Raw genomic sequence first — 50,908 nt, 5'->3', positions numbered from 1 at the left:
TTTACAGCCGGACCAGGGCATCGCTGACAGCCCTCAGTCATTTAGAAAGCAACTTTATTGCTTCTGCATAAAAAAATTACTGGGGATCCCTCAGCCCTGTGGGAGAGAGCCGGGGTGAGGGCATCAGTCCGCACTCTCTGTTTTTTGCCGGGTGGCGCTGCGCTTACCCGGCCTACATGAGGCTGGAACGCTTACCGGTGTAACTTCCCGTGATCCCGTAACCACGCCGCCGTACGCACTATCCCTTCATCGAGCGAGATAATCGGTTTATACCCCAGCTCGTTCTCCGCCCGAGAAATATCCAGCGTAAAATCAAAGTTGAGCTTCGACACACCGTAATGCGTCAGCGCAGGCTCTTTCGCCGATTTACTGCCAAAGCGCTCCATGCTGCGGGCAATCATGTCCAGCATCGGGTAGGGAACGGAACGGATCCGGCAGTCGATTTTTAACTCATCAATCAGCCTTTGCACAATGCTGCGCAGGGTACAGGGTTCGCCGTTGGTAATGTTATAGGCGCGGCCCGACACCAGCTTATCGCACTCCGGCTGGCTCGCCAGCCACATGGCGTGAACGGCATTTTCGTAATAGGTCATGTCTACCAGCGCATCGCCGCCGCGCGGTAACAGCACGCTGCCGTAATGGTGCATCATCTGGGCCAGTCGCGGGATAAAGACTTTGTCGTGCGGCCCAAACAGGCTCTGTGGTCGCAGCACGGTAAAGCGGGTGTGCGGATTTGACTGGGCCAGCAGGTCGATCACCTCTTCGCCAGCCGCTTTACTGCGGGCAAATTCACAGGCAAAGCGCGCAGGGCGGAAATCTTCCTGAATATCACGATGATGGTGATAATCAAAATAGAGCGACGGGGAAGAGATATGAATAAAGTTACGCACGCCCCAGGCGACGGCCCATTCGCCCAGACGGCGCGTGGCGCGCACGTTGGCGAGATCGAAGGCTTCCTGGGTACCCCACGGGGAGGTAAAACTGGAGCAGTGCCACAGCGTATCGATACCGGCGAGCATCACCTTGGCCTGAGAGGAGACCAGCTCCGTCAGGTCGGCATGGACAAACTCAGCGCCCATTTTTTGCAAGAGCTTGCCCATCGCCTCGTTGCGACCGGTGGCCCTCACGCTGATGCCTTTGTTGCGCAGAAATTCGACCGCATTTCGGCCTAAGCCGCTGGTCGCCCCGGTAACCAGTACCTTCATAACAATCCACTGTGTTGAAAAGAATTTCGTGCGCATTCTTTCGTGAATTACGATGTGTTGCAATGGGAAAGGTGAAAGAAAAAGGGTTTTATTTAATTACTTTCCCGCTTTTCTTCTGCCAGTTGCGCAATCCGTTTCGCCATTCCGCGGAAGATAAACAGGTGTGCCGGGATCATCAGCAGCCAGTAGAACAGCCCGGGCATTCCGTGCGGGTGCCACCACGCCCGAACGTCCAGCTCGCGGTGATCGCCTTTGTCTTTAAGGGTGAAGCAGAGCCGCCCCAGCCCCGGTGCCTTCATGCCAAACAGCAGCGCCAGCTGTTTTTCCGGCTCAACGATGATCACCTTCCAGCTGTCGACCGTATCGCCCACGTTCAGATACGGGGCGGCAGGACGGCCTTTTGCCAGCCGGTGACCCACCAGCAGATCCAGCGCGCCGCGCGTTTGCCAGAGGATATTGCCGAAGAAATACCGCTCTTTGCCGCCGATCTGGTTCACAACGTCCCACAGCGCTGAGAGGCTGGCAGTGGTTTTTACCGTACAGCCCGCCTGTTTTGGGTAATAGCCGTACTCGGGCCGCCAGCGGGCAAACGCCTGCGCGTCGTAGCCCCAGTCACTGGAGTTCACCAGCTTCTCTTCTTCTTTCAGCGTATTGCGTACGGCATCGTCGAAGGGGATCAATTCCTGAGGGATCAAGGCACGCAGTTCACGATCGTCCGCCAGCAGATCGTGTTTCAGTCCCTGTATAAGCGCTTTGGCAGTCGTCGGCGGCACGGAGGTGATCACATTCAAAAACCACACCGAAATCCAGCGGGTCGGGAAGGGGACGGGCACCAGCCAGCGGCGGCGGCCACTCACCCGCATAAAATGTTCGAACTGCGCCTGATAGCTCAACACTTCCGGGCCAGCCGCCTCCAGCACACGATGCGCCGCCGCCGGATGATCCAGCAATGCCACCAGATAGTGGAGTAAATTCTCCAGCGCAATGGGCGTGGTGCGCGAGCGTACCCAGCGCGGCGGTGTCAGCACAGGCAGGTTGTAGACCATATCGCGCATCACTTCGAACGCGGCGGAACCCGCGCCGACGATGATCCCTGCCCGCAGTTCGGTGACGGGGATACGGGCGCTTCGCAATGTCTCTGCCGTCAGTTGCCGGGCGCGCAGATGGTCTGACTGCTCGTTCTCAGGCGCCTGAAGCGAGCTTAGAAAGATCACCTGCTTTACCGGCGTTTGCAGCAGCGTATCACGTACGTTCATCGCCACCTGACGCTCGTGGGCGATAAAATCGCCGCCTTCGCCCATGCTGTGAACAAGGTAGTAAAGCGTATCGACCCCTTCCAGCAGCGCAGGAAGCGCTTTCGGCCAGTTAAGGTCAACGTTGTGACACGTCACGCCAGGCAAATGTAGCTTTTGCAGGCGTTCCGTGTTGCGTGCCACTGCCAGCACCTGGTGCCCCTGCTGGCTTAACGCAGTGGTCAGATGCTGACCGATATACCCGCTGGCACCAAGCACCAGAATACGTTGCGGCACGGTATGCTCCTTAACGCTGTAAAAACGCCTGCCAGTGTTTCACCACCTCGGTCAACTGCTCGCGGTTAACGTCAAGATGCATCACCAGTCGCACGACCGGGGAGGCGTTGATCAGCACGCCTCGGGCTTTCATAAATTCGCCCAGCGCGGCAGCATGCTCATTGCCGACGCGGACAAACAGCATGTTGGTGTCATGACGCATGACATCAGCGCCGATTTCATGCAGTTGCGCTGCCATCCACGCCGCATTGTCGTGATCGTCTTTCAGGCGTGACACGTTATTTTTCAGGGCGTACAGTCCGGCAGCCGCCAGAATACCCGCCTGACGCATCCCGCCGCCGGTCATTTTGCGCCAGCGGTTGGCGCGTCTGATGTAGTCCGCGCTGCCAACCAGCAGGGAACCTACCGGCGTGCCCAGCCCTTTAGAGAGGCAAATGGTGAACGAGTCGCAATATTGGGTGATCTCTTTCAGCTCGCAGCCGTACTCCACCACGGCGTTGAAGATACGTGCGCCGTCAACGTGCAGGCCGAGCTTGCGCTCGCGGGTAAAATCCCATGCCGCTTTCAGGTATTCGCGCGGCAGAACTTTACCGTTATGGGTGTTTTCGAGGCTCAGCAGTTTAGTGCGGGCGAAGTGAATATCATCGGCTTTGATTTTTGCCGCGACTTTGTCCAGCGGCAGCGTACCGTCCGGCGCGGCATCGATCGGCTGCGGCTGAATGCTGCCAAGCACCGCCGCGCCGCCAGCTTCGTACAGGTAGTTATGCGCCCCCTGGCCGACGATATACTCTTCGCCGCGCTCGCAGTGGCTCAGCAGCGCCACCAGGTTAGCCTGCGTGCCGGTGGGCAGGAACAGGGCAGCCTCTTTACCGCTCAGCTCGGCCGCATAGCGCTGGAGTTCGTTGACCGTCGGGTCATCGCCGTAGACGTCGTCCCCGACCGGGGCGGCCATCATCTCTTCGAGCATGGCGCGGCCCGGACGGGTAACGGTATCACTACGTAAATCAATCATTTCACATCCCTTTCATTTAAGAGGTCTTGTGAAATGTTTTACCTGAGCCAGTTGGTTTTTGCCAGTTCGATCACTTCGTCACCGCGCCCGCTGATGATGGCGCGCAGCATGTAGAGGCTAAAACCTTTAGCCTGTTCCAGCTTGATTTGAGGCGGGATTGCCAGCTCTTCTTTGGCGACCACCACATCCACCAGCACCGGGCCGTCGATGGCGAAGGCACGTTGCAGGGCTTCGTCCACCTCTGAGGCTTTCTCCACCCGAATACCGGTGATACCGCAGGCTTCGGCGATGCGGGCGAAGTTGGTGTCGTGCAGCTCGGTGCCATCCGTGAGGTAGCCTCCGGCCTTCATCTCCATCGCCACAAAGCCCAGCACGCTGTTGTTAAAGACCACGATTTTCAGCGGAAGCTTCATCTGCGCCACCGACAGGAAATCCCCCATCAGCATACTGAACCCGCCGTCGCCGCACATCGCCACCACCTGCCGTTCCGGTGCCGTCGCTTTTGCGCCCAGCGCCTGCGGCATGGCGTTGGCCATTGAGCCATGGTTGAACGACCCAAGCAGGCGTCGTTTGCCGTTCATTTTCAGATAGCGCGCGGCCCAGACGGTGGGCGTACCCACGTCGCAGGTGAAGATGGCATCGTCGTCGGCGAAGTGGCTGATCTGCTGCGCCAGATACTGCGGGTGGATCGCTTTTTCGCTCGGTTTGGCGAGATCGTCCAGCCCCTTACGCGCATCGCGATAGTCGCTCAGGGCTTTATCGAGGAATTTGCGGTCCGTTTTTTCTTCCAGCAGCGGCAGGAGGGCGGCGAGGGTGGATTTAATATCGCCGATAAGCGCCATATCCACCTTGCTGTGCGCGCCGATGCTACCGGGATTAATGTCGATCTGGATAATTTTGGCATCCGTCGGGTAGAACGCGCGGTACGGGAACTGGGTGCCGAGCAGGATCAGCGTATCGGCGTTCATCATGGTATGGAAGCCGCTGGAAAAACCGATCAGCCCGGTCATGCCCACATCGTACGGGTTATCGTATTCAACGTGCTCTTTGCCGCGCAGGGCGTGCACAACTGGCGCCTTCAGCTTAGCGGCAAATTCCACCAGCTCTTTATGCGCGCCAGCACAGCCGCTGCCGCACATCAGGGCGATATTGCTGGAGTATCGCAGCAGCTGCGCCAGCTTTTTAAGTTCTTCATCCGCAGGGGTAATGGTTGGCTGTGGCGCAGAGTACCAGTGGGTGGTGGCGGTTTCAGGTGCAGCCTTCAGCGCCACGTCCCCCGGCAGCACAACCACCGAAACCCCGCGATTCAGGATCGCCTTACGCATGGCTATCGCCAGCACCTGTGGGATCTGCTCCGGCGACGAGACCAGCTCGCAGTAGTGGCTGCATTCACGGAACAGCTCCTGAGGATGCGTCTCCTGAAAATAGCCGCTGCCGATTTCGGATGACGGAATATGTGCGGCAATCGCCAGCACCGGAACATGGTTGCGGTGACAGTCGAAAAGACCGTTGATAAGGTGCAGGTTTCCCGGTCCGCAGGAACCTGCACAGACGGCGAGTTCGCCCGTGAGCTGCGCTTCGGCACCCGCGGCAAAGGCGGCGACCTCTTCATGGCGGGTGGGCATCCATTCAATGGTCTTCATCTTGTTGAGGCTGTCGCTGAGTCCGTTCAGCGAATCGCCGGTGACGCCCCAGATACGCTTTACGCCAGCCTGCTCCAGGGTTTTCGCTATGTATGCAGCCACGGTTTGTTTCATGGTGGTCCTTCTCCTTTATGTGATATCGCTTACAAGCTTAGAAGAAAGTCACTGTATTGGCTGCCTGGTATTCCATACGCACAGGCAGTAGGCACAACGTAAGCCGGGTAAACGCAGTGTCACCCGGCAAAAAGCCCGGTGGCGCTAACGCTTACCGGGCCTACGAAGAGCCAACATGTACAAAGTAGGCCGGGTAAACGCAGTGCCACCCGGCAACAAATGGGGGCACTGCGCCAGATTATGCCAGCACCAGGTCCCCCTGCGGATGGCATGAACACGCCAACACGTAACCCTCTGCAATTTCCGCATCGGTCAGCGTCATGGTGCTGGTGACGGTGTATTCACCGGAAACCACCTTCGTCTTACAGCAGCCGCACACACCCGCGCGACAGGCTGCCGCTACCGGCACGTTATTGCTTTCGAGCGCTTCAAGCAGCGTGGTGCCCACGCGACCAAAGAAGGTCTGCGCCGGTTGCAGCTTCGTGAACTTCATCCCGCTGGTCGCCGCTGCCGCTACAGGCGTGAAGAACTGCTCTTTAAAGAAGCGGGTCACGCCGAGCGCGTTCACTTCTTTCTCCACGATCTCCATGTACGGCGCCGGGCCGCAGGTCATCACGGTACGATCCGCAATGTCCGGCACGCTTTGCAACATTTCGCGGCTCAGACGCCCCGCGACAAAACCGTGCGTCGCGTTGTGCTCAGCCACCAGGGTCACCGGATAATTTCGCCATTCCTCGGCAAAAATCACATCTTCCGGGGAACGCACGCTAAAGATCACCTGCACGTCGGCCTGAGGACGGTATTTCGCCAGCCAGCGGCGCATCGACATAATCGGCGTTACGCCACAGCCTGCCGCCAGAAGCAGGAATTTGTCTTCCTTCTTGTCGTCACAGGTGAACTCGCCCTGCGCGTCAGACAGCCAGATGTAATCCCCGCGCTTCACGTCACGGGTCAGCCACCGGGAGCCTGCGCCGTCATCAATACGACGGACGGTGAGCGTTATGTATTCGCTCACGCCCGGCGTGGAGGAGATCGTGTAGGCGCGCAGGGTATCCGCCGAATTACGCACACTCACTAGCGCATACTGACCTGCGCGGTACGGGTAGTAGTCATGGCACAGCAGCGACAGTGTCCACACATCCGGCGTCTCCTGTTGGATGTGATGAACCTGCATCCGCCACGGACATTGTGAGGTTGGCATGGTCATGAGTTACTCCTTACGCGCTCAGCAGTTGCTTCATATCATCTTCAACGTTGGTCACGGAACGCAGACCAAATTTCTCGTTCAGGATGGCCAGCAGGTCCGGCGTCAGGAAGCCTGGCGCGGTCGGCCCGGTGACGATGTTGGTCACGCCGAGAGAGAGCAGGGTCAACAGAATAACGATCGCTTTCTGCTCGAACCAGGAGAGCACCAGCGACAGCGGCAGATCGTTCACGCCGCAGCCCAGTTTCTCTGCCAGCGTGACCGCCAGAATGATGGCTGAATACGCATCGTTACACTGACCAGCATCCACCAGGCGTGGCAGACCTTCGATGTTGCCGAAGTCCAGCTTGTTGAAACGGTATTTACCGCAGGCCAGGGTCAGGATCAGACAGTCTTCCGGAACGCGGGTGGCGAAATCGGTGAAATAGTTACGTTCCCCGCGCGCGCCGTCACAGCCGCCGATCAGGAAGATGTGACGCAGTTTTTCACGGCTGACGAGGTCAATCAGGGAATCCGCCGCACCCAGCAGGGTCTCACGGCCAAAACCGACGGTGATGAGGTGCGGAATTTCGCTGTACGGGAAGCCTGCCATCTGCTGCGCCTGCGCGATAACCGGACCGAAATCATCGCCTTCAAGGTGACTCACGCCCGGCCAGCCGACGATGCTGCGGGTCCAGATACGGTCGTCATACGCGCCCACGGTAGGGTCGATGATGCAGTTAGAGGTCATGACGATTGGGCCAGGGAAGCGGGCGAACTCCACCTGCTGGTTCTGCCAGCCGCTGCCGTAGTTACCGATCAGATGCTTAAATTTACGCAGTTCCGGGTAGCCGTGCGCGGGCAACATTTCGCCGTGGGTATAGACGTTAACGCCGGTGCCTTCGGTCTGCTTCAGCAGGTTGTAGAGATCTTTCAGGTCGTGGCCGGAGATCAGGATGCATTTACCTTCGGTCGCTTTGACGTTGACCTGCGTCGGCGTTGGGTGGCCGTAGGTGCTGGTTTCACCGGCATCCAGAATGCTCATCACTTTGAAGTTCATCTGGCCGATTTCCATCGAGCATTCCAGCAGGGCGTTCATGTCGGAAGGCCAGGTGCCCAGCCATGCCATGATTTTGTGGTACTGGGCATAAATGTCGTTGTCGTACTGGCCGAGTACGTGCGCGTGCTCCATATACGCCGCAGCACCTTTCAGACCGTACAGGCACAGCAGGCGCAGGCCGAGGATGTTCTCGCCAATCGCCGCTTTGTCTTTATTGGGAGTAAATTCGGCGGCCTGACGCTGTAGCTCGCCCAGGTCGTCGCTCACCAGCTGTAGTTCCGCCATCGGGTTGTCCACGCGGGCGCTGGCGTCGGCATTCAGGCATTGCGCTTTCAGGGCTTCACGCAGGGCAATCGCTTCGCGGGCATAGCCCACAATGCGTGGCGAATCGAAGTTAACGTTAGTCAGCGTGGAGAAAAATGCGCGCGGCGCAAAGCTGTCGACATAGTGATCGACAAGGCCATATTCACGGGCCTTGAAGGCCCAGGCGGATAAGCCTTGCAGCGCCGCAATCAGCAGGTCCTGGAGATCGGACGTTTCTGCGGTTTTGCCGCACATACCCTGCGCGTAAGAGCAGCCGTTGCCTGCCGGGGTACGGATGGTTTGTTCACATTGCACACAAAACATAATCACACCTGTTAAAGTTATATTTGAGATACATGTTTAAGGTTATGCCTGTGCCACAACGGAGAAAAGTGCTTTCTTATACTAAGTGGAGGGTTATTGATTTAGCGCAATTTTGGCGGCAGGTTCACTACCGCCAAAGCAGTATCAGGCTGAGAAGAACGCCATCAGAATGGGGACCAGCAGGCTCAGAATAAAGCCGTGTACAATAGCGGCAGGGACCATCTCAAGCCCTCCCGAGCGCTGTAACACCGGCAGGGTAAAGTCCATTGAGGTGGCTCCGCACAGGCCCAGCGCGGTAGAGCGGCTGCGGCGTACCAGGCCGGGGATCAGCATGATGGCTATCAGTTCGCGCGCCAGATCGTTAAAGAAGGCGGCGCTGCCGATCACCGGACCAAACGATTCGGTCAGCAGAATACCGGAGAGCGAATACCAGCCAAAACCGGATGCCATCGCCAGGCTGGTTTTCAGCGGAAGATCGAGAATAAAGGCGTTAATCACTCCCCCCGCCATTGAGCTGGCCACAACGATAATGGCAACCATCATGCCCCGGCGGTTAAGGACAATCTGCTTCAGCGTCATGCCATTATTTCGCAACTGAATACCGATCAGCAAGAGCAGGAAAATCAGCGTATATTCGCTGGCTTCCGTAGCGTGCTGTAAAAAAGCCCATCCGGTTAGCCCCAGTAAAAAACCGAGCACCACCACGCCGCACAGCTTTAATGATTCCAGCGCCATCGCAATTCGGGAGGGAAGCTTTTCCTGATGGTGGTGATTTTTCCAGGGAATAGTGCGTTCCAGCCAGAACAGCGCGGCAATATTGCACAGCAGAATAACCACTACCGTAACCGCAGAATAATGCAGGATGGAAAGCAAGTTCGTCGCCAGATTATCCAGGAAGGCCAGGCTGATCCCCATAAAGAACAGAATGACGTAAACAATCCAGCTGAGAAAACGATTAATAAGCTTTAAGGCCGATTCATGACGCAGCGGAATAAGATAGCCCACAATCAGGGGCAGAAGAATGATGAGGAGTCCTGAGAACATGAACAGCCGGTCCTTTTGAGTATCATTTAAGCGCCAGAGACACTACCCAATAAAGGCTGTACAGTAAAGCGGCAAAAGAAAGCCGGGTGGCGGCTGCGCCTTACCCGGCCTACAAAGTGCACACTCACGTAGGTCGGGTAAGCTTTAGCGCCACCCGACATTACAGGCCGCACTTAATTAATCGCGTTTTTCCAGCAGGGTGCGATACAGCACGCCGCCCAGAATACCGCCAATAATTGGCATCACCCAGAACAGCCACAGCTGTTCAAGCGCCCAGCCGCCCTGGAAAATAGCCACCGCGGTGCTACGTGCCGGGTTAACGGAGGTATTGGTCACCGGGATGGAGATCAGGTGGATAAGCGTCAGCGCCAGACCAATAGCAATGGGGGCAAAGCCCGCAGGCGCGTATTTGTCCGTTGCGCCGTGGATCACCAACAGGAAACCTGCGGTGAGCACAATTTCAATCACGATAGCAGACAGCATTGAGTAGCCGCCTGGAGAGTGTTCGCCGAAGCCGTTTGACGCAAATCCGCTGGCCGCGGCGTCAAACCCGGCTTTTCCGCTGGCAATGACGTACAACACCGCCGCGGCAATAATACCGCCAATAACCTGGGCAATAATATAGCCAATAATATCTTTCGCCGGGAAACGTCCGCCCGCCCATAAACCTAACGTGACGGCCGGGTTGAAATGACCGCCGGAAATATGCCCCACGGCGAATGCCATGGTTAATACGGTTAAACCGAATGCCAGCGCGACGCCGACAAATCCAATACCTAATTCCGGAAATGCGGCTGCCAGTACTGCGCTACCGCAGCCACCAAACACCAGCCAGAATGTACCAAAGCATTCTGCCGCTAATTTTCTGAACATAACCACCTCAATAATAAACGTCCGCGCCCATTCCTGCGCGCGGGTTATATCGCCATAAAGGGATGACGACTCAAAGAGCCAGTATTTTGAAACCATCAACATCCCTTCGCCACTCAAATAAATTCACTAAATTTGATTTAAGGCAATGTGATGTCAATCCTTGTTCAGAACGGAGGTAATTAGAGCATAGCCCAATAATTAAGGGGGCGTATATTCTGCTGTCGTGACCTACAGCCTGCCGCTATACTGCTGATAACTTGAAGGAAAAAGTGGCCGAAATGCGGGGGATGTATGCTACTCGAACGTGTGGAGATTGTCGGGTTTCGCGGGATTAACCGCCTGTCGCTGCAACTGGAACAGAACAACGTCCTGATAGGCGAAAACGCCTGGGGTAAATCCAGCCTGCTGGATGCCCTGACGCTGCTGCTTTCGCCCGAAGAGAACTTGTACCACTTCGTCCATGATGACTTCTGGTTTCCGCCGGGGGATGTCAACGGGCGCGAGAAACACCTGCATATCATTCTGACCTTCCGCGAATCCGAGCCCGGTCGCCATCGCGTGCGTCGTTTTCGCCCTATGTCGCCCTGCTGGGTGCCCTGTGAAGATGGGTTCCAGCGTATTTTCTATCGCCTTGAGGGCGAAATGGCGCAAAACGACGGGGTATTAACCCTGCGTGAATTTCTTGATGAGAAGGGGAATCCGATCCCGCTCGATAATATTGACGAGCTTGCCCGCCATCTGATCCGCCTCTCCCCCGTGTTGCGCTTACGAGACGCGCGCTTTATGCGGCGGATCCGTAACGGCACCGTGCCGAATATGCCTGAGGTGGAGGTGACCGCCCGCGGGCTGGATTTCCTCGCCCGTGAACTGGTCTCTCGGCCGCAGAACCTCACCGACGGCCAGATCCGTCAGGGACTGTCTGCCATGGTCCAACTGCTGGAGCACTACTTCTCCGAGCAGGGAACCGGGCAGGCGCGCCACCGCCTGATGCGCCGCCGCTCGCACGACGAGCAACGAAGCTGGCGCTATCTCGATATTATCAACCGCATGATCGACCGCCCCAGCGGGCGCACGCATCGGGTGATCCTGCTGGGATTATTCTCCACGCTTTTACAGGCGAAAGGGACGGTGCGCCTGGATCGGGACGCGCGCCCTCTGCTGCTGGTAGAAGATCCGGAAACGCGGCTGCACCCGATTATGCTTTCCGTGGCGTGGCATCTTCTTAATCTGCTGCCGTTGCAGCGTGTCACCACCACGAATTCCGGCGAGCTGCTCTCCCTGACGCCGGTGGAGTATGTCTGCCGCCTGGTGCGTGAATCCTCGCGGGTCACCGCCTACCGGCTCGGGCCCGGCGGGTTAAATGCCGAAGATGGCCGACGCATTGCGTTTCATATCCGTTTTAACCGTGCCTCTTCCCTGTTTGCCCGCTGCTGGTTGCTGGTGGAAGGGGAAACCGAAACCTGGGTGATAAACGAGCTGGCTCGCCAGTGCGGACACCACTTTGATGCCGAAGGGATCAAAGTGATCGAATTTGCTCAGTCTGGCTTAAAGCCGCTGATCAAATTTGCGCGCCGGATGGGGATAGAGTGGCACGTGCTGGTGGATGGCGATGAGGCGGGTAAAAAATATGCGGCGACCGTGCGCAGCCTGCTCAATAACGATCGTGAAGAGGAGCGGGAACATCTGACCACGCTGCCCGCGATGGACATGGAGCACTTTATGTACCGCCAGGGATTTGACGACGTCTTTCACCGCGTGGCGATGATCCCGGTGGATGTGCCCATGAATATGCGTCGGGTGATCGCCAAAGCTATCCATCGGTCGTCAAAACCGGATTTGGCCATTGAAGTCGCGACGGAAGCGGGCAGGCGGGGCGTGGAGTCGGTGCCCACGCTGCTGCGTAAAATGTTCTCCCGCGTCCTCTGGCTGGCACGCGGGAGAGCCGATTAACGGGCAGTCGCCTGCGATACCTGTTGGAGCAGGCTATCAAGCAGGATATAGCGGCGGCGGTACTCGGACCGTTTTTTACTCGCAATCTCTTCCATCGGTTTGCGTGGCATGGTCAGTGGCAGGGCAAAGTTGCCGTTCTCCTGCTGCTGTCCGCCAAGGGAGCGCCAGAAGCTGTCATAGTCAGCCAGCAATTTTCCCTCTTTTTTCTTGCGATAGCGCCAGCTGCGGTAGATGTGGGTGGCGTTACTCACCGCGAGGATCTGCTCGACGGGGAAGGCGCCTGCCAGCGTCATGACCGCTTCAACCAGCAGACGTTTTGGGAACAGTCCGTGACAGGCTTTGGTCGCCAGCTGAATGTGCTCGTGCGGGACATGCGCTTTCGCCCCCTGCATTCCGCCGATGAAGAGCATTGACTTGCCCTGGTGTTTGCACAGCGTAAAGGTCAGCTCGGCCAGCACCGTGTTCTGGTGGTCGCAAAAAGTGAGGGTCGCTTCCCCTTCTTTGTCCAGAAACGCATCCGCGCTCAGGCGAACGCTAAACTGCTGCTCCTCTTTGCCCGTTAACGTCACCAGCGTGATGCCCTGGCTGGAAAGGTAGCCGTTCAGCAGTGACGCCGGAAGATGGCGGCTCATCATCTGATAGTGATTGTCCAATGCGTCCAGCGTATTCTGACGGCCCATATTGACGGTCAGCCACGGTCGGTGCAGGCGGCACGGCAGGCCGGGCTGCACGCGCAGGATCTGCATCAGACGGGGCTGTTTTGCAAGGTTTCCGAGCAGGCGCGCAGTGGTGAACGGCGTTGCCAGCGAGCGCAACATAAACTTACGTCGATAGGCCGGATTTTGCCACGCCAGCCCCGGCGTGAGGGAACCCGATGCCAGGCTTTTAAACAGTTGCCAGCCCGATTTAGGCTGGGACAGCGTTGAATAAGGTGTATCGACGATGGAAGACATGTTAGATCCTGCTTCTGGTGGAATTTCGCTATTTCAGCAGGCGCTTTATCAACATCGGGTAAACAATTCCCGACGATTACGGGGATCGGGGGTTTCGTTGAGGAGTGGTTTAGATAAAATCAACGGTGATGATAGCCAGAACAATTATTTGGAATATTTATGAACCTGAAGGGAAAACGCAGAAAGCTGTTTCTGCTGCTGGCGGTAGTGGTGTTAGCAGGCGGATTCTGGTTATGGAAGGTACTGAACGCGCCGGTACCCCAGTATCAAACGCTGATTGTTCGTCCGGGCGAGCTGCAACAAAACGTGCTGGCGACGGGGAAGCTGGATGCCCTGCGTAAGGTTGACGTGGGCGCGCAGGTCAGCGGTCAGCTTAAAACCCTGTCGGTTGAGATTGGCGATAAGGTTAAAAAAGGCCAGTTGCTGGGCGTGATCGATCCTGAGCAGGCGCAAAACCAGATCCGCGAGGTGGAAGCGACGCTGATGGAGTTGCGCGCGCAGCGCGCTCAGGCTCAGGCGGAGCGTAATCTCGCTCAGGTCACCCTGTCGCGCCAGCAGGCGCTGGCGAAAACGCAGGCCATCTCGAAACAGGATTTGGACACAGCCGCCACGGAGCTGGCGGTGAAGCAGGCGCAGATTGGCACCATCGATGCGCAAATCAAGCGGAATCAGGCCTCGCTGGATACGGCGAAAACCAACCTCGATTACACGCAAATCGTTGCGCCAATGGCCGGGGAAGTGACGCAGATAACCACCCTGCAAGGCCAGACGGTCATCGCCGCGCAGCAGGCGCCGAACATCCTGACCCTGGTGGATATGAGCACCATGCTGGTGAAAGCCCAGGTATCTGAAGCGGACGTCATTCACCTTAAGCCGGGGCAGAAAGCCTGGTTTACGGTGCTGGGCGATCCGCAAACCCGCTATGAAGGGGTGCTGAAAGATATCCTGCCGACGCCGGAGAAGGTCAACGACGCCATCTTCTACTATGCGCGTTTTGAGGTGCCTAACCCGCAGGGCGTGCTGCGTCTGGACATGACCGCTCAGGTGCATATCCAGCTGACCGGCGTGAAAAACGTGCTGACGGTTCCGCTCTCCGCGCTGGGCGAATCCGCCGGGGACAATCGCTACAAGGTGAAAGTGCTGCGCAACGGTGAAACCCGCGAGCGGGAAGTGGTGATTGGCGCACGTAACGACACCGACGTGGTGGTGGTAAAAGGGCTGGAAGAGGGTGAGGAAGTGGTCACCAGCGAAAGCCTGCCTGGAGCCGCGCAATGACGGCGCTGCTTGAGCTGAATGACATTCGTCGCAGCTATCCGTCCGGCGACGGGCCGGTGGAGGTGCTGAAAGGCATCTCCCTGCGCGTTGAAGCCGGTGAAATGGTGGCGATTGTCGGGGCATCGGGCTCGGGTAAATCAACGCTGATGAACATTCTCGGCTGTCTGGATAAGCCTACCAGCGGCACCTATCGCGTGGCCGGGACGGATGTTTCCACCCTGGACGGCGACGCGCTGGCGAAGCTCCGTCGCGAGCATTTTGGCTTTATCTTCCAGCGTTACCATCTGCTTTCACACCTGAGCGCGGCGCAGAATGTGGAAGTGCCAGCGGTGTATGCGGGCGTCGAGCGCAAAAAACGCCTCGAACGCGCGAAGGCGCTGTTAACGCGTCTTGGGCTGGCGGAGCGTGTTGATTATCAGCCTTCGCAGCTTTCCGGCGGTCAGCAGCAACGCGTGAGTATTGCCCGCGCGCTGATGAACGGTGGGCAGGTGATCCTCGCCGATGAGCCAACCGGTGCGCTCGACAGCCATTCCGGTGAAGAGGTGATGGCGATCCTGCATCAGCTTCGCGATCAGGGGCATACGGTGATTATCGTCACCCACGATCCGCAGGTGGCAGCGCAGGCGGAACGCATTATCGAGATCCACGACGGCGAGCTGGTCAGCAATCCGCCGCCACGTCAGTCCAGAGCGGCGGCGGCGAAAGAGGCGCTGCCGGCCGCAACTGGCTGGGGCCAGTTTTCCAGCGGTTTCCGCGAGGCGCTGACCATGGCCTGGCTGGCGATGGCGGCCAACAAAATGCGCACTCTGCTGACCATGCTTGGCATCATTATTGGTATTGCCTCAGTGGTGTCGATTGTGGTGGTGGGCGATGCGGCGAAACAGCTGGTGCTGGCAGATATTCGCGCCATCGGGACTAACACCATCGACGTTTACCCCGGCAAAGATTTTGGCGACGACGAGCCGCAGTATCAGCAGGCGCTGAAGTATGACGATCTGGCGGCTATTCAGAAGCAGCCGTGGGTGAACTCCGCCACGCCTGCCGTCTCGCAAAACCTGCGTCTGCGCTATGGCAACATCGACGTGGCGGCCAGCGCTAACGGCGTCAGCGGAGATTACTTCAACGTCTACGGCATGACCTTCAGCGAAGGGGCGACCTTCAACGCTGAACAGCTGGCGGGCAGGGCGCAGGTGGTGGTGTTAGACGCTAACTCCCGCAGGCAGCTGTTCCCGAATAAGACCAATGTGGTGGGGGAAGTGATCCTCGTAGGCAACATGCCAGCGACGGTGATCGGCGTGGCGGAAGAGAAGCAGTCGATGTTCGGCAGCAGTAAAATCCTGCGCGTCTGGCTGCCGTACACCACCATTTCCGGGCGCATCATGGGGCAGTCCTGGCTTAACTCTATTACCGTTCGAGTGAAGGAGGGCTACGACAGCGGGCTGGCGGAACAGCAGCTGGAGCGGCTGTTAACCCTGCGCCACGGGAAAAAGGATTTCTTCACCTGGAATATGGATGGCCTCTTGAAAACGGCGGAAAAGACCACACGTACTCTTCAGCTGTTCCTGACGCTGGTGGCGGTGATTTCGCTGGTCGTCGGCGGGATAGGGGTGATGAACATTATGCTGGTGTCGGTGACCGAACGTACGCGGGAGATCGGCATCCGCATGGCGGTCGGAGCCAGAGCCAGCGACGTGCTGCAGCAATTTTTGATTGAAGCGGTGCTGGTGTGTCTGGTGGGCGGTGCGATGGGGATTGCGCTCTCGATGATGATCGCCTTTGCGCTCCAGCTCTTCTTACCGGGCTGGGAGATTGGCTTCTCGCCGATGGCGATCCTGACGGCGTTTTTATGTTCCACCTTCACCGGTATTCTGTTCGGCTGGCTACCGGCGCGAAACGCGGCGCGGCTGGATCCGGTGGATGCGCTGGCGCGCGAATAACCCGAAAATAAAAATGCCAGCCGATCGGGCTGGCATTTTGCCTGCAGGGTGTACACAATGAATCAGAGAGCTATGCAACCGCTTCTGCTTCAACGGGGACGATCAGACTGGCATGATTGCCTTTTGGCCCCTGGTGTACATCGAACCGGACGGACTGCCCGGCTTTGAGCGTCCTGTAACCATCCATCTGAATGGTGGAATAGTGAGCGAAGATATCCTCGCCGCCGCCTTCGGGGCAAATGAAGCCAAACCCCTTGGCGTTGTTGAACCACTTAACAGTACCCATTTCCATGCTTCGACATCCTTCGTAAATCTTATAAATTAAGATGGAATGAACCGGTGGTGGAGTGGGGGCTGTTCAAAACCTCGCCAACTCACGCTTGTACAATTTAGAGAAACGGAAGAAGCCGTCAAGCGTTTGGCGCTGGAGTTGGGACAATAATCAACCAAAATTTGAGGCAGTTAACGCTATTGCAACAGTTTGTGACAGACATCGCGGATGACAGTAATAGATGATTGTTATCTAACATCTGAGGTAGATTCAAAGTGGTTATGCATAATGGGTAAGACCAACGATTGGCTGGATTTTGACCAGCTGGCGGAAGATAAAGTGCGCGACGCGCTAAAACCGCCATCTATGTATAAAGTTATGTTAATGAACGATGATTACACGCCGATGGAATTTGTTATTGACGTGCTACAAAAGTTCTTTTCTTATGATGTTGAACGTGCAACGCAACTGATGCTTACCGTTCATTATCGTGGCAAAGCGATCTGCGGCATCTTTACTGCCGAAGTAGCGGAAACCAAAGTAGCGATGGTGAACGACTATGCAAGGGAGAACGAGCATCCGTTGCTGTGTACGCTGGAAAAGGCCTGATAAGGCATAAAATTGGGGGAGGTGCCTATGCTCAATCAAGAACTGGAACTCAGTTTAAACATGGCTTTCGCCAGAGCGCGTGAGCACCGACATGAGTTTATGACCGTCGAGCATTTGCTGCTCGCACTGCTTAGCAACCCATCTGCCCGCGAAGCGCTGGAAGCCTGCTCCGTGGATCTGGTGGCGCTACGTCAGGAACTCGAAGCCTTCATCGAACAAACCACACCGGTGCTGCCAGCCAGTGAAGAAGAGCGCGACACACAGCCGACGCTCAGCTTCCAGCGCGTGCTGCAGCGCGCGGTTTTCCACGTCCAGTCTTCCGGACGTAGCGAAGTGACGGGCGCCAATGTGCTGGTCGCCATCTTCAGTGAGCAGGAGTCCCAGGCGGCCTACCTGCTGCGTAAACACGAAGTCAGCCGGCTCGACGTGGTCAACTTCATCTCTCACGGAACGCGAAAAGACGAGCCTAACCAGGCATCGGATCCCAGCGGACAGATCAACAGCAATGAAGAGCAAGCAGGCGGGGAGGATCGTATGGAAAACTTCACCACCAACCTTAACCAGCTTGCTCGCGTTGGCGGTATCGACCCGCTGATTGGCCGCGACAAAGAGCTGGAGCGTGCCATCCAGGTGCTGTGCCGTCGCCGTAAGAATAACCCGCTGCTGGTGGGGGAATCTGGCGTGGGTAAAACCGCGATTGCCGAAGGTCTGGCCTGGCGCATTGTGCAGGGTGACGTGCCGGAAGTGATTGCCGACTGCACCATCTACTCGCTGGATATCGGCTCGCTGCTGGCGGGCACCAAATACCGCGGTGATTTTGAAAAACGTTTCAAAGCGCTGTTAAAACAGCTGGAGCAGGACACCAACAGCATCCTGTTTATCGATGAGATCCACACCATCATCGGCGCAGGCGCGGCTTCCGGTGGTCAGGTAGATGCCGCCAACCTGATCAAACCGCTGCTCTCCAGCGGCAAGATCCGCGTGATGGGCTCTACGACGTACCAGGAGTTCAGCAACATCTTTGAGAAGGATCGTGCGCTGGCGCGTCGTTTCCAGAAAATCGACGTAACCGAGCCGTCGGTTGACGAAACGGTGCAGATCATCAACGGCCTGAAAACCAAGTACGAAGCGCACCATGACGTGCGTTACACCGCGAAAGCGGTGCGTGCGGCGGTGGAGCTGGCGGTGAAATACATCAACGATCGTCATCTGCCGGATAAAGCGATCGACGTGATTGATGAAGCGGGTGCGCGTGCGCGCCTGATGCCAGCGAGCAAGCGTAAGAAAACCGTGAACGTAGCGGATATCGAGTCCGTGGTGGCCCGTATCGCACGTATCCCTGAGAAGAGCGTCTCTCAGAGCGACCGTGATACGCTGCGCACCCTCGGCAATCGCCTGAAAATGCTGGTCTTTGGTCAGGATAAAGCCATTGAGGCCTTAACCGAAGCGATTAAGATGGCCCGTGCTGGCCTGGGGCATGACCACAAGCCTGTCGGTTCCTTCCTGTTCGCCGGCCCGACCGGTGTGGGTAAAACCGAGGTAACGGTGCAGCTCTCCAAAGCGCTGGGCATTGAGCTGTTGCGCTTTGATATGTCCGAGTATATGGAGCGTCACACCGTCAGCCGTTTGATTGGTGCGCCTCCGGGCTACGTGGGCTTTGACCAGGGCGGCCTGCTCACCGACGCGGTGATCAAGCATCCGCACGCGGTACTGCTTCTTGATGAAATTGAGAAAGCGCACCCGGACGTGTTCAACATCCTGTTGCAGGTGATGGACAACGGGACGCTGACCGATAACAACGGGCGCAAGGCCGATTTCCGCAACGTGGTGCTGGTGATGACCACCAACGCCGGGGTGCGTGAAACCGAGCGCAAATCCATCGGCCTGATCCATCAGGATAACAGCACCGATGCGATGGAGGAGATCAAGAAGATCTTCACGCCGGAGTTCCGTAACCGTCTGGACAACATTATCTGGTTCGATCACCTGTCTACCGAGGTGATCCATCAGGTGGTGGATAAGTTCATCGTCGAGCTGCAGGTTCAGCTGGATCAGAAAGGCGTGTCGCTGGAAGTGAGCCAGGAGGCCCGCAACTGGCTGGCTGAGAAAGGCTACGACCGTGCGATGGGTGCCCGTCCGATGGCGCGCGTGATTCAGGACAACCTGAAGAAACCGCTGGCGAACGAACTGCTGTTTGGATCGCTGGTTGACGGCGGCCAGGTGACCGTGGCGCTGGATCAGGCGAAGAACGAACTGACGTACGATTTCCAGAGTGCGGCGAAGCACAAGCCGGAAGCGGCTCACTGAGTTGAAAGGTAAAAGCAAAACGGCAACTTCGGTTGCCGTTTTTTTGTTTGCTCCCTCTCCCAGTGGGAGAGGGCTGGGGTGAGGGCATCAGGCCGCAGAGGAATTTTGCGAGGCGCTTTCCAGATTCTTTCGAAGTCAGTTGCTGGATAAATCTACAGTAATAAAATGGTGTCGCACCTGCAAAATCGGGTGCCGGGATTGGCGTCCTGAAAGTGTGTGCACAGACAATCTTGCGTGCATAAAGGATTACATATGACTAATATTAATAGCTTCGCCCAGCTCTACACCGAACTCTCCCTCAACCCCGATCTCCCAACCCTGGCCGAGCGCTGCAAGCTGCTCACCGAAATCCTTCTCGACTGCAAATCTCTCCCACAAACGCAGCCCGTTTGCCGCTGTCTCGGAGCTTATCTGGAAGAGGTAAAATCCGGCCTCACAGAATCCATGCGTGATTTTCAGGTGGTGGAATTTGAGGACGAAGCGGAACAGCCGCGACAAACGGAGTGGTTGCTGGAAGATACAGAAACGAAATGTGACTACTGCCGGGCGTTAAACCACGTGCTGCTGGTTTCGCATTTTGACCGCGATATGTTGCCGCACCTGACGGGACTGTTGCATGACATTACCCACGCGATAGCTGAAGATTTAATCGTACCCATGAACCCGTGCATGACAATACATCTGCCGACACAGCCACACTAAGGCCATAAATAAAAAAGGCCGGGATTGTCCCGACCTTTTAAATATTCATCTGCCATTACAGGCGAAAACAATTAGCGACTACGGAAGACAATGCGGCCTTTGCTCAGGTCGTACGGGGTCAGTTCAACAGTCACTTTGTCGCCCGTCAAAATGCGGATATAGTTTTTGCGCATTTTACCGGAGATGTGCGCAGTTACCACGTGACCGTTTTCCAGTTCTACGCGAAACATGGTATTAGGCAACGTATCAAGTACGGTACCCTGCATTTCAATATTGTCTTCTTTGGCCATCTAATCCTCTGGGGTATCACTACCAAGTTTTGAACCGGCAAGATAATGCCGAAATTCATCAATTAAGTAAAGAATTGCGCGTTTAAAACGCAGCAAAACAATTTCAGCGTATTGCCCAAGCGTCACGGTACAACCGAACGGAAAGCGCATTCGTAAAGGGGATACGACAGGATAAACGTCAGGACGTTATCTGAAGCGAGGGTCCCAAACGGCGGCGGGGCAACAGGCAGAAGCTACTCTGCGGCGTAATTATAACACCCTCATAAAAAATATGCGGAAAACATTTAGGCATTGGGCATAAAGAGCATTCTGGGAACCCAAAAATCGCGCGGAAGAGTCTCCAGTCGGCACTGTTCAAGGTGTTCGATATAGAGTCGGCGGGAAATTTCAACCGCGCCGAGCGAGGCGGTGTGCTCATTCAGCACCTGACAATCCAACAGTTGTCCGCCGCGTTGGGCAAATTCCTGGCTAAAAACCAGCAGCGCGGTTTTCGACGCATTCGTGGCGCGGGAGAACATCGACTCGCCGCAGAACAGCGTGCCCTGCGCCACCCCGTACATCCCCCCAACGAGGTTATCCTCTTTCCATACTTCGATGGAGTGCGCGTAGCCCAGCTCATGAAGCTGGTGGTAGGCGATAATGATATCGCGGGTTATCCAGGTGCCTTCATGGCGATCTTCAGCGCAGCCTTCGATTACCTGCCCGAAGGCGTGATTGAGCGTGACGCGATAGGGCGAATTTGCGTGAAAACGTTTCATGCTGCGGCTCAGGTGAAACTGCCCGGGCCACAGCACGGCTCGCGGGTTCGGAGACCACCATAAAATCGGGTCGCCGGGAGAAAACCACGGGAAGATGCCGCGCTGGTAAGCCATTAAGAGACGCGCCGGGCTGAGATCGCCGCCCAAAGCCAGCAATCCGTTAGGTTCACGCAGCGCCCCCTCCGGAGAAGGGAACGCAATATTATGGCGAGAAAGCTGCACCAGGCGCATGACAACAGAACTCCAGTACGCGAGAGAGGACGCTACAAATATAGTCTACAGGCGCTGTTTAAACTGGTAGTAGCGACCCTGTTTTGCCAGCAGCTCTGCGTGATTACCTTGCTCAATTATGTGTCCGTTGTCCATCACAATTATTCGATCGAAATTCACCAGCCCGCGCAGGCGGTGAGTGACCATCAGCACGGTTTTGCCTTTCATCACCTTTGTCAGTAAATCAAGAATTTGACTCTCGGTTGTCGCATCCAGACCTTCTGTCGGTTCATCCAGCAACATCAGCGGCGCATCGTGCAGCAAGGCGCGCGCGATGGCCAGACGACGCAGTTCGCCGCCGGAAAGCTGTCGGCCCCCTTCACCCAGCCAGCTGTTCAACCCGTCGTCCTCAAGCAGCTTGTGCAGCCCAACCTGTTCCAGCATCGCCCGCAGCGTATCGTCAGAGGCGTCCGGTGCCGCCAGAAGAAGATTATCGCGCAGCGTAGCGCTGAACAGGTGCACACGCTGGGGCACGACGCTGACGGTTTTACGCAAGGCCGCTTCGCTAAAATCAGACAGCGGAAGGTCGTTAAACCGAATCTCGCCCTGCTGCGGGTCCCAGGCGCGCGTGAGGAGTTGCAGAAGCGTCGATTTGCCACATCCCGTACGGCCAAGGATCGCAATGCGCTGCCCGGCATCAACAGAAAGGCTGATGTCTTCCAGCGCGTTTTGCGCCTGCTTGTCGTAGGCGAAGGTGACGTTGCTGAGCGTCAGCGCGACCTGCTCCGGCACAGCGGTTTGACCCGCGCTGAACTTCACTTCCGGCTCCTGCTCTGCAATATCCGTAATGCGCAGCGCAGAGGCAATCACCTGGCCGAGATGCTGAAAGGCGCCGGTGACCGGGGCTAAGGCTTCGAAGGCTGCCAGGGCACAGAAAACAAACAGCGCAATCAGCGGGCCAGGCTGCGGGTTACCGCCCACGCCACCGGAGGCCATCCAGAGCATGGCGATAACGGCAAACCCACCGATTAACATCATCAGCGCCTGAGAAAACGCGGTCAGTTCAGACTGGCGACGCTGGGCTTCATGCCAGTTCAGTTCCGTATTTTCCATACGGGTGCGGTAGCGCTTGCTGGCACCAAAAATGGTGAGCTCGGCCTGACCCTGCAACCAGGAGGTGAGCTGCTGGCGGTATTCCCCGCGCAGACGCGTCAGGTTTTCCCCGGTGGTTTTACCTGCACGATAAAACAGGGGCGGCAGAATGATCAGCGTCATCAGCATGATGCCGCCGAGCGTCAGTGCGATGGGAACATCCAGGAAACTCAACCCCAGCGTGACCACGACAATCACCACAAACGCGCCCACCATGGGCGAGATGACGCGCAGATAGAGGTGATCCAGCGTATCCACATCCGCAACTACGCGGTTGAGTAATTCGCCCTGCCGAAAACGTGCCAGCCCGGCAGGGGAGAGGGGCAGCAATTTGCTGAACGTATAAATACGCAGGTGTTGCAGCACGCGGAAGGTCGCGTCGTGGCTGACCAGGCGTTCGAAGTAGCGCCCGGCAGTTCGCGTAATCGCCGTGCCGCGCACCCCGGCGGCAGGCAGCATGTAGTTAAAGCTGTATAGCCCGGCAAAGCCTGCGGCCGCAGACGCGGAGAGGAACCAGCCAGAAAGCGTAAGCAGGCCAATGCTGGCGAGCAGAGTGATAATCGCCAGTACGATCCCGAGCGTCAGCATCCATTTGTGGCGTTTATACAAAGCAAGATAGGGAAGCAGGGCGCGCATCAGATATCCTCCTGACGGTTCGCCAGCAGGGTCGCAAAGGGCCCCTGCGCGGCAACAAGCGCGGCGTAATCGCCTTGCTCAACAATGTGTCCGTTTTCCATCACCCAGATCTGATCCCAGTCGGCAATACCTTCCAGCTGGTGGGTCACCATCAGGGTAGTTTGCTGGCGTGAGGCTGCGTTAAGCGCATCCATCACGCGCTGCTCGCTGTGAGCGTCCAGGCTGGCGGCGGGTTCGTCCAGCAGCATTAACGAACAGGGGTTCAGCAGCGCACGGGCAACCGCGACGCGCTGTGCCTGGCCCACTGACAGCCCGGCAGACTGATCGCCAATGAGGGTATCGACACCCTGCGCAAGCAGCGGCAAAAACTCGCTGACCCAGGCGCGGTCGAGGACCGATTGCAGCTCATCGTCACGTGCATCCGGCCTTGCCAGCAGCACATTCTCGCGCAGCGTCGGGGCAGGCAGCTGAGGGTTTTGACCCACCCAGCTTAGCTGTTTACGCCAGGCATCAGGATCGAGCTCGCGCAGCTCCGTTTTGTTGATACGCAGCGATCCGGTGTACGCCATAAAACCTGACAGCGCATTCAACAATGAGCTTTTACCTGAACCGCTGGTGCCCACCAGCACCACACGTTGCCCGGCGGGCAGGGTAAAGTTCAGCGGACCTGCCAGCACTTTGCCTTCAGGCGACAGAACAGAAAAATCCTGTGCTTCAATGGTCACCGGATCGTTCGTATTCAGCGTCACTTCACCACGCTCAGGATGCGCCAGCGGCGTTTCCATGAAGGTTTTCAGGCTGTCGGCAGCGCCAACCGCCTGCGCTTTAGCATGGTAAAAGGTGCCGAGATCGCGAAGCGGCTGGAAAAATTCCGGGGCCAGGATCAGCGCCAGGAACCCGGCGGAAAGCGTGACCGCCGTACCGTAGTGGCCAAAGTCCAGCGCGCCGAGGTAGGAGAAGCCAAAGTAAACCGCCACCAGCGCAATCGACAGGGAGGTGAAGAACTCGAGCACGCCGGAAGAAAGGAAGGCCATGCGCAACACTTCCATGGTGCGCTGACGAAAATCCTGCGACGCCAGGCGAATGTTTTCGGTCTCCGCTTCACCGCGACCAAAGATACGCAGGGTTTCCATACCGCGCAGACGGTCCAGGAAATGGCCGCTTAACCGGCCCAGCGCCAGGAAGTTGCGACGGTTGGCATCTGCCGCGCCCATGCCGACCATCGCCATAAACAGCGGGATGAGCGGGGCGGTCCCCATCAGGATCAGAGCCGCTACCCAGTTAACAGGGAAGATGGCGATAACAATCATCAGAGGCACAAACACTGCCAGCGCCATCTGTGGAAGATAACGCGCATAGTAATCGTGCATATCGTCGATTTGCTCAAGGATCAGCGTCGCCCAGCTACCGGCCGGTTTGCCCTGGATCCACGCAGGCCCGGCTTCCGAAAGCCGGTCGAGCACTTTGCGGCGGATCTCATAGCGGATGTGCTGGCCGGCATGGAACCCAACCCGTTCTCGCAGCCAGACCACCCACGCACGCAGGACGAAAACCAGCACCAGAACGATAAACGGCAGCAGCAGCGCTTCGCGCGGGATGCTCTCCATGATCATATGATTGAGAATGCGGGCCAGCAGCCATGCCTGGGCAACAATCAACAGACCGCTGATAAATCCCAGAACGCGGGAAATCATAAGCCAGCGGCGGGACAGAACGCTTTGCTGTTTCAGCCAGCGCGTTAACTCTTGTTGACGGGTTTTTTCCATTGCGTACTTTGCAGGTGACGTTATAAGAAATTAGACATCTGCATGTTACACGTGAGCAAAAATAAAGGCGACCAGTGGCCGCCTTTATTTACGTTTGTTACTGACTTGTAAAGATTATTTACCTTGTTCTGCCAGTCCGTCCAGATAGCGTTCTGCGTCCAGCGCGGCCATACAGCCGGTGCCCGCAGAGGTGATCGCCTGACGATAAATATGGTCCATCACGTCGCCAGCCGCGAAGACGCCTGGGATGCTGGTCTGCGTGGCATTGCCGTGAATGCCAGACTGCACTTTGATGTAGCCGTTCTCCAGCTCAAGTTGGCCTTCGAAAATGGCCGTGTTCGGGCTGTGACCGATTGCCACAAACAGGCCTGCCACCTCCAGCGTTTCGACGGTGTCGGTGTTCTGCGTATCACGAATTCGCAGACCCGCCACACCCATCTGATCGCCGGTCACTTCTTCCAGCGTACGGTTGGTATGCAGCACAATGTTGCCGCTCGCCACTTTATCCATCAGGCGTTTGATCAGGATCTTCTCGGCGCGGAAGGTGTCGCGACGGTGGATCAGGTGTACTTCTGAGGCGATGTTCGCCAGATACAACGCTTCTTCCACAGCGGTGTTGCCGCCGCCGATCACCGCAACTTTCTGGTTGCGATAGAAGAAACCGTCGCAGGTCGCGCAGGCTGATACGCCGCGCCCTTTGAATGCTTCTTCAGACGGCAGACCGAGATAACGGGCAGAGGCACCGGTAGCGATGATCAGCGCATCGCAGGTGTATTCACCGCTGTCGCCGGTCAGACGGAACGGACGGTTCTGCAAATCCACTTTATTAATGTGGTCGAACAGGATTTCGGTTTCGAATTTAGCAGCATGCTCGTGCATGCGCTCCATCAGCAGCGGCCCGGTCAGGTCGTTCGGGTCGCCCGGCCAGTTTTCCACTTCCGTGGTGGTGGTCAGCTGACCGCCTTTTTCCATCCCGGTAATCAGTACCGGTTGCAGGTTAGCGCGTGCAGCATAGACCGCTGCGGTATATCCCGCAGGTCCAGAACCAAGGATTAGCAGCTTACTGTGTTTGGTCGTGCCCATGAGATCCCCATTGTTGTTGGCAGGCAATGGGCTGGATTGTAGGGAATTTGTTGCCGTAAAAAAAGAGCACGACAGTTTTGCTTCCGATATATGCAATAGTCACGCCCTATGGATCAGACACGGTCATATCACGTCTGCTACTGAAAATCGCGCGTTTATAAGGCAATAAAATGATGATTAATACCCCCCCGTAATGAATATCCGGCATCTTGTACTAAAAATCGATGTTTTGCTTTGACAATCCCCTGCGCTTTTGCGAAAACATTCAAGGAAGAAAAAAAGACGCATGAACTGCATGCCGAATAGACATGCACGTAAATGCCATTTTTACCGGGTCAGTGAAATCTACGCATGGTGTGGACAGACGCCATACGTGATGTCTGTGACTGCTTTCGGGCAACGGTCTTCTTACCGCAGACCCCGAATCCACATCGCGTCTAATACATAACCAGGCGATGTGATGAATAACGGGTGCAGGCTCTGAACAGTGATGTGCACAGGGTCCAGGCAGGAGTAGGGAAGGAATACAGAGAGACAATAATAATGGTAGATAGCAAGAAGCGCCCTGGCAAAGATCTCGACCGTATCGATCGTAACATTCTTAATGAATTGCAAAAGGATGGGCGTATTTCCAACGTCGAGCTTTCAAAACGTGTGGGACTTTCCCCGACGCCGTGCCTTGAGCGTGTGCGTCGACTGGAAAGACAGGGTTTTATTCAGGGCTATACGGCTCTGCTAAACCCGCATTATCTGGATGCCTCACTTCTGGTATTTGTTGAGATTACTCTGAATCGTGGTGCGCCGGATGTGTTTGAGCAATTTAACGCCGCTGTACAAAAACTTGAAGAAATTCAAGAGTGTCATCTGGTTTCCGGTGATTTTGACTACCTGTTAAAAACCCGTGTGCCTGATATGTCCGCCTACCGTAAGCTGCTGGGTGAAACCCTGCTGCGTCTGCCAGGCGTGAACGACACCCGTACTTATGTGGTGATGGAAGAGGTCAAACAGAGCAATCGTCTGGTTATTAAGACGCGCTAACACGGAACAGGTGCAAAATCAGTGTAGTTTGATTACACTCCTGTTAATCCATACAGCAACAGTGCCGGGGATACCCGGCGCTGTTGTCCGTTTTAGCACACAGGCAGGACATGCCTGATACCTGGAGAGCCTTTCTTGAGCCAGGAATACACTGAAGACAAAGAAGTCACATTATCTAAGCTAAGCAGCGGACGTCGTCTCCTCGAGGCATTACTGATTGTTATTGCCCTTTTTGCCGTCTGGCTGATGGCCGCCTTACTCAGTTTCAACCCCTCAGATCCCAGCTGGTCGCAAACCGCATGGCATGAGCCTATTCATAACTTAGGTGGCGTTCCCGGTGCCTGGCTTGCGGACACGCTCTTTTTCATTTTCGGAGTGATGGCTTATACCCTTCCCGTCATCATTATTGGCGGATGCTGGTTTGCCTGGCGTCATCGACAGAACGACGACTACATCGATTATTTTGCCGTTTCGCTGCGCCTGATTGGCGCCCTGGCGCTGATCCTCACCTCCTGTGGGCTGGCGGCGATCAACGCCGATGATATCTGGTACTTCGCCTCCGGCGGGGTGATCGGCAGCCTGTTGAGCTCCGCGCTGCAACCGATGCTTCATAGCAGCGGCGGCACGCTGGCGCTGCTCTGTATCTGGGCGGCGGGCCTGACGCTGTTTACCGGCTGGTCCTGGGTGAGCATTGCTGAGAAGATCGGCAGCTTTATTCTGACGCTGCTGACGTTCGCCAGCAACCGTACCCGTCGTGACGATACGTGGGTCGATGAAGACGAGTATGAAGATGAGTATGAAGAGGAAGACGAGGCGCCTGTACAGCGGCGTGAATCTCGCCGCGCGCGTATTCTGCGCGGTGCTCTGGCGCGCCGCCAGCGCGTCGCTGAAAAATTTGCTAACCCGTTAGGCCGTAAAACGGATGCCGCGCTGTTCTCCGGCAAACGTATGGATGAAGACGAGCAGATTGAGTATCGCGGTGCGGCCGTCGACCCTGATGACGTACTGTTCTCTGGCCATCGAGCCACGCCGGGAGAGTATGACGAATACGATCCGCTGCTGAATGGCCACTCCGTGACTGAACCGGTAGCCGCTGCTGCTGCCGCAACGACGGCTGCGCAGGCCCATGTTGCGCCTGTTGAAGCCGTGATGCCGTCCTCGCCTGTTCCGGCGCCGGAGTCCGCGATCCAGCAACCGCAGGTAGACTGGCAGACTGCGCCAGGCGTCCATACGCCTGAACCGACCATTGCGCCTGAGCCTGAAAGTTATATTCCTGTGCAGCAGGAACAGTGGCAGCAACCGTATCAGCCGCCTGGACCTGCCAGCGTGCCGCAACAACCGTATCAGGCTTATACGCCCGAACCCGCTGTACCTGAACAGCCATACGTTGCACCGGTGTCTGAACCCGAAGTGGTGGAGGAAGCGAAGCCATCCCGTCCGCCATTATACTATTTTGAAGAAGTGGAAGAGCGCCGCGCCCGTGAGCGCGAGCAGCTTGCCGCCTGGTATCAGCCCGTGCCCGAGCCGGTGCAGGAGCCTGTTGCAAAAGCGCCTTCGGTCAGCGTTCCACCTGTAGAACCTACGCCAGCCGTTGCGTCGGGTGCAGAAGCCGTGAAGCAGGCAACGGCAGCCGCTGCCGCGTCCGCTCCGCTATTCAGCCCGGCAGCCGACAGCGCCCCGCGTCCTCAGGTGAAAGAGGGCATTGGTCCACAGCTGCCGCGCCCTAACCGCGTGCGCGTACCGACTCGCCGGGAGCTGGCCTCTTATGGCATTAAACTGCCTTCCCAGCGTATGGCGGAAGAAAAAGCCCGTGAGTCCGACTACGAAGATGATGCCGACGAACTGCATCAGGATGAGCTGGCGCGTCAGTTTGCTGCCCAGCAGAATCAGCGTTACGGCGAAGAGTATCAGCATGACGTGCCTTCACAGCATCACGTGCCTTCACAGCAGGACGACGATGATGCGGCCGAAGCGGAGCTGGCGCGCCAGTTTGCAGCAACGCAGCAGCAGCGTTATTCCGGTGAGCAACCTTCGGGGGCAAACCCGTTCTCGCTGTCGGATTTCGAATTCTCACCAATGAAAGATCTGGTGGATGATGGCCCAAGCGAACCGCTGTTCACGCCGAGCGTAATGCCGGAAGCGGAGCCGGTGCGTCAGCCGCCTGCACCACAGGCTTACGTGCAGCCGCAACAGCTGGCGCCGCAGGCGTATGCGCAGCCGCAGACACCTTCTCAACCGCCTCAGCCACAGTTCCAGCAGCCAGCACCACAGCCGCAGGAGAGCCTGATTCACCCGCTGCTGATGCGTAACGGAGACAGCCGACCGCTGCAACGACCAAGTACGCCGCTGCCGTCGCTGGATCTGTTAACGCCACCGCCAGCGGAAGTCGAGCCGGTGGATACCTTTGCCCTTGAGCAGATGGCCCGTCTGGTGGAAGCGCGTCTGGCTGACTTCCGCATTAAAGCGGACGTGGTGAACTACTCACCGGGCCCGGTGATCACCCGTTTCGAACTGAACCTGGCACCGGGCGTAAAAGCGGCGCGTATTTCTAACCTCTCCCGCGACCTGGCGCGTTCTCTGTCCACCGTGGCGGTACGCGTGGTGGAAGTGATCCCAGGCAAGCCTTACGTTGGCCTTGAGCTGCCAAACAAGAAACGCCAGACCGTTTATCTGCGTGAAGTTCTGGATAACACCAAATTCCGCGACAACCCGTCCCCGCTGACCGTGGTGTTGGGTAAAGATATCGCCGGCGATCCGGTGGTTGCCGATCTCGCGAAGATGCCGCACCTGCTGGTTGCGGGTACAACAGGCTCGGGTAAATCGGTCGGTGTGAACGCCATGATCCTCAGTATGCTCTACAAAGCGCAGCCTGAAGACGTGCGTTTCATCATGATCGACCCAAAAATGCTCGAACTGTCCGTCTACGAAGGCATTCCGCATCTGTTAACGGAAGTGGTTACCGACATGAAGGACGCCGCCAACGCATTACGCTGGAGCGTCAATGAAATGGAGCGTCGCTACAAGCTGATGTCGGCGCTGGGCGTGCGTAACCTGGCCGGTTATAACGAGAAAATCGCCGAGGCGGCGCGTATGGGCCGTCCGATTCCGGACCCATACTGGAAGCCGGGTGACAGCATGGATGCCCAGCATCCGGTGCTGGAAAAACTGCCTTACATCGTGGTGCTGGTGGATGAATTTGCCGACCTGATGATGACCGTTGGCAAGAAAGTGGAAGAGCTGATTGCGCGTCTGGCACAGAAAGCGCGTGCGGCGGGCATCCACCTGGTACTGGCAACGCAGCGTCCGTCCGTGGATGTAATCACCGGTCTTATTAAGGCAAACATCCCGACCCGTATCGCGTTTACCGTGTCGAGTAAAATTGACTCCCGTACTATCCTTGACCAGGGCGGAGCAGAGTCGCTGCTGGGGATGGGTGATATGCTCTATTCCGGGCCGAACTCCACCTCGCCGGTGCGTGTTCACGGTGCGTTTGTTCGCGACCAGGAAGTGCACGCGGTTGTGCAAGACTGGAAAGCGCGCGGGCGACCGCAATATGTTGACGGCATCACCTCTGACAGCGAAAACGAAGGTGGCGGCGGTGGTTTTGACGGCGGCGAAGAGCTGGATCCGTTATTCGACCAGGCGGTTAATTTCGTCACCGAAAAACGCAAAGCGTCCATCTCCGGCGTGCAGCGCCAGTTCCGTATCGGTTACAACCGCGCGGCGCGTATCATTGAGCAGATGGAAGCCCAGGGCATCGTGAGCGAACAGGGGCACAACGGTAACCGTGAGGTGCTGGCGCCACCGCCTTTTGAGTAATCTTCAGCGATTGCAAAGAAGGGTAAATCAGCAAAAATTAAGCATATTCTTCTGTCGCCTGCCTTCGGGCAGGTACAGAATAGAAACGGAACCCCCATATCGGGAAGACGTATTTTAAGGAATAACAATGAAAAAAATCGCCATCGCCTGTGCATTACTCTCCAGTTTTGTTGCCAGCAGCGTCTGGGCTGATGCAGCCAGCGACCTTAAAAGCCGACTGGATAAAGTGAGCAGTTTCCACGCCAGCTTCACGCAAAAAGTGACTGACGGCAGCGGCAACGCGGTGCAGGAAGGCCAGGGAGATTTGTGGGTAAAACGCCCAAATCTGTTCAACTGGCACATGACCCAGCCGGATGAAAGCGTTCTGGTGTCTGACGGTAAAACCCTGTGGTTCTACAATCCGTTTGTTGAGCAGGCGACCGCCACCTGGCTCAAAGACGCGACCAGCAATACGCCGTTTATGCTCATTGCCCGTAACCAGTCCAGCGACTGGCAGCAGTACAACATCAAACAAAACGGTGATGAGTTCGTCCTGACGCCAAAAGGCAGCAACGGTAATCTGAAGCAGTTCACCATTAACGTGAGCAGCAACGGTACCATCAATCAGTTCGGCGCGGTTGAGCAGGACGATCAGCGCAGCAGCTATCAGTTGAAGTCTCAGCAAAACGGCGCCATTGATGCATCGAAATTCACCTTTACCCCGCCGCAGGGCGTAACGGTGGACGACCAACGCAATAAGTAAGAGGCATGAGTGAGCAACCTGTCGCTCGATTTTTCAGATAATGCGTTTCAACCTCTGGCCGCCCGTATGCGGCCAGAAAATTTAGCGCAGTACATCGGTCAGCAACATCTGCTGGCTGCGGGGAAACCCTTGCCGCGCGCTATTGAGGCGGGGCATCTGCACTCCATGATCCTCTGGGGGCCACCCGGCACTGGAAAAACCACGCTCGCTGAAGTGATTGCCCGCTATGCCAGCGCGGACGTTGAGCGCATCTCGGCGGTCACGTCGGGGGTGAAAGAGATCCGCGAGGCGATCGAGCGGGCGCGACAAAACCGCAATGCCGGACGTCGCACCATTCTGTTTGTCGACGAAGTTCACCGCTTCAACAAGAGCCAGCAGGACGCCTTTCTGCCGCACATTGAAGACGGTACGATTTTCTTTATCGGCGCCACCACGGAAAACCCGTCGTTTGAACTGAACTCTGCGCTGCTCTCCCGGGCGCGCGTGTATCTGCTTAAATCGCTGACCACGGAAGATATCGAAAAAGTTCTGACGCAGGCGATGGAGGACAACGCGCGTGGTTACGGCGGGCAGGATATCGTTCTGCCGGACGAGACGCGTCTTGCTATCGCCGAACTGGTTAACGGTGATGCCCGTCGTGCGTTGAACACGCTCGAAATGATGGCCGATATGGCCGAAGTGGACGATGCGGGCAAGCGCGTATTAAAGCCTGAACTGCTCACCGAAATTGCCGGTGAGCGCAGCGCGCGCTTCGATAATAAAGGCGATCGTTTTTACGACCTCATCTCTGCATTACACAAGTCCGTGCGCGGCAGCGCTCCGGATGCGGCGCTCTACTGGTATGCGCGTATCATCACCGCCGGTGGCGATCCGTTATATGTCGCGCGTCGCTGCCTGGCGATTGCGTCAGAAGATGTCGGTAATGCCGATCCACGCGCCATGCAGGTCGCTATTTCCGCCTGGGACTGCTTTACCCGCGTCGGGCCTGCGGAGGGCGAGCGTGCCATTGCGCAGGCAATTGTCTATCTGGCTTGCGCACCGAAAAGTAACGCGGTGTATACCGCCTTCAAAGCGGCGATGTCGGATGCACGTGAACGTCCGGACTACGATGTGCCGGTTCATCTGCGCAATGCGCCAACCAAATTGATGAAAGAGATGGGTTACGGGCAGGAGTATCGCTACGCCCATGACGAACCCAACGCCTACGCCGCCGGCGAGGAGTATTTCCCGCAGGAGATGGCACAAACCCGCTATTATCACCCCACAAATAGAGGTCTTGAGGGTAAGATTGGCGAAAAGCTCGCCTGGCTTGCCGGACAGGATCAAAATAGCCCTATAAAACGCTACCGTTAGTTCAATCGTTGCGGTAATGTTGGCAATATATCTCTGTGGCCGCAGGCTGTGGTCACTTTTTCCTCTTTTAATTCGATAAGCACAGGATAAGCATGCTCGATCCCAATCTGCTGCGTAATGAGCCAGACGCAGTCGCTGAAAAACTGGCACGCCGGGGCTTTAAGCTGGATGTAGATAAGCTGCGCGCTCTTGAAGAGCGTCGTAAAGTTTTGCAGGTACAAACAGAAAATCTGCAGGCAGAGCGTAATTCTCGATCGAAATCCATTGGCCAGGCGAAAGCGCGCGGGGAAGATATTGAGCCATTACGCCTGGAAGTGAACAAACTGGGTGAAGAGCTGGATCAGGCGAAAGCTGAACTGGACGTTCTTCAGGCTGAAATTCGTGATATCGCTCTGGCGATCCCGAACATTCCTGACGACAGCGTCCCTGTCGGCAAAGACGAAAACGACAACGTTGAAGTGAAACGCTGGGGTACGCCTCGCGAGTTTGACTTCGAGGTGCGCGATCACGTGACGCTGGGCGAAATGCACGCGGGCCTGGACTTTGCGGCTGCGGTTAAGCTGACCGGTTCTCGCTTCGTGGTAATGAAAGGTCAGATTGCTCACCTGCACCGCGCGCTGGCGCAGTTTATGCTGGATCTGCACACCGAGCAGCATGGCTACAGCGAAACCTACGTTCCGTATCTGGTTAACCACGATACGCTGTACGGTACAGGCCAGCTGCCGAAATTTGCCGGCGATCTGTTCCATACCCGTCCGCTGGACGAAGAAGCTGACAGCAGCAACTACGCGCTGATCCCAACCGCGGAAGTGCCGCTGACCAACCTCGTGCGTGATGAGATCATCGACGAAGACGATCTGCCAATCAAACTGACTGCGCACTCTCCATGTTTCCGTTCTGAAGCCGGTTCTTACGGTCGTGATACGCGCGGTCTGATCCGTATGCACCAGTTCGATAAAGTTGAGATGGTGCAGATCGTTCGTCCGGAAGAGTCTATGGACGCGCTGGAAGAGATGACAGGTCACGCAGAGAAAGTGCTGGAGCTGCTGGGGCTGCCATACCGCCGTATGGCGCTGTGCACTGGTGACATGGGCTTCGGCGCCTGCAAAACCTTCGACCTCGAAGTCTGGGTGCCTGCGCAAAACACCTACCGTGAAATCTCCTCTTGCTCTAACGTCTGGGATTTCCAGGCGCGTCGTATGCAGGCGCGTTGCCGCAGCAAGTCCGACAAGAAGACCCGTCTGGTTCATACCCTGAACGGTTCTGGTCTGGCGGTTGGCCGTACGCTGGTTGCCGTGCTGGAGAACTACCAGCAGGCAGATGGTCGTATTGAGATCCCTGAGGTGCTGCGTCCTTACATGAAAGGCCAGCAGTTCATCGGCTAATATTTTGCTGCAAAACAAAAAAGCGCCTCAGGGCGCTTTTTTATATCTTTGATTTGATACGACGCAATATTCCCTCCCTCTAAAGTAGTAATACTCCTCCGAACGAAAGTTAGCATAAAACACCTGTAACGAAGGAATTCGTTATATATAAAACTACATAGCGGTATGCGCCGCCTCTCTTTTCTTTGTGAGCAACCAAAGTGAGTCTTTATGAAAATCAAAGCGCCTGAAGCGTTAATGGCTGCCGAGGTCACTCGCCGTGGGTTGATGAAAACCACGGCAATAGGTGGTCTGGCGGTTGCCAGCAGCGCCTTTACGCTTCCTTTTACCCGTCTGGCGTCGGCGGCGGAGGCTCTGTCTCCCGCTTCAGCCCCGGAAAAAGTGGTGTGGAGTGCCTGTACCGTTAACTGTGGTAGCCGTTGTCCCCTGCGTATGCATGTTGTGGACGGTGAAATCAAATACGTTGAAACCGACAATACCGGCGATGATAACTACGAAGGGTTACACCAGGTTCGTGCCTGTCTGCGTGGCCGCTCAATGCGCCGTCGCGTTTATAACCCGGATCGTCTGAAATATCCGATGAAGCGTGTCGGTAAGCGTGGGGAAGGGAAGTTCGAGCGCATTAGCTGGGACGAAGCCTACGATATTATCGCGACCAACATGCAGCGCCTGATCAAAGAGTACGGCAACGAATCCATCTACCTGAACTATGGCACCGGGACGCTGGGCGGCACCATGACCCGCTCCTGGCCGCCGGGTAAAACGCTGGTAGCGCGCCTGATGAACTGCTGCGGCGGCTATCTCAACCATTATGGCGACTACTCTTCCGCACAGATTGCCGCGGGCCTGAACTACACCTATGGCGGCTGGGCAGACGGTAACAGCCCGTCGGATATAGAAAACAGCAAGCTGGTGGTATTGTTCGGCAACAACCCGGGCGAAACGCGTATGAGCGGCGGTGGGGTAACCTATTATCTTGAGCAGGCGCGCGCCAAATCCAACGCACGTATGATCATCGTCGATCCGCGCTACACCGATACCGGCGCGGGGCGAGAAGACGAGTGGATCCCTATCCGCCCTGGTACCGATGCGGCGCTGGTCAATGCGCTGGCGTATGTGATGATCACTGAAAACCTCGTCGATCAGCCGTTCCTTGATAAATACTGCGTCGGCTATGACGAGAAGACGCTGCCAGCCAGCGCACCGGCTAACGGGCATTACAAAGCGTATATTCTTGGTCAGGGCAGCGACGGGGTAGCGAAAACCCCTGAGTGGGCATCCACCATCACCGGCATTCCAGTCGAACGTATTGTTCAGCTGGCCCGTGAAATTGGTTCAGCAAAACCGGCTTATATCAGCCAGGGCTGGGGACCGCAGCGTCACGCGAACGGCGAAATTGCCACCCGCGCTATTTCTATGCTCTCGATTCTGACTGGCAACGTCGGCATTCACGGCGGTAATAGCGGGGCGCGTGAAGGCTCGTATGAAGTACCGTTTGAACGTATGCCAACGCTGGATAACCCGGTTCAGACCAGCATCTCCATGTTTATGTGGACGGACGCGATCGAGCGCGGCCCGGAAATGACCGCGCTACGTGACGGTGTTCGGGGCAAAGATAAGCTGGATGTGCCGATCAAAATGATCTGGAACTATGCCGGTAACTGCCTGATCAACCAGCACTCTGAAATCAACCGCACCCATGAAATTTTGCAGGACGACAAGAAGTGCGAAATGATTGTGGTGATCGACTGCCATATGACCTCATCGGCGAAGTATGCCGATATTCTGCTCCCAGACTGCACCGCCTCTGAGCAGATGGATTTCGCGCTGGACGCCTCCTGCGGCAACATGTCCTATGTGATCTTCACAGACCAGGCCATCAAACCGCGCTTCGAGTGCAAAACTATCTATGAGATGACGTCCGAGCTGGCGAAACGTCTTGGCGTTGAGCAGCAGTTCACAGAGGGGCGTACTCAGGAAGAGTGGATGCGCCATCTGCACGAGCTCTCACGCAAAGCCATTCCAGACCTGCCGGACTTCGATACCTTCCGCAAGCAGGGCATGTACAAGCAGCGCGATCCGGAAGGGCATCACGTGGCGTATAAAGCCTTCCGCGACGATCCGCAGGCCAATCCGCTGACCACGCCGTCGGGCAAAATCGAGATCTACTCCGAAGAGCTGGCAAAAATTGCCGCCACGTGGGAATTGCCGGAAGGGGACGTTATCGATCCGCTGCCGATCTATACGCCTGGCTTCGAAAACTACAACGATCCGCTGACGGAGAAATTCCCACTTCAGTTAACCGGTTTCCACTACAAAGCGCGTGTTCACTCCACCTACGGCAACGTTGACGTTCTGAAAGCGGCCTGCCGACAGGAGATGTGGATCAACCCGATGGATGCGAAAGCGCGCGGCATCAGTAATGGCGATCGCGTACGTATCTTCAACGGACGTGGCGAAGTGCATATCGAAGCTAAAGTGACTCCGCGCATGATGCCTGGCGTTGTCGCGCTGGGGGAAGGGGCCTGGTATAACCCGGATGCGAACCGTATCGATCAGGCGGGCTGCATCAACGTTCTCACTACGCAGCGTCCATCGCCGCTGGCGAAGGGCAACCCATCCCACACAAACCTCGTTCAGGTTGAAAAGGCGTAAGGAGTAACCGATGACAACCCAGTATGGATTTTTTATTGATTCCAGCCGCTGCACCGGGTGTAAAACCTGCGAGCTGGCCTGCAAGGATTATAAAGACCTGACCCCGGACGTCAGCTTCCGTCGTATTTATGAATACGCGGGCGGCGACTGGCAGGAGGATAACGGCGTCTGGCATCAGAACGTCTTCGCCTATTACCTGTCGATTGCCTGCAACCACTGCGAAGATCCGGCCTGCACCAAGGTCTGCCCGAGCGGGGCAATGCACAAGCGCGACGACGGTTTTGTGGTGGTGGACGAGGATGTCTGCATTGGCTGTCGCTACTGCCACATGGCCTGCCCGTACGGTGCGCCGCAGTATAACGCGGCTAAAGGCCACATGACCAAGTGCGACGGCTGCCACAGCCGCGTGGCGGACGGCAAAAAGCCCATCTGCGTCGAGTCCTGCCCGCTGCGCGCGCTGGACTTTGGCCCGATTGAAGAGCTGCGTAAAAAACACGGTCAGCTTGCTGCGGTCGCGCCGCTGCCGTCTGCGCACTTCACGAAGCCGAGTATTGTGATTAAACCTAACGCCAACAGCCGTCCGACGGGTGACACCACCGGCTACCTGGCAAACCCGAAGGAGGTGTGAGATGGGAAGTGGATGGCATGAATGGCCGCTTATGATCTTCACGGTCTTTGGGCAGTGTGTTGCAGGCGGGTTTATCGTCCTTGCGCTGGCGCTGTTAAAAGGGAACCTCAATGCTGAACAGCAGCAGCGTTTAGTGTTGAGCATGTTTGGCCTGTGGGTGTTGATGGGGATTGGGTTTATCGCCTCTACGCTGCACCTGGGCTCACCGATGCGCGCGTTTAACTCCCTGAACCGCGTAGGTGCCTCTTCGCTGAGTAACGAGATTGCCAGCGGCGCAATCTTCTTTGCAGTTGGCGGGCTGGGGTGGTTACTGGCAGCGCTGAAAAAGCTGCCGTCAGGGTTACGTGCGTTGTGGCTCATCGTCACCATGGTACTGGGCGTTGTCTTCGTCTGGATGATGGTCCGGGTGTACAACACCATCGATACCGTTCCGACCTGGTACAGCGTCTGGACGCCGATGAGCTTCTTCCTGACCATGTTTATTGGCGGGCCGCTGCTGGGTTATCTGCTTCTGCGTGTAGCTGGCATTAATGGTTGGGCGATGCGCCTGCTGCCCGCGGTCTCGCTGCTGGCACTGGTCATCAGTACCGTTGTAGCGCTTATGCAGGGAGCGGAGCTGGCGACGATTCACAGCTCTATCCAACAGGCTTCGGCGCTGGTACCGGATTACGGTTCTCTGATGGCCTGGCGTGTGCTGCTGCTGACGGCGGCGCTGGTGTGCTGGATTGCCCCTCAGCTTAAAGGTTACGCGCCTGCGCTACCGTTGCTGTCACTGGCCTTTGTGCTGGTGTTGGCAGGGGAGTTAATTGGTCGCGGCGTATTTTACGGTCTGCATATGACGGTCGGTATGGCTGTCGCCAGCTAATTTTAGATTTTGTTATAAAAAGCCGGGACATAGTGCCCGGCTTTTCTTTTTTCATTCATGAAATTTTTCGACTGATGTTTCGTTGTAAAAATTCCCGGAAATAAATAAAAACAAATAGATAATTAATATTGGTAGCAGGCTTTGCATTAGCAGGATGAGTTTTTTAAATCGACAAGGCGCATATCGTGCGTGACGCCTGAATCGGTGGATTGACTTTGTTTTTGCCAGTGGCATGATGCGCACGAAATCTGAACTTCCTCACGGTTTTTAATCCATGACCACCTATACCCGCCCGGTGCTTTTGTTGCTCTGTGGCCTGCTTTTGCTGACCCTGGCGATCGCGGTGTTGAACACACTCGTCCCGCTATGGCTCGCCCATGAAAACTTACCAACCTGGCAGGTGGGTATGGTTAGCTCGTCCTTTTTTACGGGCAATCTGCTGGGCACCTTATTAACGGGCAGCCTTATTAAGCGCTTTGGTTTTAACCGCAGCTATTATCTGGCGTCACTGATCTTTGCCGTCGGATGCGCCGGTTTAGGACTGATGGTCGGCTTCTGGAGCTGGATGGTCTGGCGCTTTATTGCGGGCGTTGGCTGCGCCATGATCTGGGTGGTGGTTGAAAGTGCGCTGATGTGCAGCGGCACGTCCCGTAATCGCGGGCGTCTGCTGGCGGCTTATATGATGGTTTACTACGTCGGTACCGTTCTGGGACAACTGATGGTCAGCAAATTCCCAACCGACCTGATGAGCGTTCTGCCATGGGTAACAGGGATGGTGCTGGCCGCAATTCTGCCGCTGCTCTTTACCCGTATCGTGAACCAGAGCAGTGAGCATCAGGAGGCCACGCACGTTTGGCCGATGCTGAGACTGCGCCATGCGCGCCTGGGGATTAACGGCTGTATTATTTCCGGGATTGTGCTGGGGTCGCTCTATGGCCTGATGCCGCTTTATCTCAACCATCAGGGCGTCAGCGATTCCGGGATCGGTTTCTGGATGGCGGTGATGGTCAGCGCGGGGATTGTCGGCCAGTGGCCGATTGGCCGCCTGGCGGACCGCTTTGGTCGTCTGCTGGTGCTGCGCGTCCAGGTTTTCGTGGTCATCATGGGCTGTCTCGCCATGCTCAGCAACGCCGCGATGGCGCCTGCGCTGTTCATTCTGGGGGCTGCGGGTTTTACGCTCTATCCGGTCGCGATGGCCTGGGCCTGTGAGAAAGTTGAGCATCACCAGCTGGTGGCGATGAACCAGGCATTGTTGCTGAGTTACACCATCGGCAGTTTACTGGGGCCGACTTTTACCGCTATGCTCATGCAAAATTACTCTGATAATCTGCTGTTTATCATGATCGCCAGCGTATCGTTTATTTATCTGTTAATGTTGCTGCGCAAAGTGGGCGAGCACCCAACGCCAGTGGCACATGCCTGATTAAATAAAAGCCTGTCGATGACAGGCTTTTTTGTCCCTGTCACATATAAGACTTTTACTTATTGTGAGTTTTTACTGCCTGGCGATAATTCAAATGAGTTCTACCACTAAAAGGCAGCAATCATGTCTACTCGTCGTTTTTCCACTACCGCACTTGCCGTAGTGTTGGCTTTAACGTTTGCAACGGCTCCGGCCATGGCTAATCCTGGAAACGGGAATGGCGGTGGCCACGGAAACGGTGGCGGACAAGGTAATAGCGGCAATCATGGTAACGGGAACGCTGGTAACCATGGTAATAAGCACAATACCGGCCAGGATAATCCAGGAAAATCGGATAAGAGCTTTAAAAACAGCAACGATGTTGGTCATGATGTTGACGTCCGCGTGAGCTTCGATCATGCCCGCCATCTGGCACTGAATTACGGCTTAACGGGCTACGACTCTCTGCCTCCGGGTATTGCGAAAAACCTGGCGCGCGGTAAGCCACTGCCTCCGGGCATTGCGAAGAAAACCGTGCCAGCCGATATGCTGGGTCAGCTTCCTTCTTATCCGGGCTATGAATGGCGCGTGGTGGGTGACGACCTGGTCTTAATTGCGCTGAGTACCGCGATTGTGACTTCCGTGATTAACGGCGTCTTTAAATAGAATATAAAAAGGCCCGGTTTTCACCGGGCCTTTTCGTTAATACATGACCTTGTGGCCATACTGCTCAAGAATACCTTTGACGCGCTCCATCGTCTCTTTTTTCGGCGGCTTCACGCCATCGAGCTTGTACTCTTCACCCATTGCCACCCATTTGTGTTTACCCAGCTCGTGATAGGGCAGGAGTTCAATTTTCTCCACGTTACCCATATCCCGGGTAAATTCGCCCAGACGATGTGCAGAATCATCATCATCTGACCAGCCCGGTACCACCACGTAGCGGATCCAGGTCTTGACGCCTTTGTTGGCAATGTATTTGGCAAATTCCAGCGTACGGTGGTTTGAGACGCCAACCAGATTCTGGTGGATCTCATCGTTCATCTGCTTGAGATCGAGCATCACCAGATCGGTCACTTCAAGCAGTTCATCAATAACCGGATCGTAACGGCGCACAAAGCCGTTGGTGTCGAGGCAGGTATGAATACCTTCTTTATGGCAGGCGCGGAACCAGTCGCGCACAAATTCAGCCTGAAGAATAGCTTCACCGCCGGATGCCGTCACGCCACCACCGGACGCGTTCATGAAGTGGCGATAGGTCACCACCTCTTTCATCAGATCTTCAACGGTGACTTCTTTACCGCCATGGGTGTCCCAGGTGTCACGGTTATGGCAGTACAGGCAGCGCATCAGGCAGCCCTGGAAGAAAGTGATAAAGCGGATCCCCGGGCCATCGACGGTGCCACAGGATTCAAAGGAGTGAATGCGACCAATAATTGACATTGCGGTGATATCTCCGAATTTGGCCCATCCGGGGGCCTATGTAGATGCACAGCTCAAAGGCTATGTCGAGTCTGTTTTGGCTGTTATCCATTAAGTATAGATAGCGGACAAAAGAGACTGATGAAGCGAGGGTGTTAAAAAGGCCCCACTTGCGTGGAGCCTTTATTGTACGCTTTTTAACGCGTGATTTCAGTCAATTCCACTTACATGGACTGAGTGAAAGTACGGGTGATAACGTCCTGCTGCTGTTCTTTCGTCAGGGAGTTAAAACGTACTGCGTAGCCAGATACGCGGATGGTCAGCTGAGGATACTTCTCAGGATGTTCCATCGCGTCGAGCAGCATTTCACGGTTCATCACGTTCACGTTCAGGTGCTGACCACCTTCGATGGACGCTTCGTGGTGGAAGTAACCATCCATCAGACCCGCGAGGTTAGTTTTACGCACTTCGTCGTCTTTACCCAGCGCGTTTGGCACGATAGAGAAGGTGTAAGAGATACCATCTTTCGCGTATGCAAACGGCAGTTTAGCAACGGAGGTCAGAGAGGCAACCGCACCTTTCTGGTCACGACCGTGCATTGGGTTAGCACCTGGGCCGAATGGCGCGCCAGCACGACGACCGTCTGGGGTGTTACCGGTTTTCTTACCATACACAACGTTAGAGGTGATGGTCAGAACAGACTGAGTCGGGATAGCGTTACGATAGGTAGTGAGTTTCTGAATTTTCTTCATGAAACGTTCTACCAGGTCAACCGCCATGTCATCAACGCGAGCGTCGTTGTTACCAAACTGCGGATATTCGCCTTCGATTTCGAAGTCGATAGCCAGACCATCTTCGTCACGAATTGGTTTAACTTTCGCATATTTGATTGCAGACAGGGAGTCAGCCGCAACGGACAGACCTGCGATACCACACGCCATGGTGCGAACGACGTCACGGTCGTGCAGCGCCATCAGAGAGGCTTCGTAGCTGTACTTGTCGTGCATGTAGTGGATGACGTTCAGCGCAGTGACATACTGCTTAGCCAGCCAGTCCATGAAGTGATCCATGCGCTCCATCACTTCGTCGAAGTTCAGAAGGTCGCCTTTGATCGGTTCAGACTTAGGACCAACCTGCATTTTCAGTTTTTCGTCAACGCCGCCGTTGATTGCGTACAGCATGGTTTTCGCCAGGTTTGCACGCGCACCGAAGAACTGCATTTGCTTACCAACAACCATTGGGCTTACGCAGCACGCGATAGCGTAGTCGTCGTTGTTGAAGTCCGGACGCATCAGGTCATCGTTCTCGTATTGCAGAGAAGAGGTGTCGATGGACACTTTAGCGGCGAATTTCTTGAAGTTCAGTGGCAGTTTTTCAGACCACAGAACGGTGATGTTCGGCTCCGGAGAAGGACCCATGGTGTACAGGGTGTTCAGGAAGCGGAAGCTGTTTTTGGTTACCAGCGTACGGCCATCTACGCCCATACCGCCGATAGATTCGGTTGCCCAGATTGGGTCACCAGAGAACAGCTCATCATATTCTGGAGTACGCAGGAAGCGAACCATACGCAGTTTCATGACCAGATGGTCAATCATTTCCTGAGCGTCTTGCTCGGTGATTTTGCCTGCTTTGATATCGCGTTCGATATACGCATCCAGGAAGGTGGATACGCGGCCGAAGGACATTGCTGCACCGTTCTGAGACTTAACCGCGGCCAGGTAGCCGAAGTAGGTCCACTGAATAGCTTCCTGAGCGTTGGTTGCAGGACCAGAGATATCACAGCCGTATTTAGCCGCCATCTCTTTGATCTGACCCAGCGCACGGTGCTGTTCAGCAATCTCTTCACGCAGACGGATAGTCGCTTCCAGGTTTACGCCGTTTTCCAGGTCAGACTGGAGAGAGACGAACTGCGCGTATTTGTCTTTCATCAGGAAGTCGATACCGTACAGCGCAACGCGACGGTAGTCACCGATGATACGGCCACGGCCATAGGCATCTGGCAGACCGGTCAGAACGCCAGATTTACGGCAGTTCAGAATGTCTTTGGTGTAAACATCGAATACACCCTGGTTATGGGTTTTACGGTATTCGGTGAAGATTTTTTTCAGCATTGGGTCCAGCTCGCGGTTATACGCTTTGCAGGAACCTTCAACCATTTTAATGCCACCGAACGGGATGATTGCGCGTTTCAGTGGTGCTTCAGTCTGGAGACCAACGATTTTCTCAAGGGCTTTGTTGATGTAGCCAGCATCGTGAGAAGTAATGGTAGAAGCAACGGAGGTGTCAAAATCAACTGGCGCGTGAGTGCGGTTTTCCAGTTTAACGCCTTCCATTACGCTGTCCCACAGCTTGGTGGTTGCGTCAGTTGCACCAGCCAGGAAGGATTCGTCACCTTCATACGGGGTATAGTTTTTCTGAATGAAGTCACGGACGTTGACTTCATTCTGCCAGTCACCTTTCGTAAAACCTTCCCAGGCTGTGGCTAACTTTTCATTAAGCTCGGACATGTAACACCTACCTTCTTAAGTGGATTTTTTATTTACTGCCTGAGACAACCATTAATGATGATCGCCGCCACGCAGGTAAATGACCCAGTATGTCAACCCAACTAACAGACCCCCACCGATAATGTTCCCGATAGTGACGGGGATCAGGTTATCAGTAATGAAATTCATAATAGTCAGGTGTGAAAAACTTTCCGGGGTTGAACCAACAGCAGTCCAGAACTCCGGGCTTGCAAAGTTGCGGATAACAATCCCCATCGGGATCATGAACATATTCGCAATACTGTGCTCAAAGCCGCTGGCAACAAACATCGCAACCGGCAGAACCATAATCATGGCTTTATCCATCAGGCTACGACCAGAGTAGCTCATCCAGACCGCCAGGCAGACCATCAGGTTTGCAAGGATGCCGAGAGCAACGGCTTCGATAAATGTATGGTGCATTTTGTGGTCGGCGGTTTGCAGGACGTTAAGCCCCCAGCCGCCGTTGGCGGTCATGTACTCGCCAGAAAGCCACATCAACAGAACAAAGAGCAGACAGCCAATCAGGTTGCCAACGTAGACGTTGAGCCAGTTGCGCCCCAGTTGACCCCAGGTAATTCTTCCGCTGGCTTTTGCCACAACAATCAGCACCGTTGAGGTGAAGAGGTCGGCGCCGCAGATGACGCAGAGGATCAGGCCCAGTGAGAAGCAAATACCACCAATCAGTTTCGCTATGCCGAAAGGCATCCCGGCAGTGCCGGTGGTGGCTGTGATATAGAAGACGAAAGCGATGGAGATGAACACCCCAGCCGTAATGGCCAGAAAGAACGTCGTCATCGGATGTTTCGTTGCTTTGTAGACACCCGCTTCTTCGGCAACTTTCGCCATCGCAGCGGGGAGTAATAGATCAAAAGGGTTGTCAGCTTTCACACTAACTCTCTCTTTATTAAGTCGGCGACGAGATACTAACAAAGCATTATAGAAGAGAAATTGATATAGATCATATCTCGCCTGGCTTATAGGCCCGCAGTGTGTATGGTTTTACAGCAAAAGCGGAGTAAGTATTTGATTATCCGTATAAAAATAAATTTTAAAAGTTATGAAAAGAGTTGAATTTTTTCCTTCAGCCTCCCGTGGAACAGTTAATTAAAATGGAGTATTTATTAGAATTAGTAACAGTAAAGCCCAGGTAAGCGTTTTTATATTTACCCGTGGTTAACTTAATTATTACAATTAAACGTCATTGCGGAAAAATAAAAAAAAGGGGCAATGAAATTGCCCCGTAATATAGCTCAGGCGATTGAATACGCCTACAGCCATTAATGTTATATGCGCTTATTTTGACCAGTAAGCGGCTTTAGCCTTCTGCAATTTTTCATACGCATTCAGCAGTGACTGATGCGCCGGGAAGGCTTTCAGATCGCTGTCAACCGCTTGCAGGCCATAGAACGGTTCTTCACCGCTCAGCGCAGCGCTGGCAGCTTCAACGGCATCTGCACCGTACATGCGGACGAAGGCGTTCAGATACTGCAATGGCTCGCGGTCGTCTTCCTGAGAAAGCAGGAGCAGCGTTTGCAGGCAACGGTAATAGTTAGTGCGCTCGGCGGAGAAGACGGACTGGTTAAACTCCATCGTCCACTCGGTCCAGGCCAAAGCCTGATCCAGATCGCCGCCCGCCAGCGCCAGCATCGCTTTTAGCTCGCCGATGCGCAGCGTGTACCAGCCGTTATCTTTTCCGGTTGCCAGACCCAGCAGTTCGCGTACGCGGGTGAAATCATCGTGTCCTTCTTCGTCCAGTTGGGCGATCAGGTTCAGATAATCTTCTTTATCCCACTCGCTGCCCGGCAGGGCCAGCAGGGTTTCACGCAGATGCGCGCCCATGCTGTTGTTCGCCAGCCACAGATCTTCTGCCGGATAGATGTCCGACATACCCGGCACAATAATACGGCACGCATAAACGCCGAGGTGTTCATAGTCGGCAATATAGACTTCCTGATCTTCCGCGTTGAAGATCGCCATCAGGGTGGCGAACTCTTCTTCCGTCGTACCGGCAAAGCTCCAGTCCACGAACGGATAGTCTGCGTCCTGTTTGAACATATCCCAGGAGATCAAACCGCTGGAGTCGATGAAGTGCGTTTCGAGGTTGGTGTGCTCGGCGACTTCTTCGTCATCAAAGGTTGGCGGGGTGAATACGTCGAGATCTTTCAGGCTACGACCTTGCAGCAGTTCGGTCACGGTACGCTCCAGCGCCACGCCGAAGTCCGGGTGCGCGCCGAAAGAGGCGAAGCAGGTGCCATTTGCCGGGTTAAACAGTACCACGCAGATAACCGGATATTTGCCGCCCAGAGAGCCGTCATAAGCAAAGATTGGGAAACCTTCCGCTTCCAGTTTGGCGATGGATTCCACCACGCCCGGGTAGCGCGCCAGCACGTCAGCCGGGATCTCCGGCAGGCTGATGGATTCAGCAATAATACGGTTTTTGATGTGACGCTCGAAAACTTCAGACAACCCCTGTACACGCGCTTCGTTACGGGTGTTACCGGCAGACATACCGTTAGACACATACAGATTGCCAACGATGTTCATTGGAATGTAAACGGTCTGCTCGTCAGACTGACGGGTGAACGGCAGGGCGCAGATACCACGATCCTCATTGCCGGATTGCAGGTCGATCAGCATGCTGGCGGTCAGTTCGTTTTCCGGATCGTAGAACGCGCGCAGGCGGGCATCGAGAATGCCTTCCGGCAGTTCGTCGTCTTCGGGTAGCGGGAACCATTTTTCGTTCGGGTAGTGAACGAACGGGCCGTTGGCAATCGTTTCACCCAGCCAGAAGTCGGCGAAGAAATAGTTGGTGGACAGACGCTCAAAATACTCACCCAGCGCAGAGGCCAGTGCCGCTTTTTTGGTCGCGCCTTTGCCGTTGGTAAAGCACAGCGCACAGTCTTTGTCGCGAATATGCACGGACCAGACGTGAGGCACCGGATTCAGCCAGGAGGCTTCTTCGATATTAAAGCCCAGGTCGGTCAGTTTCTGCTGGAAGCGAGCGATGGAATCTTCCAGAGCGGCGTCTTTGCCGGGGATAAACGTTTGAGTCATGGCGTTCACTTTTATCGTACGTAAAGCGCGCAATGATACGGGTTTTGCGTGACGGGTGCTATCTCCGGCGAAAATAAATGGCTGGGCTATGCTTATAAGCAGTAACCTACTGTTAAGGCATAAAAAAATGAAAGCATTTGATCTCCAGCGGATGGCGTTTGATAAAGTCCCACCTGAGTTTTTAGGCGAAGTGGCGTTGCGTAGCCTGTACACCTTTGTACTCGTCTTCCTGTTCCTGAAAATCACCGGACGTCGCGGCGTGCGGCAGATGTCACTGTTTGAAGTGCTGATTATCCTGACGCTGGGTTCGGCGGCAGGGGACGTTGCCTTTTATGACGATGTGCCGATGGTGCCGGTTTTTATCGTCTTCGTGACGCTTGCGCTGCTGTACCGGCTGGTCATGTGGCTGATGTCGAAAAGTGAAAAACTGGAAGATCTGTTCGAAGGAAAACCGGTGGTGATTGTCGAAGATGGTCAACTGGCCTGGGAGAATGTGCAAAGCGCCAATATGACGGAGTTTGAGTTCTTTATGGAGCTACGTATAAGCAGCGTTGAACAACTGGGGCAGGTGCGTCTGGCGATTATGGAAACGAACGGTCAAATCAGCGTTTATTACTATCCTGACGATGAGGTCAAGCCCGGCCTGTGCATACTGCCGGATATGCTTATCGAGCGATACAAAACCGTCCCTGATGCGGGCCAGTATGCCTGCATAAAATGCAGCCACGTGGTGGTCATGCAGGCGGGCGATCATCAATTATGCCCTCGCTGTACAAATCCAGAATGGACGAAGGTTAGCCGTGCTAAACGCATTACCTGACAGCGATATTGTCGGTTTTGCGACAACGGTACGGCAGATTGTTTTGTGTGACGAGGGGCACATTTCTTCGGCCATAAGTTTTAGACATTGCGGCGCGTGTCACTGAGTGATAAAACCGATATCCACAGTTATAACTTATGGCTTTTAGCGTGGTGAGGGGAAATGGCTCAAGTCTTTAATTTCAGTTCAGGTCCGGCAATGTTACCGGCAGACGTGCTCAAACAGGCTCAACAGGAGCTGTGTGACTGGAACGGTCTGGGTACGTCGGTGATGGAAGTCAGCCACCGGGGTAAAGCGTTTATTCAGGTGGCGGAAGAGGCAGAAAAGGATTTTCGCGATCTGCTGAACATTCCCTCGAACTACAAAGTATTGTTCTGTCACGGCGGTGGACGCGGTCAGTTTGCGGGTATTCCGCTCAATCTGCTGGGCGACAAATCCACCGCTGATTACGTTGATGCCGGCTACTGGGCGGCCAGTGCGGTAAAAGAAGCGCACAAATATTGCACGCCGAACGTTATCGATGCCAAAGTGACCGTTGACGGTATGCGCGCCGTGAAGCCGATGAGTGAGTGGCAGCTTTCTGACAACGCCGCGTATCTTCATTACTGCCCGAACGAAACCATCGACGGTATCGCTATTCACGAAGAGCCAGACTTTGGCGAAAATGTCATTGTGACGGCGGACTTCTCCTCCACCATTCTGTCCACGCCGCTGGACGTCAGCCGCTACGGCGTCATCTACGCGGGTGCCCAGAAAAACATCGGTCCTGCGGGTCTGACTATCGTTATCGTGCGTGAAGACCTGCTGGGGAAAGCCCATAAGTCTTGCCCGTCAATTCTGGATTACACCGTCCTGAACGACAACGATTCCATGTTCAACACTCCACCAACGTTCGCCTGGTATCTCTCCGGCCTGGTCTTCAAATGGCTGAAGCAAAAAGGCGGCGTGGCGCAGATGGACAAGATCAATCAGCAAAAAGCTGAACTGCTGTACGGCGTGATCGACAAGAGCGATTTCTACCGTAACGATGTCGCCAAAACTAACCGTTCGCGCATGAACGTGCCGTTCCAGCTGGCGGACAACAACCTGGATAACGTGTTCCTGGAAGAGTCCTTCGCGGCGGGTCTGCATGCGCTGAAAGGTCACCGTGTGGTAGGCGGTATGCGTGCCTCTATCTATAACGCGATGCCGCTGGAAGGCGTTAAAGCCCTGACTGATTTCATGATCGACTTCGAACGTCGTCACGGTTAATTGGCTGTTTTTCACCCCCGCAGCGTTCCTGCGGGGTTTTTATTATGTTGAGTTGAGAGTTGAGTTTCATGGAATCCCTGACGTTACAACCTATCGCGCGGGTAGATGGCACCATTAATCTGCCTGGTTCAAAAAGTGTCTCGAACCGCGCTCTGCTGCTGGCAGCTCTGGCAAACGGCACCACCGTCCTCACTAATCTGCTGGACAGCGATGACGTGCGCCATATGCTCAATGCACTGAAAGCGTTGGGCGTTCAGTACGCGCTGTCTGACGATCGTACCCGTTGTGAAGTCACCGGTAACGGCGGCGCATTACATTCCGCTGAAGCGCTGGAGCTTTTCCTGGGTAACGCCGGTACGGCGATGCGTCCTCTGGCCGCTGCGCTGTGTCTTGGGAGCAACGATATTGTGCTGACCGGCGAGCCGCGCATGAAAGAGCGTCCGATCGGCCACCTGGTCGATGCCCTGCGTCAGGGCGGCGCGCAGATTGATTATCTTGAGCAAGAAAATTACCCGCCACTGCGTCTGCGCGGTGGTTTCACTGGCGGTAATGTTGAGGTTGACGGTAGCGTCTCCAGCCAGTTCCTGACGGCACTGCTGATGACCGCACCGCTGGCTCCAAATGATACCGTGATTAGCATTAAAGGCGATCTGGTCTCTAAGCCGTACATTGATATCACGCTGCACCTGATGAAAACCTTTGGTGTTGAGGTGGAAAACCAGTCATACCAACGCTTCGTGGTGCGCGGGGCAAAGCAGTACCAGTCTCCGGGCAACTACCTGGTTGAAGGGGATGCGTCATCCGCGTCCTACTTCCTGGCCGCGGGTGCGATTAAAGGCGGTACGGTAAAAGTGACGGGTATTGGTCGCAACAGCGTGCAGGGCGACATTCGTTTTGCCGACGTGCTGGAAAAAATGGGCGCGGTTGTGACCTGGGGCGATGACTTCATCTCCTGTACGCACGGTGAGCTGAACGCCATCGACATGGACATGAACCATATTCCTGACGCGGCAATGACCATCGCCACCGCTGCGCTGTTTGCGAAAGGCACCACCACGCTGCGTAACATCTATAACTGGCGCGTAAAAGAGACTGACCGCCTGTTCGCAATGGCAACCGAGCTGCGTAAAGTGGGGGCGGTGGTAGAAGAGGGCGAAGACTACATTCGCGTCACGCCGCCGGCAAAACTGCAATTTGCAGAAATTGGCACCTACAACGATCACCGCATGGCGATGTGTTTCTCGCTGGTGGCGCTGTCAGATACGCCAGTCACCATCCTTGACCCGAAGTGCACGGCGAAAACCTTCCCGGACTACTTCGAACAGCTGGCGCGCATTAGCACCCTGGCCTGACGATCGTATGCCGCATCTCCTGATGCGGCATTTCCTTACGCTTTCTGACAGTCATCCTCTTTCATTTCTTCTACACTCTGCTTCAATCATTCCGTAATTTGCACGCAAAGGTAACAGTTGCGCACGTTGGCGCGTATAATGCGCGGCGTTCATGTAAACGGTATGCCTTAATTAAGGAGAAAAAGATGACGGCAATTGCCCCGGTAATCACCATTGATGGGCCAAGTGGCGCAGGGAAAGGTACTCTGTGCAAAGCGATGGCGGAAGCATTGCAATGGCATCTTTTAGATTCGGGAGCAATCTATCGCGTGCTGGCGCTGGCTGCGCTGCATCATCATGTAGATGTTGCGTCTGAAGAAGCGCTGGTACCGCTGGCTGCACATCTGGATGTGCGCTTTGTCTCTA

General features: G+C 55.6%; 39 protein-coding genes (1 of these 39 running past the window's edge). 20 read left to right on the top strand and 19 right to left on the bottom strand.

All coding sequences use genetic code 11. From position 1 onward, the window contains the following. Positions 1–191 precede the first annotated feature (191 nt). From ACOTZP_RS14330 to aqpZ, 8 genes are all read right to left on the bottom strand, one after another. Entirely contained in the window at positions 192–1,205 is a 1,014-nt protein-coding gene (locus tag ACOTZP_RS14330; RefSeq protein ID WP_022647600.1) for an NAD-dependent epimerase/dehydratase family protein, read from the bottom strand. 92 nt (positions 1,206–1,297) lie between these two features. Then, positions 1,298–2,734: an SDR family oxidoreductase gene (locus ACOTZP_RS14325; RefSeq protein WP_045623357.1), complete on the bottom strand. Its 1,437-nt coding sequence runs from the start codon at positions 2,732–2,734 to the stop codon at positions 1,298–1,300. Between the two features lie 10 nt (positions 2,735–2,744). Further along, positions 2,745–3,746: a low-specificity L-threonine aldolase gene (gene ltaE / locus ACOTZP_RS14320; RefSeq protein WP_023305791.1), complete on the bottom strand. Its 1,002-nt coding sequence runs from the start codon at positions 3,744–3,746 to the stop codon at positions 2,745–2,747. 38 nt (positions 3,747–3,784) lie between these two features. Beyond that, entirely contained in the window at positions 3,785–5,503 is a 1,719-nt protein-coding gene (gene poxB, locus ACOTZP_RS14315) for a ubiquinone-dependent pyruvate dehydrogenase (protein ID WP_023305792.1), read from the bottom strand. A 238-nt stretch (positions 5,504–5,741) separates the two neighbouring features. Further along, entirely contained in the window at positions 5,742–6,710 is a 969-nt protein-coding gene (gene hcr / locus ACOTZP_RS14310) for an NADH oxidoreductase (RefSeq protein WP_058646183.1), read from the bottom strand. Between the two features lie 10 nt (positions 6,711–6,720). Next, positions 6,721–8,373: a hydroxylamine reductase gene (hcp, locus tag ACOTZP_RS14305; RefSeq protein ID WP_023299708.1), complete on the bottom strand. Its 1,653-nt coding sequence runs from the start codon at positions 8,371–8,373 to the stop codon at positions 6,721–6,723. A gap of 144 nt (positions 8,374–8,517) precedes the next feature. Beyond that, entirely contained in the window at positions 8,518–9,417 is a 900-nt protein-coding gene (locus ACOTZP_RS14300; protein ID WP_271075157.1) for a lysine exporter LysO family protein, read from the bottom strand. Between the two features lie 177 nt (positions 9,418–9,594). Continuing rightward, entirely contained in the window at positions 9,595–10,290 is a 696-nt protein-coding gene (aqpZ, locus tag ACOTZP_RS14295) for an aquaporin Z (RefSeq protein ID WP_026080729.1), read from the bottom strand. Between the two features lie 291 nt (positions 10,291–10,581). On the opposite strand from aqpZ, the gene ACOTZP_RS14290 reads away from it, so the two are divergent. Next, the gene (locus tag ACOTZP_RS14290; protein WP_271075158.1) at positions 10,582–12,240 is read left to right on the top strand and encodes an ATP-dependent endonuclease; all 1,659 of its coding nucleotides are present in this window, start codon (positions 10,582–10,584) and stop codon (positions 12,238–12,240) included. Here the strand turns inward: ACOTZP_RS14290 and ACOTZP_RS14285 are convergent. Continuing rightward, a complete protein-coding gene (locus tag ACOTZP_RS14285; protein WP_271075159.1) occupies positions 12,237–13,193 on the bottom strand; it encodes a VirK/YbjX family protein in 957 nt (318 codons plus the stop codon). The genes ACOTZP_RS14290 and ACOTZP_RS14285 overlap by 4 nt on opposite strands. A gap of 159 nt (positions 13,194–13,352) precedes the next feature. On the opposite strand from ACOTZP_RS14285, the gene macA reads away from it, so the two are divergent. Both macA and macB read left to right on the top strand, forming a co-directional pair. Then, complete coding sequence (gene macA / locus ACOTZP_RS14280; RefSeq protein WP_271075160.1) at positions 13,353–14,468, top strand: macrolide transporter subunit MacA; 1,116 nt, start codon at positions 13,353–13,355, stop codon at positions 14,466–14,468. Further along, complete coding sequence (gene macB, locus ACOTZP_RS14275) at positions 14,465–16,405, top strand: macrolide ABC transporter ATP-binding protein/permease MacB (RefSeq protein WP_023305795.1); 1,941 nt, start codon at positions 14,465–14,467, stop codon at positions 16,403–16,405. Before macA ends, macB begins: the two co-directional genes overlap by 4 nt. Positions 16,406–16,475: 70 nt before the next feature. Here macB and cspD read toward each other — a convergent pair whose 3' ends face one another. Continuing rightward, the gene (gene cspD, locus ACOTZP_RS14270) at positions 16,476–16,697 is read right to left on the bottom strand and encodes a cold shock-like protein CspD (protein WP_006174390.1); all 222 of its coding nucleotides are present in this window, start codon (positions 16,695–16,697) and stop codon (positions 16,476–16,478) included. Positions 16,698–16,964: 267 nt separating this feature from the next. Here cspD and clpS point away from each other — a divergent pair, with 267 nt between their 5' ends. The 3 genes from clpS (at position 16,965) to ACOTZP_RS14255 (ending at position 20,294) form a co-directional block, all read left to right on the top strand. Then, on the top strand, positions 16,965–17,285 hold the full coding sequence (clpS, locus tag ACOTZP_RS14265; RefSeq protein WP_006174393.1) for an ATP-dependent Clp protease adapter ClpS: 321 nt from the start codon (positions 16,965–16,967) through the stop codon (positions 17,283–17,285). A gap of 27 nt (positions 17,286–17,312) precedes the next feature. Further along, positions 17,313–19,592, top strand: a complete 2,280-nt coding sequence (gene clpA / locus ACOTZP_RS14260; protein WP_022647611.1) for an ATP-dependent Clp protease ATP-binding subunit ClpA — start codon at positions 17,313–17,315, stop codon at positions 19,590–19,592. 252 nt (positions 19,593–19,844) lie between these two features. Beyond that, positions 19,845–20,294 carry a hypothetical protein gene (locus ACOTZP_RS14255; RefSeq protein WP_126503662.1) on the top strand — a complete coding sequence of 150 codons (450 nt, stop codon included), beginning with the start codon at positions 19,845–19,847 and terminating at the stop codon, positions 20,292–20,294. A gap of 71 nt (positions 20,295–20,365) precedes the next feature. On the opposite strand, the gene infA is transcribed toward ACOTZP_RS14255, so the two are convergent. The 5 genes from infA to trxB all read right to left on the bottom strand — a co-directional run bounded on the left by infA (position 20,366) and on the right by trxB (position 26,189). Further along, positions 20,366–20,584 carry a translation initiation factor IF-1 gene (infA, locus tag ACOTZP_RS14250; RefSeq protein ID WP_002211347.1) on the bottom strand — a complete coding sequence of 73 codons (219 nt, stop codon included), beginning with the start codon at positions 20,582–20,584 and terminating at the stop codon, positions 20,366–20,368. A gap of 284 nt (positions 20,585–20,868) precedes the next feature. After that, on the bottom strand, positions 20,869–21,573 hold the full coding sequence (aat, locus tag ACOTZP_RS14245) for a leucyl/phenylalanyl-tRNA--protein transferase (RefSeq protein WP_271075161.1): 705 nt from the start codon (positions 21,571–21,573) through the stop codon (positions 20,869–20,871). A gap of 45 nt (positions 21,574–21,618) precedes the next feature. Beyond that, the gene (gene cydC, locus ACOTZP_RS14240; protein ID WP_023299714.1) at positions 21,619–23,340 is read right to left on the bottom strand and encodes a heme ABC transporter ATP-binding protein/permease CydC; all 1,722 of its coding nucleotides are present in this window, start codon (positions 23,338–23,340) and stop codon (positions 21,619–21,621) included. Next, positions 23,340–25,106 (bottom strand): heme ABC transporter permease/ATP-binding protein CydD, encoded by a 1,767-nt coding sequence (gene cydD / locus ACOTZP_RS14235; protein ID WP_058676867.1) that lies wholly within the window; start codon positions 25,104–25,106, stop codon positions 23,340–23,342. The genes cydC and cydD overlap by 1 nt, the downstream gene beginning before the upstream one ends. A gap of 114 nt (positions 25,107–25,220) precedes the next feature. Then, entirely contained in the window at positions 25,221–26,189 is a 969-nt protein-coding gene (gene trxB / locus ACOTZP_RS14230) for a thioredoxin-disulfide reductase (protein ID WP_022647616.1), read from the bottom strand. 543 nt (positions 26,190–26,732) lie between these two features. On the opposite strand from trxB, the gene lrp reads away from it, so the two are divergent. The 10 genes from lrp (at position 26,733) to ACOTZP_RS14180 (ending at position 40,742) form a co-directional block, all read left to right on the top strand. Further along, positions 26,733–27,227: a leucine-responsive transcriptional regulator Lrp gene (lrp, locus tag ACOTZP_RS14225; RefSeq protein WP_000228469.1), complete on the top strand. Its 495-nt coding sequence runs from the start codon at positions 26,733–26,735 to the stop codon at positions 27,225–27,227. Positions 27,228–27,362: 135 nt separating this feature from the next. Then, a complete protein-coding gene (locus tag ACOTZP_RS14220; protein ID WP_271075162.1) occupies positions 27,363–31,046 on the top strand; it encodes a DNA translocase FtsK 4TM domain-containing protein in 3,684 nt (1,227 codons plus the stop codon). 127 nt (positions 31,047–31,173) lie between these two features. Further along, positions 31,174–31,788, top strand: a complete 615-nt coding sequence (lolA, locus tag ACOTZP_RS14215) for an outer membrane lipoprotein chaperone LolA (RefSeq protein WP_022647618.1) — start codon at positions 31,174–31,176, stop codon at positions 31,786–31,788. Positions 31,789–31,797: 9 nt separating this feature from the next. After that, the gene (gene rarA, locus ACOTZP_RS14210; RefSeq protein ID WP_023305801.1) at positions 31,798–33,141 is read left to right on the top strand and encodes a replication-associated recombination protein RarA; all 1,344 of its coding nucleotides are present in this window, start codon (positions 31,798–31,800) and stop codon (positions 33,139–33,141) included. 92 nt (positions 33,142–33,233) lie between these two features. After that, positions 33,234–34,526, top strand: coding sequence for a serine--tRNA ligase (gene serS / locus ACOTZP_RS14205; protein WP_003858266.1), 1,293 nt, complete (start codon positions 33,234–33,236; stop codon positions 34,524–34,526). 210 nt (positions 34,527–34,736) lie between these two features. After that, complete coding sequence (gene dmsA, locus ACOTZP_RS14200; RefSeq protein ID WP_023299718.1) at positions 34,737–37,181, top strand: dimethylsulfoxide reductase subunit A; 2,445 nt, start codon at positions 34,737–34,739, stop codon at positions 37,179–37,181. Between the two features lie 10 nt (positions 37,182–37,191). After that, a complete protein-coding gene (locus ACOTZP_RS14195; RefSeq protein ID WP_017384545.1) occupies positions 37,192–37,809 on the top strand; it encodes a DMSO/selenate family reductase complex B subunit in 618 nt (205 codons plus the stop codon). A gap of 1 nt (position 37,810) precedes the next feature. Beyond that, on the top strand, positions 37,811–38,674 hold the full coding sequence (locus ACOTZP_RS14190; protein WP_063854233.1) for a dimethyl sulfoxide reductase anchor subunit family protein: 864 nt from the start codon (positions 37,811–37,813) through the stop codon (positions 38,672–38,674). A gap of 274 nt (positions 38,675–38,948) precedes the next feature. Continuing rightward, the gene (locus tag ACOTZP_RS14185) at positions 38,949–40,097 is read left to right on the top strand and encodes an MFS transporter (protein ID WP_023305804.1); all 1,149 of its coding nucleotides are present in this window, start codon (positions 38,949–38,951) and stop codon (positions 40,095–40,097) included. A gap of 123 nt (positions 40,098–40,220) precedes the next feature. After that, positions 40,221–40,742: an anti-virulence regulator CigR family protein gene (locus ACOTZP_RS14180; RefSeq protein ID WP_022647623.1), complete on the top strand. Its 522-nt coding sequence runs from the start codon at positions 40,221–40,223 to the stop codon at positions 40,740–40,742. A 36-nt stretch (positions 40,743–40,778) separates the two neighbouring features. Here the strand turns inward: ACOTZP_RS14180 and pflA are convergent, their stop codons facing one another. The 4 genes from pflA to ycaO all read right to left on the bottom strand — a co-directional run bounded on the left by pflA (position 40,779) and on the right by ycaO (position 47,080). Then, positions 40,779–41,519, bottom strand: coding sequence for a pyruvate formate lyase 1-activating protein (pflA, locus tag ACOTZP_RS14175; RefSeq protein ID WP_003858250.1), 741 nt, complete (start codon positions 41,517–41,519; stop codon positions 40,779–40,781). A 203-nt stretch (positions 41,520–41,722) separates the two neighbouring features. After that, entirely contained in the window at positions 41,723–44,005 is a 2,283-nt protein-coding gene (gene pflB, locus ACOTZP_RS14170; protein WP_022647624.1) for a formate C-acetyltransferase, read from the bottom strand. A gap of 51 nt (positions 44,006–44,056) precedes the next feature. After that, positions 44,057–44,914 (bottom strand): formate transporter FocA, encoded by an 858-nt coding sequence (gene focA, locus ACOTZP_RS14165; protein WP_017384832.1) that lies wholly within the window; start codon positions 44,912–44,914, stop codon positions 44,057–44,059. Between the two features lie 405 nt (positions 44,915–45,319). Next, positions 45,320–47,080 carry a 30S ribosomal protein S12 methylthiotransferase accessory factor YcaO gene (gene ycaO, locus ACOTZP_RS14160; protein WP_022647625.1) on the bottom strand — a complete coding sequence of 587 codons (1,761 nt, stop codon included), beginning with the start codon at positions 47,078–47,080 and terminating at the stop codon, positions 45,320–45,322. A gap of 127 nt (positions 47,081–47,207) precedes the next feature. On the opposite strand from ycaO, the gene ACOTZP_RS14155 reads away from it, so the two are divergent. The 4 genes from ACOTZP_RS14155 to cmk form a co-directional block, all read left to right on the top strand. Beyond that, a complete protein-coding gene (locus ACOTZP_RS14155) occupies positions 47,208–47,900 on the top strand; it encodes a DUF421 domain-containing protein (RefSeq protein WP_023299721.1) in 693 nt (230 codons plus the stop codon). 162 nt (positions 47,901–48,062) lie between these two features. Further along, positions 48,063–49,151: a 3-phosphoserine/phosphohydroxythreonine transaminase gene (gene serC / locus ACOTZP_RS14150; RefSeq protein ID WP_022647627.1), complete on the top strand. Its 1,089-nt coding sequence runs from the start codon at positions 48,063–48,065 to the stop codon at positions 49,149–49,151. A 68-nt stretch (positions 49,152–49,219) separates the two neighbouring features. Further along, positions 49,220–50,503: a 3-phosphoshikimate 1-carboxyvinyltransferase gene (aroA, locus tag ACOTZP_RS14145; RefSeq protein ID WP_271075163.1), complete on the top strand. Its 1,284-nt coding sequence runs from the start codon at positions 49,220–49,222 to the stop codon at positions 50,501–50,503. Positions 50,504–50,688: 185 nt separating this feature from the next. Further along, a protein-coding gene (cmk, locus tag ACOTZP_RS14140) for a (d)CMP kinase (protein WP_015570968.1) crosses the window boundary here: on the top strand, positions 50,689–50,908 show its 5' end (the start). Its footprint extends 464 nt past the window's final position; 220 of the gene's 684 nt are visible here — the first part of the coding sequence; the start codon lies at positions 50,689–50,691; the stop codon falls past the right edge of the window.

The sequence above is a fragment of the Enterobacter cloacae complex sp. SYL001 genome (genome assembly GCF_049237025.1).
Taxonomy (GTDB): Bacteria; Pseudomonadota; Gammaproteobacteria; order Enterobacterales; family Enterobacteriaceae; genus Enterobacter; species Enterobacter intestinihominis.
Note: the sequence above shows the minus strand (reverse complement) of the source record. Positions and strands in the feature narration are given on the sequence as shown.

Coding starts and splice junctions, on each gene's coding strand:
- ACOTZP_RS14180 (WP_022647623.1), top strand. CDS start 40,221: ATGTCTACTCGTCGTTTTTCCACTACCGCACTTGCCGTAGTGTTGGCT.
- aqpZ (WP_026080729.1), bottom strand. CDS start 10,290: ATGTTCAGAAAATTAGCGGCAGAATGCTTTGGTACATTCTGGCTGGTG.
- ACOTZP_RS14185 (WP_023305804.1), top strand. CDS start 38,949: ATGACCACCTATACCCGCCCGGTGCTTTTGTTGCTCTGTGGCCTGCTT.
- lrp (WP_000228469.1), top strand. CDS start 26,733: ATGGTAGATAGCAAGAAGCGCCCTGGCAAAGATCTCGACCGTATCGAT.
- ACOTZP_RS14290 (WP_271075158.1), top strand. CDS start 10,582: ATGCTACTCGAACGTGTGGAGATTGTCGGGTTTCGCGGGATTAACCGC.
- infA (WP_002211347.1), bottom strand. CDS start 20,584: ATGGCCAAAGAAGACAATATTGAAATGCAGGGTACCGTACTTGATACG.
- cspD (WP_006174390.1), bottom strand. CDS start 16,697: ATGGAAATGGGTACTGTTAAGTGGTTCAACAACGCCAAGGGGTTTGGC.
- hcr (WP_058646183.1), bottom strand. CDS start 6,710: ATGACCATGCCAACCTCACAATGTCCGTGGCGGATGCAGGTTCATCAC.
- ACOTZP_RS14195 (WP_017384545.1), top strand. CDS start 37,192: ATGACAACCCAGTATGGATTTTTTATTGATTCCAGCCGCTGCACCGGG.
- cydC (WP_023299714.1), bottom strand. CDS start 23,340: ATGCGCGCCCTGCTTCCCTATCTTGCTTTGTATAAACGCCACAAATGG.
- clpA (WP_022647611.1), top strand. CDS start 17,313: ATGCTCAATCAAGAACTGGAACTCAGTTTAAACATGGCTTTCGCCAGA.
- lolA (WP_022647618.1), top strand. CDS start 31,174: ATGAAAAAAATCGCCATCGCCTGTGCATTACTCTCCAGTTTTGTTGCC.
- ACOTZP_RS14155 (WP_023299721.1), top strand. CDS start 47,208: ATGAAAGCATTTGATCTCCAGCGGATGGCGTTTGATAAAGTCCCACCT.
- ycaO (WP_022647625.1), bottom strand. CDS start 47,080: ATGACTCAAACGTTTATCCCCGGCAAAGACGCCGCTCTGGAAGATTCC.
- trxB (WP_022647616.1), bottom strand. CDS start 26,189: ATGGGCACGACCAAACACAGTAAGCTGCTAATCCTTGGTTCTGGACCT.
- ltaE (WP_023305791.1), bottom strand. CDS start 3,746: ATGATTGATTTACGTAGTGATACCGTTACCCGTCCGGGCCGCGCCATG.
- aat (WP_271075161.1), bottom strand. CDS start 21,573: ATGCGCCTGGTGCAGCTTTCTCGCCATAATATTGCGTTCCCTTCTCCG.
- ACOTZP_RS14255 (WP_126503662.1), top strand. CDS start 19,845: ATGACTAATATTAATAGCTTCGCCCAGCTCTACACCGAACTCTCCCTC.
- hcp (WP_023299708.1), bottom strand. CDS start 8,373: ATGTTTTGTGTGCAATGTGAACAAACCATCCGTACCCCGGCAGGCAAC.
- cydD (WP_058676867.1), bottom strand. CDS start 25,106: ATGGAAAAAACCCGTCAACAAGAGTTAACGCGCTGGCTGAAACAGCAA.
- dmsA (WP_023299718.1), top strand. CDS start 34,737: ATGAAAATCAAAGCGCCTGAAGCGTTAATGGCTGCCGAGGTCACTCGC.
- poxB (WP_023305792.1), bottom strand. CDS start 5,503: ATGAAACAAACCGTGGCTGCATACATAGCGAAAACCCTGGAGCAGGCT.
- clpS (WP_006174393.1), top strand. CDS start 16,965: ATGGGTAAGACCAACGATTGGCTGGATTTTGACCAGCTGGCGGAAGAT.
- aroA (WP_271075163.1), top strand. CDS start 49,220: ATGGAATCCCTGACGTTACAACCTATCGCGCGGGTAGATGGCACCATT.
- ACOTZP_RS14300 (WP_271075157.1), bottom strand. CDS start 9,417: ATGTTCTCAGGACTCCTCATCATTCTTCTGCCCCTGATTGTGGGCTAT.
- serC (WP_022647627.1), top strand. CDS start 48,063: ATGGCTCAAGTCTTTAATTTCAGTTCAGGTCCGGCAATGTTACCGGCA.
- ACOTZP_RS14330 (WP_022647600.1), bottom strand. CDS start 1,205: ATGAAGGTACTGGTTACCGGGGCGACCAGCGGCTTAGGCCGAAATGCG.
- ACOTZP_RS14190 (WP_063854233.1), top strand. CDS start 37,811: ATGGGAAGTGGATGGCATGAATGGCCGCTTATGATCTTCACGGTCTTT.
- macA (WP_271075160.1), top strand. CDS start 13,353: ATGAACCTGAAGGGAAAACGCAGAAAGCTGTTTCTGCTGCTGGCGGTA.
- pflA (WP_003858250.1), bottom strand. CDS start 41,519: ATGTCAATTATTGGTCGCATTCACTCCTTTGAATCCTGTGGCACCGTC.
- ACOTZP_RS14285 (WP_271075159.1), bottom strand. CDS start 13,193: ATGTCTTCCATCGTCGATACACCTTATTCAACGCTGTCCCAGCCTAAA.
- macB (WP_023305795.1), top strand. CDS start 14,465: ATGACGGCGCTGCTTGAGCTGAATGACATTCGTCGCAGCTATCCGTCC.
- pflB (WP_022647624.1), bottom strand. CDS start 44,005: ATGTCCGAGCTTAATGAAAAGTTAGCCACAGCCTGGGAAGGTTTTACG.
- serS (WP_003858266.1), top strand. CDS start 33,234: ATGCTCGATCCCAATCTGCTGCGTAATGAGCCAGACGCAGTCGCTGAA.